Consider the following 57,671-nt stretch of genomic DNA (forward strand, 5'->3'; position numbering starts at 1 on the left):
CCGAACACCCCGGAAACCAACCAACAGCAGACAACCGGACCGCTCAGCGGCAGCGAATGAATAACCTACACCACACCGACCAACACCGCAAACCCACACCACAAAACAACCCCCAAAACCCCTGCAAACACTAGCCTCCACCGGCGTGTCGAAAAACCGACCACAAACAACCCGACAACCCCCACAGTCGGCCTGCGGCCGCCAGCTCCCCCTCACAAGGGGGAGCGCTCTCCCCCACCCGGCACAGCCGGGAGCCCCCTCCACAAAGGGGGCCAGAGAAGCGGCAGTCTGCCAATATGCGCGGGCAAAGGCACTCGACGCGAGGGCCTGAGGGCATCAATCGCCCCGAATACGACGAAACCCGTCTCGCGGTGCGCGGACGGGAATCATAACGACGGAATTATGGGCGGACGCCGTTGTCCGTATCCTCAACTGCTCATCGAACTCGCGACACTCCACGACGCCTTTTCATTCATTCCGGCGTCAAGCGGATGGGCCGCTACTCGGACAGTATCGAATCAGTATGCGATTCAGCGATCGCCGTGACGACGAGCGGTCTCGGCCATCTTCTGGCGGGCGATGTTCTCCGGGAACATGTTGTCGGCGCAGTAGCTGATGAAATCACCGAAGATGTTCTTGTTGGTCATGATATCCACCTTTCTTATTGGGTCGCCGGCTTCGTATCCCGGCTGACATCTCACATGATAGACGCCGCCGGCTCGTTTTGCAAACGTATGCTGAAACCGGTTTCAGAACGCTGTCATACCGCCGTTCGCCCGGCGTGTCGCATCACCGCCGATTCGGACGGCATCCGCGGGATAGACCCCCGGGAACGCCCGCGCACGGGCCTACAATGGAACCCGATTCCACATCATCGACGAATGGGGGCATGATGAGCGATCCGCAGACAACCACATCACATGAGGAATCACCCGCGACGTCGCCCGAGCTGACGCTGCACGACAAGGCCGGCACCCGGATCCCGCAGATCGGGTTCGGCACGTTCCAGATCCCGCCCGAGGACACGCAGCGCGCGGTCGAGGAGGCGCTGGAACTCGGTTACCGTCACATCGACACGGCCGCCGCCTACTACAACGAACAGCAGGTCGGCGACGCGCTCAAGGCCACCGGCATGGCCGGCAAGGTCTGGGTGACCACGAAGCTGCGCAACTGCGACCAAGGCTACGACGCGGCGCGCGTCGCGTTCGACGAGTCGCGCCGCAAGCTGGGCGTCGACGTCATCGACATGTATCTCATCCATTGGCCGTTCCCCGCCGCCGGCTTCTACCGCGAGACGTGGCGCGCCCTGCTGAGGCTGCGCGACGAGGGCGCGATCCGCGTGCCGGGCGTGAGCAACTTCCTGCCCGAGCATCTGCGCGCGATCATCGAGGATTCCGGCGAGGCGCCGGCCGTGAACCAGATCGAGGTGCATCCGCGCTTCAACCAGCCCGGCGTGCGCGCGTTCTGCAAGGCGCACGGCATCGCGGTCGAGGCGTACAGCCCGCTCGGCCACGGCAGGGACATCGAATCCGGACCGGTCACGGCGGCCGCCGAGGCGCACGGGACGACGCCGGGGCAGGTGGTGCTGCGCTGGCATACGCAGGAGGGACGCATCGTCATCCCGAAGTCGAAGCACGTGGAGCGCATGCGCGAGAACCTCGCGAGCGCCGGCTTCGACCTGACCGCCGCCGAGATCGCCGCCATCGACGCGCTCGACGACCCGCACGCGAACGTGAGCGCCGATCCGGCCACGTTCACGCACTCCCAGTCGTGGGCGGACCAGCACGTGCGCGGCAACATCTGAACCGTCACCACCGACGCACGGCGACGATCGCCGACATCGGAACGAACGACGGCCCAGCGCAGGCTCACCGCCTGCGGCCGGGCCGTCGCCGTTCCCGCGCATGCCGAATCGCATGCGCGGGTCACGCGGTCAGATCACGTGATACTCCTTGAGCAGCGTGGCGATGTCGGTGCCGTCGAGCTTCTTCAGCACCTTGCCGAGCACGGCGCGTTCCACGAAGTTGAGCTTCATGTCCGTGACGGGCGCGCCGTCGCGCAGCTTCACCGTGGCGTTAAGGAGGTTCCTCACGTCGTAGACGCTGCCCCACACCTCGGGCACGCCGCGGTCCACGTCGAGCAGCGTGTAGACGGCCTCCATGCCGGTGCGCATCGAGTACTCGGTGGTGAAGATCGTGTCGCGCGGCGTCTCGGCGAACTGGCCGAGGAACGCGAAGTTGACGGCGCCGTCCGGCACGACGTCCGGACGGTCGCCGGCGGCGCGCGGCATGAAGAACGCGGTGATGTACGGCATCATGACCGGCACTGTGTTGGCGTGCTTCGCGGCGAGCGCCTCGATCTTCTCCGTCGGGACGCCCATGTGGTAGAGCCATTCGGCGCAGATCTCCTCGCCGGTGCATTCGGTCATCGGCTTCTTCACGTAGTCGCCGGGCTTGTCGGGGAACAGGCCGTACACCCAGACGCACAGCTGGTCCTTGCTCTGGTCGCGGAACTGCTGCTGGCGGTTGAGGGTCCAGCTCAACAGCCAGCTGGAGTCGGCGACGGTGACGATGCCGCCGGTCACGACGTGGCCCGAGAACGGGTCGCGCTTGCAGATGCGCTGGATGTAGGGCGGGATCTCGCCGTCGAGCGTGGTGACGGTGGCGCTCATCCACTTGGTGGACTGCGGGTCGGAGCAGAACTTGTCGGGGTGTCCGAAGCTCGGGTCCTGCGCGGCGATGCGGCGCCACATGTCCCAGCCGCCGCCCGGCTTCAGGTCCGGGTTCCACGGCGCGGGCGCATGCTGCGAGCCCATGGTGGAGTTCTCGACGCAGCCGCCGTTGGTGATGAACACATAGTCGTTCTCGGTCAGGTCGATGGAGGATTTGTCGCCTTCGTGGTCGAGGTCGAGGCGGACGGCGATCTTCTTCGTGGCACTGCCGTACGGGTTGCGCTTGAACACGCCGGAGGTCGCCTGGATCTTCAGGATCGTGTCCTGGCCGACGCCGGTGCGTTCGCGCTTCGGCCCGTCGCCGCCGCCGATCGCGAATTCGACGTTCTCGACCTTGGTGCCGTAGCGGAATTCGACGCCGTGCGACTCGAGGTAGGTGACCATCGGCAGGATCATCGACTCGTACTGGTTGTAGCGGGTGAAGCGCAGGGCGCTGAAGTCCGGCAGACCGCCGATGTGGTGGATGTAGCGCTTGATGTACAGTTTCATCTCCAGCGCGGAATGCCAGTTCTCGAACGCGAACATGGTGCGCCAGTACATCCAGAAGTTGGAGTCGAGCACCTCGTCGTCGAAGAAGTCGGTGATCGGCTTGTCGTAGAGCTCCTCGTCGGGGGTGAAGAAGAGCTTCATGATCTCCTGCGCGGCCTTGTCGGACAGACCGAACTTGCCCTTGGTGCCGGCGTCCTTGCCCTGGTCCTTGGTGGCACGGCACAGCGAGTAGTTCGGATCCTCCTTGTTGAGCCAGTAGTACTCGTCGAGCACGGAGACGTCGGGGTTCTCGATGGAGGGGATGGAGCGGAACAGGTCCCACATCACCTCGAAGTGGTTATCCATCTCGCGCCCGCCGCGCATCACGTAGCCGAGTCCGGGAATCTCGGCGCCGTCGCAGGCGCCGCCGGGCACGTCGTCCTTTTCGAGGATGTGGATGTTCTCGCCGGGCATCTGCGCGTCGCGCACGAGATAGCATGCGGCGGACAGGGCCGCGAGTCCGGTGCCGATGATGTACGCGTGCTTGCCGTCGACGCCTTCCGGCTTCTTCGGCCGCGCGAACGCCTCGTAGTTGCCGTTGGAATAATACATATGCCGCCTCCTTGAGGATATGTTGACAGACCGTCAATTCCGTCTGTCAGACATCATGTCGCATTTCGCTCTCTCCCACCATAGACACTACACCGGCGTCGTGTCCGGATACGGGAACGCCACGGCCGGGTGGGCACGACGGATGGGCACGACGGATGGGCACGCCGCACGTCCATCATGCGGCGTTTGCATTGAAGCGCACTTGAAGTGATTCAATGGATTGTGACCGTTAACGCCTGAATCAAGGAAAGAGCAGCAACGATGAAGTACCGCAACGTAGGCAAGTCCGGACTGAAGATCAGCGAGATCGCGCTGGGCAGCTGGGTGACCGACCTCAAGGGCACCGCCGCCGAGGACGTGGCGAAGCAGACCGTCGACCTCGCGTTCGACAACGGCGTGAACTTCTTCGACTGCGCCGACGCGTATTCCGCGGGCGCGGCCGAACGCTTCTTCGGCGAGGCGCTGAGCCGCTTCCCGCGCCGCGAGCTGGTCATCTCCTCGAAGGTGTTCTTCCCCACCGGCGACGGCGTGAACGACCGCGGCCTGAGCCGCAAGCACATCTTCGAGAGCTGCGAGCAGAGCCTGAAGAACATGAGGACCGACTACCTCGACCTCTACTACTGCCACCGCTTCGACGAGTCCACCGATCTGGAGGAGACGCTGCGCGCGATGAGCGACCTCGTCGCGCAGGGCAAGGTCCTCTACTACGGCGTCTCCGAGGAATGGGGCGGCGCGAGGCTCCAGGAGGCGCAGCGCATCATCGACCGTCTCGGCCTCTACCCGATCACCGTGGTGCAGCCGCAGTACAACCTCGCCGATCGCTACATCGAGCACGAGATCATGGGCGTGTGCTCGAAGCTCGGCATCGGCATCACCACGTTCTCACCGCTCGCCCAGGGCCTGCTCACCGGCAAGTACCGCAAGGGCCAGCCGCTGCCGGCCGGCTCCCGCGCCACCTGGCAGGCCGACCACCAGATCAACGACCTGCTCACCGACGCGAACCTCGACATGGTCGAGCGCCTGCGCGGCGTGGCCGACGAACTCGGCGTGAACCTGCCGGTCCTCTCCCTCGCCTGGATCCTCCAGCACAAGGAGATCAGCTGTGTGATCGCCGGCGCCAGCAAGCCCAGCCAGCTGGAGAACAACCTCAAGGCCTCCGGCTTCGAGATCCCCGCCGACGCGATGGCCGAGATCGACGCGATCACCGGCTTCCACCGCTTCGAGCGCCACGTCGGCTGAGCCTTGGGGGTGGATACCGGGGCTCAGCCCCGGTACTCCCGGTCCGCGATCATCCTGCCCGACTGGTCGAGCGCGGTGGAGAACCGGCCGTAGTCGGACAGGATCACGCCCATGTAGAGCATGTCGACGAGCGCCACGTTCGCCACGCGCGAGAAGATCGCGTTGCCGTAGATCGTGTGCGATCCGGAGCCGGTGACCAGCGTCACGTCGGCGGAACCGGCCAACGGCGAGCCGACGTGATTGGTCACGGCGATGGTGCGCGCGCCCGCCGCCTTGGCGAGGCGCAGCGCCTTCACCGTGTCCGCCGACGAGCCGGAATGGGAGAACGCGATTGCCACGTCCTCCTGATGCAGATGCCCGGCGCCGATCTGCTGGAGGTAGGCGTCCGTGTTGAGACGGCAGTCCAATCCCAGATACATGAGTTTGGTGAACAGGTCGGTGGCGGGCACGAGCGAGTTCTCCACGCCGTAGATGTCGATGGCGTTCGCTCCGGCGAGCAACGTCGTCGCCTTGCGGAACGCCTTCACGTCGAGCGAGCGGCGCAGCTCGTCGATGAGCGACGTGGCGCCGGCGGCCGCCTTGGCGGGCACGCTTTCCGGATCGTCCCACGGGTTGAGGTCGAAGCCCTCGAGCGGGTCGAACGTCACCTGGCGCTCCGCCTCGGGATGCCGCAGCACGTAGCGCAGTTCGCGATAGCCGCCGAAGCCGAGCTTGCGGGAGAAGCGGATCACGGTCGGCTGACTGACATGCGTCGCCTCGGCGAGCTGGCCGACGGTCAGCCCCGCCGCCTCCTCGATATGGTCGCGGATGTACCGCGCGACGGACCGTTCGGCCGGCCTCAATGACGGATACACGTGGTCGATGCGTTCGCGAATTCCCACCGAAGGCTGCAAGGTTCCATCTCCTCGCGACAGTTCCACCATCATCTCGTATTGTCGAGGACGACGATAGCCCGCGCGGGTGTGCCGCCGAGGGACTACGGTTGACCGGAAGGTGAACCGTGCGTTAACTTTCCCTGCTGCACCGAGCCGGTCGCGCCGGTCACGGCTCGATGATCCAGGAAAGCCCCACGAGGACGATGAGGAAGAGCACGTTGACGGCCGAGTAGACGGCGAGGTAGCGGCCCTTGCGGTCCGGATATTTGCGCACGACGTTCTTGTAGCCGATCAGGGAGGCCATCGAGGCGATGAGCGTGCCCATGCCGCCCAGGTTCGTGCCGATGATGAGCGGACGCCACTGCTCGGTGAAGCCGGACAGCAGGATCGTGGTGGGCACGTTGCTGATGAGCTGGCTGGAGCCGACCGCGACCTCCAGCGGATGCGCGTCCACCAGCGAGGCGGCGAGCTCGTAGAATTCGGGCACGCGCTTCATGTTGCCGATGAAGATGAAGAACATCGTGAAGGTGAGCGGCAGACCCCAGTCGACGTTGCGGAACGCCTTGCGGTCGCACACGAGGAACGCGGCGAACACGATCACGCACATGAGCCACAGCGGGATGAAGTCGCTCACCGCGAGCAGGCAGACCACGAACAGCAGCGCATAGACGACGGTGCGCCATCCGCCGTAGCCGGCGCCATAGCCGGTGATGCGGATCTCGTCGGGGCGCGGCTTGCCGCTTTCCGGTGCGAGCACGCCCTGCTCGATGCCGGCACCGTCCAACGACTGGAATTCGGAGACCGGTTTGGAGCCGAACACGACGCAGGTGATGACGACGAGCAGCACGGCGGCGGTCACGGAGTACGGCGCCATGATGCCGATCATCTCCATCGACGGCATGCCGGTGAGCGCCTTCAGGTAGAGGTTGTGCGCGTTGCCGATCGGCGTGAGCATGCTGCCCACGTTCGCGCCGATGGTCATCAGTGTGCCGACGAGCACCGCATGCTCCTCCATGTGCGCCATGACGAGCACGGAGATCGCGAACGGGATGAACGTGACGAGCGCGACGTCGTTGGTGATGAGCATCGCGGAGAAGAACGTGAGCGAGATGAGCGTGAGGACGAGCCCCCGCGCGGTGCGCACGTGATGCAGCAGACGCGAGCCGATGATGCGGAACACGCCGATGCGCTGCAGACCGCACACGACGAGCATCAGGCACACGAGCTGGCTGATCGTGCTCATGTGCACATAGCCCTTGTAGTCGGCGTCCGGCGGGACGATGAAGCATGAGATCAATGCCAGCACCGTGGCGACGATGAGAATCGTCTCGCTTTTCAACAGTCCGACCAGCCAGCGCCGCATCGATTCCTCCGTGGAACAAGGGGATTTACCGTAAGTATCCTAACGGAAACCGCACCCTGTTACGTAGTCCCGGCGTGCTGTTTTCCGACCGTTTTCCGCGAAATCATTGGTCACGCTTACTCGCTATTGGCTTTTCCTCCCGACTTTTTCGATTTTTCATGACTGAATTCCGCATGAACGGAATATGAAGAACAAGTTTTCCCGAGTCCCCTGGTCCGTCCGCGCGCGTGATGCGGGACTACGCCGACTACACACCGCCCGCGTAGTTTCACTTGCTGTTCACCATGGTTTCAGTCAACTTTCCCCTGCACGCCGTCCGCGCGGCCCGAAGCGGCGGCACGATAGGAGATGCAGCGCGGTTCGGCTGCCACGGTATGAGGTCCAAACCGCGATAACTGAATACCGATCACGGCACCGCGACCGCGGCGCCCCCGCGAACGGGCCGCGGAAAGCCGGCCCGGACAGAAAAAGGCAGTTGACGAAATATGCTCGAACTCAAGGACATCACCAAGTCGTTCGGCGACACCCATGTGCTGAACGGCATCAGCCTCGAACTGGACAACGGCAAGATCATGTCGATCCTCGGCCCGTCCGGCGGCGGCAAGACCACGCTGCTCAACATCATTCTGGGCATCACGGAGCCGACCAGCGGCCAGCTGATCTACAACGGCGAGGACCTCACCCACGTGCCGATGGAGAAGCGCGGCTTCAACATCGTGTTCCAGGACTACGCGCTGTTCCCGAACCTCACCGCCTACGAGAACATCACCTACGGCCTGAGGAACAACCCGGGCATCTCCTCGCCGGACGAGATCAAGGAGCTGATCAGCCTGCTCGGCCTCGAGGAGCACCTCAACAAGCACATCGACGAACTCTCCGGCGGCCAGAAGCAGCGCGTGGCGCTCGCCCGCACCCTCGTCATGAAGCCGAAGCTGCTGCTCCTCGACGAGCCGCTGTCCGCCCTGGACGGCGTGATCAAGGAGTCCATCAAGGCGAAGATCAAGCAGATCGTCGAGCAGTACGACCTCACCACGATCATGGTCACCCACGATCCGGAGGAGGCGTGCACGATGAGCGACAAGGTGCTCATCATCAACCACGGCAAGGTGGCGCAGTACGACACCCCGGAGAACATCATCGAGCATCCGGCGTCCGACTTCGTGCGCAAGTTCATCCTCCACCAGCTCGAGGTGAAGCGCAACAACATCTACACCCTGTTCAACGAGGGTGACGAGGCCGAGACGGCCGCGCACGCCAACGCCGAGCTCGCCTCCGCGGGCCAGGAGGCCTGAGCCATGTCGGTAGAGTCCATCCAGGCGGGCAAACAGCTGCCCAACATCCGCCCCGAGATCCACAACTACGAGGCGCGGCCCTCCAAGCCGAAGCAGACCGAACTGTGGACGCTGCTCGCGATCGTCGCCGTGTGCTTCATCGGATTCCTCGTCGTGCCGATGATCCTCGTGATCATCCGCTCCTTCACCACCGCGGGCGGCGAGGCCACGCTCGACAACTACGCGACGATCCTGTCCCGCCCCGAATTCATCCGGTCGATCACCAACTCGCTGACCGTCGCCGCCGTCTCCGCGCTCGTCGCCGTGCTGCTCGCGTTCCTGCTGAGCTACACGATCAACTGCACGAACGTGCCGCGCGGATTCAAGAAGGCCGTCGCCCTGCTCGCGCAGCTGCCGATGCTGCTGCCGACCATCACCTACGGCTTCGCGATCATCTACTCGTTCGGCAAGAACGGCCTGATCACGCAGATCATCGGCCATCCGCTGTTCGACATCTACGGGTTCAACGGCCTGCTCATCGGCTACGTCATCTACACGCTGCCGACCTGCTTCCTGCTCATCAACAACAGCTTCCAGTTCGTCGACAAGAAGTTCATCATCGTCTCGCACATCATGGGCGACAACCCGCTGACGACCTTCCTCAACACCGTGCTGCGCCCGCTGGTCGGCACGTTGGCCGTCGCGTTCATCCAGTCGTTCTTCCTCGCGTTCACCGACTACGGCATCCCGACCTCGGTGGGCGGCACCTACGACGTGCTGGCCATGACGCTGTTCAACCAGATGCTCGGCTCGATCCCGAACTTCAACCGCGGCGCCGTGATCGCCGTGTTCATGCTCATCCCCTCGATCATCTCGATCGTCCTGATGACCGTGCTCGAGCGCTTCGCTATCCGCTACAAGCAGATCAGCCAGATCGACCTGCCCAAGGGGAAGAAGCGCGACTGGATCTGCGGCATCGCCTCGGTCGTCACGCTCGTGTGCGTGCTCTCCGTGTTCCTCGTGATCCTGCTCATCCCGTTCGTCCAGGAGTGGCCGGACCATCTCGGCTTCACGTTCGCGCACATCGCGAACCTGTTCACCGACTCGCAGCTGACGCAGGTGTTCACCAACTCGCTGTACGTCGCCGTGATGACCGCCATCTTCGGATGCGTGTTCGTCTACGCCGCGGGCCTCGTCACCTCCCGTTCGAAGCTGCCCGCGTGGGCCCGCCGCTCGGTGGACGCGATCTCCGCGATCATCAACACGGTCCCGGGCATGGTGCTCGGCATCGCCTTCCTGTTCATGTTCTCCGGTTCGCCGCTGCAGAACACGTTCTGGATCCTCATCATCGCGAACATCGTGCACTACTTCGCCACCCCGTACCAGATGATCAAGGACTCGCTGACCAAGATGAACGCCGGCTGGGAGACCACCGCCAAGCTCATGGGCGACAACTGGATCAAGACGCTGGTGCGCGTCGTCACGCCGAACGCGTGGCCGACCCTGCTGCAGATCTTCGGCTACTACTTCGTCAACGCGATGGTCACCATCTCGGCAGTCGTCTTCCTGACCGGCGCCCGCACGCAGGTCATCACGACGAAGATCTCCGCCCTGCAGCACATCGCCAAGTTCGACGACGTGTTCGTGCTCTCGCTGCTCATCCTCGTCGTCAACCTCGTGGTCAAGGGTCTGATCGCCCTGTTCACCCGCGACCGTGCCGCCGAGCGCGCCAAGGAGGCCCGCAAGGCCAAGGCCACCGTGAGGACCCCGCAGGTGGCCGCCTCGTTCAGCACCGTGCGCCCGAGCCGCCAGCTCGCGGCGGCGGCCGCCACCTTCCAGCTGCCGGACAGCGGCAACCGCAGGAACCGCAGCCTGCTCACCGGCATCGCCTCCGCGGTGTGCGTGGCGCTGCTCGTCGGCTTCGGCGCGGTCTCCACGTCCGCGGCGGCGGCCGGCGGCAAGGTCGTCATCTACACGAACGCCGATGAGGAGGCCGTCACCGCCTTCGAACATGCGCTCGACCGCAACGGCTACAAGGACCAGTACATCATCCAGGAGTTCGGCACCTCCGAGCTCGGCGGCAAGATGCTGGCCGAGGGCAAGGCCCTCGAGGCGGACATGCTGACGATGAGCTCCTACTACGTGGACTCCGCCCAGGACCGCAACCACATGTTCGCGAACCTGACGGACGTGCACTCACAGCTGCTCGGCGACACGGAGAACTCGAAGGCCCCGGCCTACCGCTCCCCGACCACCGCGCAGGAGGGCGCGATCATCATCAACACCGAGGCCCTCAAGGCCGCGGGCGTGCCGAAGCCGAAGAGCTATGCCGACCTGGCCAAGCCCGAGTACAAGGGCCTGATCTCCGTGCCGGACATGGAGGGTTCCTCCACCGGCTGGCTGATGGTCCAGGCCATCGTCGACGCCTACGGCACCGGCGCGAAGGGCAAGAAGATCCTGACGGACATCTACCGCAACGCCGGCCCGCACCTCGAACAGTCCGGCTCCGGCCCGCTCAAGTCCGTGCGCGCCAAGGAGGTGGCAATCGGCTTCGGCCTGCGCCACCAGGCGGTCGCGGACAAGAAGAACGGCCTGCCCATCGACTACGTGGACCCGACCGAAGGCAACTACTCGCTGACCGAATCGGTGGCGGTGCTCGACAAGGGCCGCGCCACCAACCCGAAGGCGCAGAAGATGGCCGGCGTCATCATCGACCAGGGCCGCAAGGAGCTGCTCGAGACCTACCCGACCCCGCTCTACAAGGGCGAGAAGGCCCCGGCGAACGCCTCCAAGCGCTCGAAGTCCTTCCCCGAACCGCTGACCGTCGACCTGCTCCAGAAGCACCAGGACTTCTCGTCCGAGTGCAAGCGGGCCGCGGAAGGCGGCGAGTGACGGGCCTCGCCCTGAGTCGCGCCCGGACCGCGCAAGTGAACGCAATCTGAACGCAACTCGCTTACTACAAACGACACTCCGCCCGCAGGGCGAAATCTACGTAGAAATTTTCAAAAACTTCCTTCGTGATTACACTCTGCGGGCGGAAGCCATATTCACAGCATTTCGCAACAGCAACAGCACTTCACATAACCCCACTCATCAAGCCAAGGAAAGGAAACGACCATCATGGCCAACGAATACAAGCTGCTCACCCCCGGACCGCTGACCACGACCCGCACGGTCAAGGAGGAGATGCTCTTCGACCACTGCACGTGGGACGAGGACTACCAGCAGATCACCCAGAAGATCCGCCGCCAGCTGCTCGAACTCGCCCACTGCGACCCGCGCGACTACACCGTCGTGCTCATGCAGGGCTCCGGCACGTTCGGCGTGGAGAGCGTCCTGACCTCCGTGATCGGCAAGGACGAGAAGGTGCTGCTGTGCACCAACGGCGCGTACGGCGACCGCCAGGTCAAGATCTGCGAGCACGCGGGCATCGACTATGTGCAGTACGCCGAGCCGTACGACCGCATCCCGGACGCCGACAAGGTCGAGGAGTACCTGCGCCGCGACCCGTCCATCACGCACGTGTCGATGATCCACTCGGAGACCACCTCCGGCCTGCTCAACGACATCGCCGCCGTGGCGACCGTCGCCAAGGCGCACGGCTGCACGTTCATGGTCGACGCGATGAGCTCCTTCGGCGGCGTCGACATCCCGGTCTCCGGCTGGGGCATCGACTTCCTCGTCTCCTCCGCCAACAAGTGCATCCAGGGCGTGCCCGGCTTCAGCTTCATCATCTGCAACAAGGCGAAGCTCGAAGCCTCCAAGGGCAAGGCGCGTTCGCTGTCCCTCGATCTGTGGGACCAGTGGAACACGCTGGAGAAGGCGAACGGCAAGTGGCGCTACACCTCCCCCACCCACGTGGTGCTCGCCTTCTCGAAGGCGCTCGACGAGATGTTCGCCGAAGGCGGCATCCCGGCCCGCTCCGCCCGCTACCAGCTCAACAACGACCTGCTCATCGCCCGTATGAAGGCGCTCGGCTTCCGCACGTTCCTCGCGAAGAACCAGGGCCCGATCATCACCACGTTCCTCTACCCGGACGGCACGAAGTTCGACTTCCACGACATGTACGAGTTCATCAAGGAGCGCGGCTACGCGATCTACCCGGGCAAGCTCACCCACGAGGAGACGTTCCGTCTGGGCAACATCGGCGAGATCTACACGGACGACATCGAGAAGGTGACCGAGCTGCTGGCCCTGTACATGGGCGAGCGCGGCCTGCTCGAGGCGGCCACCGGCTCGGCCTCCGTGCCCGAGGCGATCGCCGCGATGGACAAGGCCGGCGAGCCGATCAAGGCCGCCGCCCCGGCGAACGTGAAGTTCACCGCCTGAAAACCGTTCGGGAATCGGAACAAGGAGACAGAACCATGACCAACCGTTTCGAAGCCGTGATCTTCGACTGGGCCGGCACGACCGTGGACTACGGCTGCTTCGCCCCCGTCAAGGCGTTCCAGGAGGCGTTCAAGGAGTTCGGCGTCGAGCCGACGATGGCCGAGACCAGGAAGCCGATGGGCATGCTCAAGCACGACCACATCGACACGATGCTGCACATGGACCGCATCGCCCGCGCCTGGGAGGAGCGGCACGGCGCCGCCCCGACCGACGCCGACACGGACGCCGTGTACGCGCACTTCGAGCCGAAGCTGCTGTCCATCCTCGACGGCTTCGCCAATCCGAAGCCGGGCGTGACGGAGGCGGTCGCCGCCCTGCGCGAGGCGGGGCTGAAGATTGGCTCGACCACCGGCTACACGGACAAGATGATGGAGATCGTCGTGCCGAAGGCCAAGGAGAACGGCTACGATCCGGACTTCTGGATCAGCCCGGACGGCACGGACGGCTACGGCCGCCCCTACCCGTACATGATCTTCCGCAATCTGGAGGCGTTGCACGTGACCGACGTGCGCCGCGCCGCGAAGGTGGGCGACACGCTCTCCGACATCCGCGAAGGCAAGAACGCCGGCGTGTTCACGATCGGCGTGACCGAGGGCAGCTCGCAGATGGCGCTGAGCCAGGCGGAGTTCGAGGCGCTGGACGAGGCCGGCAAGCGCGCGGCCCGCGCCAAGGCGCGTGACGCGTTCGTCGCCGCCGGCGCTGACGCGGTCATCGATTCGATGGCCGAGCTTCCCGCCCTGCTCGCCCAGATCGCCTGAACCGATCGCCTGAACCGATTATCCGGACTCATTCGTCCGGACCTATCCGAGCGCCTCGCAGATGATGCGGACCCCCTTGTCGAGATCACGCGCTGCGGGGCGCACGACGTTGAGACGGATGTGGGAGTCATCCGTCTCGTCGACGTCGAAGACGCCGCCCGGCATGAAGGTGACGCCTTCGGCCCGGCACCGCTCCAACAGCGCCAACGCGCGAACGCCCCGCGGCAACGTCACCCACACGTAGTAGCCGCCTTCCGGCACGGTCCATCGCATGCCGTCGAGCGCGTAACGCTCCAGCGCGGCGATCGTCCGGTCGCGACGTTCGCGGTACGCCTTGGTGAGCGCGTCCACATGCGCGCCGATGCGCCCCTCCTTGAGCAGTTCCATGCAGATGCGCTGCGAGGACGTGCTCGTATGCTGGTCGACCATCCGCCTCAGGGCCGCGACCCTGCCGATCACATGCGGGTCGGCCACGATCCAGCCGGTGCGCAGCCCGGAGGTGACGGTCTTCGAGAACGTGGACAGGTAGATCACATATCCGGCGTTCTCCATGCCCGCCACCGGCGTGGGCCGGACCGCCATGGCATCGCCTTCGTCGCGCCCGCCTTCCCCCGTCTGCTGCCGCATGGGCCCGTACCATAGATCGCCGTAGGCGTCGTCCTCGATGATGAGGCACTGGTGGCGTCTGGCCGCGGCGATGAGCTCGCGCCGGCGCGCGGTCGGCATCGTGACGCCGGTGGGATTGTGCGCCGTGGGAATCGTGTAGATGAATTTCGGATGGTACCGCGCGCAGTAGCCTTCCAGCAGATCGGTGCGCATGCCCCGCCCGTCCATCGGCACGCCGACGACGCGGGCCCCCACCGAACGGAACGCCTGCAATGCGGAGAACAGCGTGGATTGTTCGACGAGCACGCAATCGCCCGGATCGAGGAACGCGCGCACGCACAGGTCGATGCCCTGCTCCGAACCCGACAGCACCATCACGTTGCGTTCGTCGCACCGCACGCCGCGTGCACGCATGTGGTCGGCGAGCAATGCGCGCAGTTCCGTGAACCCTTCGATGGGAGATTCGGGACGGCCGTCGAACTCGTGCGAGGAGAACGCCTCGACGCTCACCGCGCGCAGCAGGTCGTCGGGGATGTCGCCGGGGTTCGGCGAACCGGTGGCGAAATCGATGACGGTGCCGCCGCGTTGGGCCCGATCGGCCGATGCGATGTCGTGATAGGTGAACCGGTTGGAATAGTCGCTGAACAGCACCGACCATGGAGGCGGCACGACGGACGGTTCCGTCTCCGAGTCCGGGTGTCGGTCCCGTATGGTGTGCACGATGCCGCCGGCCGGCGAGGGCTCCCGTTCCCGACCGGCCCGCGAATCCCCTTCATGGTTCGCGGACCTGACCGGCGAGGCGTCGGCGACGGGCGTCACGAACGTGCCTTTGCCTACTTTGGAGGCGATGAGGCCTTCGTCCTTCAGCTGCTGGTAGGCCTGCAGCACGGTGGTGCGGTTGACTCCGAGTCTGGCGGCGAGCTCACGCTCGGGCGGAAGCCGGTAGCCTTCGGCGAGTTCGCCGGAGACGATGCGTTCGCGCAGTTGCGCGGCCAGCTGCCGGTACATCGGCACGTTCGTATGCCGGTCGAGTTCCAGCTGCATGCCCGTCATCCTTTCCGCTCCGCATCCGCATCCGCCATCGGGACGCCTCTCCCGACGATCATCCTGCAACCCATCCCGACAATCATCCCGACAATCATCCCATGGTGCGGTAAAACTCCCATGGTGCGGCGATGCAAAACGGCGGAAAATAGCCGTTTCACATCATCTTCACACCGCACCATGGGAGCGGTTGCGGGGCGGGTTCCGCGCTATGGGAAGCAGCCATGGGGAGTATGGGGGAGCGTTACAGGGCGAGGAACAGCTCGTGCAGGCGCGTGTCGTCGGTGAGCTCCGGATGGAACGCGGTGGCGAGGATGTTGCCCTGCCGTAGCGCCACCGGATGCCCGTCGACCTCGGTTTCGACGCGCGCCGACCCGCCGACGGAGACGACGTACGGCCCGCGGATGAACACGAGCGGGAAATCCTCGATGTAGTCGGCGTCCCCGGGCTCGCCGAAGTCGGCGGTGGCGGCGAAGCTGCCCAGCTGGCGGCCGTACGCGTTGCGGCGCACGACGGCGTCGAGCGCGCCGAAGTACACGTGCTCGTCGTTGTCGAGCCTCTTCGCGAGCAGGATCATGCCGGCGCAGGTGCCGAACACGGGCTTGCCGGCCTTGATGTGCTCGGCGATCGGCTCGAACAGTCCGGTGGAGTGCAGGAGCTTGCCTTGCGTGGTGGATTCGCCGCCGGGCAGGATCACCCGGTCGATGGAGTCGTCGAAATCCTCGGCGGCGCGCAGCAGCTTCCACGGCGCGCCGAGCCTGTCGAGCACGGCGGCGTGTTCCGCGAACGCGCCCTGCACGGCGAGGATGCCGGTCACGCCGTGCCGGTCCTGCCCGGATTCGACGCCGTCGGACTCCTCCTTGGAGATGTATTCGACCGCTACGACCATGTCAATCGCCTCCGGGTCTCACTCGCCTCGGGCGGCCATGATGGTCTGGATCTCGTCCTCGTTGATGCCGACCATGGCCTCGCCGAGGTTCTCGGAAAGCTTGGCGAGCAGATCGGCGTCCTGCCAGTTGGCGGTCGCCTTGACGATGGCGGCGGCGCGCTTGGCCGGGTCGCCGGACTTGAAGATGCCGGAGCCGACGAACACGCCCTCGGCGCCGAGCTCCATCATCAGGGCCGCGTCGGCCGGGGTGGCGACGCCGCCGGCGGCGAAGTTGACGACGGGCAGACGGCCGTTGTCGTGCACGTACTTGGCGAGGTCGTAGGGCACGGCGAGCTGCTTGGCCGCCTCGTACACCTCGTCGTCGCGCAGGGAGACGAGCTCGTGGATCTGCTTGTTCATCGTGCGCATGTGGCGCACGGCCTGGATCACGTCGCCGGTGCCCGGCTCGCCCTTGGTGCGGATCATGGCCGCGCCTTCGGCGATGCGGCGCAGCGCCTCGCCGAGGTTCTTCGCGCCGCACACGAACGGCACGTCGAACTGGTTCTTGTCGATGTGGTAGACGTCGTCGGCCGGGGAAAGCACCTCGGACTCGTCGATGTAGTCGATGTCGATGGCCTGCAGGATGCGCGCCTCGGCGATGTGGCCGATGCGGACCTTCGCCATGACCGGGATGGACACGGCCTCCTGGATGCCCTTGATCATGGCCGGGTCGGACATGCGGGAGACGCCGCCGGCCGCGCGGATGTCGGCCGGGATGCGCTCGAGCGCCATGACCGCGCAGGCGCCGGCGTCCTGGGCGATCTTCGCCTGTTCGGGCGTGGTCACGTCCATGATCACGCCGCCCTTGAGCATCTGGGCGAGGTTGCGGTTGAGTTCGGCACGGTTCTGCGTCATGATGATCCCTTCTGGTTCGTACGATGCCATGCGGAGCCGGACGCGTCCGATGACGGACGGCACGGCACCGGTCGCCGACCATTATCGGACGCCGGCGGCGCGACCAGTCCAAACCAGTCCAATTTGGATGGGGCCAATCCGCGGATTCCCGACCAGTCCAATCGCGAAAGCCCCGCGAGGCTCACCCGATGTCGTTGCCGTAGACCTGCGACTGGATGTCCTTGCGATGGGTCTCCATCCGCGTGATCTCGCCCAGCAGGGCGATCTTCTCCGCACCATCCGGCATCATGGCCATCCTGCGCCGGGCCGCGCCGATGCGCCGCATATAGCCGATGTCGAGCAGTTTGGCGAGCAGCTCGGAGGCGTAGCGGCTCTCGGCCTTCGTGGGTGTCCTGAGACGCGCGTCCGGCATGGCGCCGGCCGGGTCGGAGACGCCCGCGCCGCCGTCGCCCGCCACACGCTCCCCACCGGACAGCGGCAGCGGCATGACGGCCAGCTCGTTGATCGTCGATTCGAGCATCGGACCGCCCGCCTTGGTGAGATTGTGCATCCACAGCCCCTGGGGCGTGTCCGCGGAGGGAAGCCCGCCGGCGGCGGCGACCGCCTGGAACAGCGTGCGGAACACGGGCGTCATGAAGTTCGCGAGCGTCAGCTCCGCGAACCCGTTGGGGCTCACGGCACGCGGCACCTGGATGAGCAGCGCCATGAACTGCTGTTCGGCGATGAACACGGCGTCGTCGATGCGGAAGTACGTCTGCTCGGTCGCGTCGCGGTGCTCGAGCTCACGACGTTTCGCGGGATCGGCGTACGGATCGTCGTCACGGCCGCGCGGACCGCGGTCGAACGCGCCGCCGCCGTTGAACCGGCGGCGCGGCGCGTACGCGTCCTCGTCGCGCACGTGCAGCCGTCGACGCGCCTGCCTCACTTCGTCCCGCATGATGTCGAGGTCGATGCCGATACGGCGCGTGGCGCGGCGCGTGTACCAGTCGAGCTGCGACCGGTCGCGGATCTGCGCGATCAGCGGGGCCGCTGCCTTGGCCGCCCCGACCTGCCCGGTCGCATACTGGGTGTCGAAACGGCCGATCGCCGCGTCGATCACGAAATCGTAGAGGGGCACGGCGTGCTCGATGAGCGAGCGGACCGCCTCGTCGCCGCGTTCGATGCGCAGATCGCACGGGTCGAGGTTGTCGTCGGCCACGGCGACGAACGTCTGCGAGAGGAACGCCGCGTCGAGGCCGAACGCATGCAGCGCCGCCTTCTGCCCGGCGGCGTCGCCGTCGAACGTGAACACGACACGTGAGCTCAGCTTCTCGCCCTCGACCTTCAACGGTCCGGTGAGCTGGACGGCGCCGAGCGAATCGTCGGCGATGAGGCGACGCACGATCTTCGCATGCTCCGTGCCGAACGCGGTGCCGCAGGTGGCGATGGCCGTGTCGATGCCCGCCAGATGCATGGCCATCACGTCCGTGTACCCCTCGACGATCACGACCTGGCGCTTCTTCACGATCGCCTTCTTCGCCAAATCGATGCCGTACAGCACCTGGTTCTTGCGGTAGAGCTGCGTGTCCGGCGTGTTGATGTACTTCGCGGCGATCTGGTCGTCGTCGTACAGCTTGCGCGCGCCGAAACCGAGCGTGCGCCCTGTCGAATCGCGGATCGGCCAGGTGACGCGGCCGCGGAAGTAGTCGTAGACGCCACGCTGCCCCTGACGCGCGAGACCGGCGTCAAGCATCTCCTGCTGCGTGAACCCCTTGGACGCGAGATGACGGACGAGATTGTCCCACCCCTGGGGCGCGTACCCGCAGCCGAACCGCTCGCAATCGGCCTGGCTGAACGTGCGGCCTCCGAGCAGCTTCCTGGCGGCGAGCGCCTCCTTGCTCATGATCTGGCTGGTGAAGAACCGCTGCGCCTCCTCGTTGGCCTCCAGCAGTCGCGCGCGCTTCGAGCCGGAATGCCCATCCGGCCTGCCGGCGCCCGTGCTCTCGTAGTGCAGTTCGATATGGTATTTGTCGGCCAGCAGTTCGACGGCCTCGCGGAAGTCGATGTTCTCCTGCTGTTCGACGAATTTGAACACGTCGCCGCCGAGCCCGCAGCCGAAGCAGTGCCAGACGCCGAGGGCGGGACGCACGTTGAAGCTGCCGGTCTTCTCGTCGTGGAACGGGCATAGGCCGACGAACGTGCCGGTGCCCGAGGGCTTGAGCGACACGGATGCGGATACGATGTCGTAGAGGTCCGCGGCGGCGCGCACCTTCTCGATGTCTTCCTTCTTGATCATTCCGGCCATGACACACTACCCTACCGCCTCGCCGCGGCACCGGTGCGGGTATGCCGGTTTCCGCCGTCGGCGCGTGTCCGTCGTCCGTCCGGTTCGCCGCGCGTCGCCGGCGACATCGTTCAGAACAGGATCGAGTGGAGCGCAAGCGCCGAGGAGTCGGTGAGCGAGGCGACCTGGTCGACGGCGACGCGCAGGCGCTCGCCGTCGTTGGCGGCGGTCTCCCAGTCGTCGAGGAACTGGCTTTCGAGGATGTCGCTGGGGCGGGGCGAATCGGCCATGAGCACGTCGACGAGGTCTTCGACGATGCGCCGCTCCTCCTCGTGCATCGGCTCCCTCTCCCCGGGCGCCATGACGAAATGCACGGCGATGCCCTTCAACGCGACGATCTCGTACGAGGTCTCCTCGGGGATGACGGGCCGCGCCGAATACCGGGTGAGCGGCCCCGGGCCGTAGGTGTCGCGCGTCGCCTCCTCGACGCTCCACGCGAACCGGCCAATCAGGTCGGAGGTGATGTTCTTGAGCTGGGCCAGCGCCGATCGCGATCCGTTGAAATGATCGGGGAACATGTCGAGCCGTTTCAGGCGCGCGAACGCCTCGACGAGACGGTTCGGGTCCCATTGCGGCCCGTACCATGCGCGCGTCTGCTCCACGACGGTGTCGATCACGCGCGCGTCGGAGAGCGCGATCGGGTTGAACGCGCCGGTGGCGATGGCGTCCTCCACATCGTGCACCGAATAGGCGATGTCGTCGGCGAGGTCCATGATCCGGCATTCCATGGGCCGTGCGGTCGGGTCGGCGAGCCCCTGTTTGAGCCAGCGGAACACGGGTTCGTCGTCCGGGTAGACGCAGTATTTGGCGCTGCGTTCGCCTTTGGGGTGCTTCGCCGCCTCGGCGAGCGTCCACGGGTATTTGACGGCGGCGTCGAGCGAGGCGCGGGTGAGGTTCACGCCGGCGGAGCGGCCGTCCGGATGGAACACCTTGGGTTCGAGCCGGGTGAGGAGGCGCAGCGTCTGCGCGTTGCCTTCGAATCCGCCGATGCCCCGGGCGATGCGGGCGAGCGCCGCCTCGCCGTTGTGGCCGAACGGCGGGTGGCCGAGGTCGTGGGAGAGGCAGGCGCAGTCGACCACGTCGGGGTCGCAGCCGAGGAGTTTGCCGATCTGGCGCCCGATCTGGGCGACTTCGAGCGTGTGGGTGAGGCGCGTGCGCGCGAAGTCGTCGGTGCCGGCGACGAGGATCTGGCTTTTCGCGCCGAGCCGACGTAGCGCTGACGAGTGGATGAGCCGCGCGCGGTCGCGTTCGAACGCGGTGCGCGACTTCGATTTGGGCGGCTCGGGAGCCCACCGCTCCTCGTCGGACGCGGTGTAGCCCTCGCCTTTCGGCACGCGTTCGGCGCGGCCCGTCGGCAGGTCATCGTGGTGGCTGGGTTCCATGGCGCATCTCCCCCTTGGCCCCAAGCCTAGCAGCGGCCGTCCGCTACTTTCCGGACCGTTCGCCGATTTCCGCGCGAAGCCGTTCGACCTCGGATTCGAGGTGTTCGATGAGCATCACCTGTTGGGAGATGAGCAGGTCGCGCAGGTCCCGTTTGCCGGCGCGCACGTTGAGTTCCGGCGTGAACGGCTTCGGGAGCCTGCCGTCCGCCGCGCCGCCGGACGCCGCGTCCGCGTCCGGGCTTCCGGCGGCTCCGGCGATTCCCGTGGTTCCGGAGGTCTCGGGGGCGTCCGGCATGGTGCGCCAACGCGCGATGCACCGTTCGATGCGCTTGTATCCGATCAGGGAGGCGTCCAATCCGGCGTCGCGGAAGATGCGCACGGGGGATTCGCCGGCGCGATACCGGCGCATGCACTCGCGACGGAACGCCTCGGAGTAGCGGATCCGTCCGTTCGATACGCGCGCGACGGCGGGAAGCGAACGCAGATACGCGATCTCCTCGTTGGTGAATCCACCGGCTCCCATGGCGGCCTCCTTTCGACGTGTCCGGTTGGCGTGCGGCGGCGGTCACGGCACCGACGGCATCGCAATACCATCATTGATACCCCGCAATGCGACCGGCCGGTATACATCTACCGGAAACCGGCTCCGCATCGCGACACGCCGCGGACGACGCCCCTTCTCCGTCGCATGGTATCGACATTTCCCCCGTCGCGAACACCCCCTTAACACCCCTACAGGAAGCGCTTATACCCTCGTTATCACTATGGATTCCATACACAACATGGGTTTCACACATACACCCCCATATAAGGGGAAAGACGGAAAGAAAAAGGGTCTTCCCCCTTGGCAAAGGGGGAAGACCCTGTCGATGCGCGGCGTCGGCGCGGGCCGCTACAGCAGCGAGGCCGGATCGAGCTTGGCGAGATCGGCCTCGGGCAGCACCTCGGCGGCATGCTCGTACAGGCGCGGGATGCGGTTGCGCAGGCAGGTGAAGATCTCATAGCTGATGGTGTCGGCGGCGCGGGCCCAGTCGTCGGCGGTCGGTTCGGCGAACTCCTCGCCGCGGCCCGGTCCGAACAGTTCGACCGTGTCGCCCTCGTGCACGCCGAGCGCGGCGGCCGAACCGTGCAGGTCGAGGATGAACTGGTCCATGCACACGCGGCCGGAGACGCGGTACAGCTTCGGGCCTTCGGCGGTCATCACGCGCACCGGGCCGCCCGCCTTCTCCACATGCTTGGCGCCCTGCATGTCGAATCCGGAGGCGGAACGGTGGATGCCGTCCGCGTAGCCGAGCGGCACGATCGCGGTGGACGTGTCGTCGGGGGTGAGGTAGGTGCGGCCATAGGAGATGCCGTGGCCGGCCTCCACGTCCTTGACGGTGCCGAGCTGCGCCTGAAGGCGCATCGCCGGCTTCAACGCGTAGCTGGACGGCGTGCCCATCGCCGGATCCGGCTCGTAGCCGTACAGGCCGATGCCCGGACGGGTGAGCTCGAAGTGGATCTCCGGACGGGACAGCGTGGCCGCGGTGTTCGCGAGATGGCGGATCTCGGGGGCGATGCCCGCTTTCTCCATGCGGGCGGTGAACGCCTTGAAATTCTCGATCTGACGGTCGGTGGAGGAGACGAACTCGGGCACGTCCGGCGAATCGGCCACGGCGAGGTGGCTCCACTGGCCGACGATGTGCAGCACGCCCTCCTTGGCGAGCGGGACGAGCTTGGCGAGCGCCGCGTCGAAGCCCTCCGGCGTGAAGCCGTTGCGGCCGAAGCCGGAGTCGACCTTCACGTGCACGCGCGCCGTCCTGCCGAGCTTGCGGGCGGCGGCGGCCACCGCGTCGATGCCGGGCAGGGAGCCGACGGACACGTCGATGTCGTTGGCGATGAGCTCGTCGAACGGGACTTCCGTGCCGTTGTAGACCCACGTGAGGATGTGGCAGCGGTCGGGGCCGATGCCGAGCTTCCTCAGCAGCAGCGCCTCGTGCGACTGGGCGGTACCGAGCCAGGTCGCGCCGCCGGCGAGCGCGGCGAGCGCGGCGGGCAGCAGGCCGTGGCCGTAGGCGTCGGCCTTGACGACGCCCATCACGGCGGTGCCGGAGTGCGGGCCGCCGACCACGTCCACCAGATGCGCCATGTTGTCGCGCAATGCCTTGAGGTCGACGATGGCCTGCGCGGGGTAGCGACGTCGGGCGGCCGCATAGTTGGCCTTGCCCTCCGGAGAGCTGAATTCGATTTCGGGAGCTGCGTTCATACTCATGACGCCCCATTGTCGCGCGGCGTGGTGACGTGTCCATGGCATGCGACCACATTGCGGCCGGGCGTGGCGGCGCCGCGTCGCCGGCGTCCACACCCGACACCGCTTCATGAGACGCGCCGCGCCGGTTTTCCGGCAGTCCATGTACACTCGCTTTTCACGGTTTGTTTGCCGTTTTCCCGCCCGTAACGTTCGGGGGCAACAATCGACCGTATTCAAGACTCCCGGCGTTGAGGCGTGCCGGGGTCCCGGAATTCCGTCCGGCCAAGCCCATTCCACGTGTTCATGAGAGAAGACCATGAATCTGTTCCGTAAGAAAACGGTGGATCAGCTTGTCGCCGATTCCACCCCGCTCAAGCGCACGATGCGCACCTTCGATCTGACGATGCTCGGCATCGGCGCGATCATCGGCACCGGCATCTTCGTCCTGACCGGCAAGGGCGCGCTCACCGCGGGCCCGGCCCTGTCCGTGTCGTTCCTGCTGGCCGCGATCTGCTGCGGCTTCGCCGGCCTGTGCTACGCCGAGTTCGCGTCGATGGCCCCCGTGTCCGGATCCGCGTATTCGTACGCGTATCTGGCGTTCGGCGAACTCATCGCGTTCGTGATCGGCTGGAATCTGATCCTCGAATACGCCCTGCAGGCGGCCACCGTGTCCGCCGGATGGGCCGGCTACTTCAACAAGCTGCTCGAAGGGTTCGGCCTGAGCCTGCCGGTCGAGCTGACGGCCGCCTACGGCACCACGCCGGGCGTGACCACCTACTTCAACCTGCCCGGTTTCGTCGTCGTGCTGCTCATCACCTGGGTGCTGTCCATCGGCATCAACCAGACGAAGAAGACCAACGACATCATGGTGATGATCAAGCTCGCGATCATCGCGCTGTTCATCATCTGCGCCGTGTGGTACGTCAAGCCGTCCAACTGGCAGCCGTTCTCCCCGTACGGCATCTACACGTTCCAGCCCGGCTCCACCCAGCCGTACGGCATCCTGCCGGCCGCGTCGATCGTGTTCTTCAGCTTCATCGGCTTCGACGCCGTGTCCTCCTCCGCCGAGGAGACCATCGAGCCGAACAAGACGCTGCCGCGCGGCATCCTCCTGTCGCTCGCCGTCTCGACGGTGATCTACATCATCATGACGCTGGTGATGACCGGCATCGTGCCCTACCAGGAGTTCGCGAAGTTCATCGACGCCCCGGTCGCCGGCGTGATCCTGTACACCGGCATGAACTGGCTGGCCGTGATCGTGAACATCGGCGCGCTCGTCGGCATGACCACGGTCATGCTCGTGCAGCTGTACGGCCAGTCGCGCATCTGCTACGCGATGGGCCGCGACGGCCTGTTCCCGAAGTTCTTCAGCGAGGTGCATCCGAAGCACCGCACCCCGTTCAAGGGCACATGGTTCTTCGGCATCCTCACCGCGATCGCCGGCGGCTTCATCAACATCAACATCCTGTTCGAGCTGGTGAACATCGGCACGCTGTCCGCGTTCATCATCGTCTCCGCCGGCGTGCTGTGGATGCGCAAGACCGCCCCGGACGCGCACCGCGGCTTCAGGGCGCCGGGCGTGCCGGTCGTGCCGGCGCTGTCCATCATCTTCTGCCTGGTGTTCATCGCCGGCCTGAACTGGGAGACCTGGGTGCGGTTCGCGATCTGGCTGGTCATCGGCCTGGCCGTCTACTTCGGCTACAGCCGCCGCCACTCCAAGCTGGAGGGCGCGGACGCCGCCGGCACCCCGCAGGTCGCCGCGGCGAAGGCCGAATAGCCGCCACGTCCGCCCGATACGACGAAGCCCCTCGATGCCCATGCAATGGGCCGAGGGGCTTTCCCGTAAATTCGGAGCAATGCTCCCTACCATTCGTGGCGTTGGTAGGCTATACGCGTCGTGTCCGTCGGCCGGTCGATGAGCTGGATGAGACCGCAGCGGGCGAAGCCACTCGTCTCGAGCACGTGCTGCATGGCCTTGTTGTTCGGATGCGTGTCGGCACGCACGTTGCCGTAGTGCTTCAACGCCCACCGGATGCAGTCGCGGGCGGCATGGCGCACCAGACCGGACGAGGCGATGCGGTGGATGGTCACATACGTGTCGTCGTCGAGCCACGCACCGTCGATATGCGCGTAGGTGGGGTCCTCGCCGGGGCACAGGGCGAACTGGGCGAGGATGCGCTCATGTCCATTCTGCGTATCGACCAGCAGCATCGTGCGCTGGTTGGCGATGTCGTCCTTCACGACCTCCTCGCGGGGGAACGTGTTCCCCCACTGCGTGGGGTTGCCGTTGCGGGCCATCAGCTCGCGCGCATGCGCATACACCTTGAGCATATGCGGCAGGTCACGCATGGTCGCGTGACGGAAACGACGGGACGACGCATTGGAATCGGACACCACACCTCACCTCACGGTCGCGCGAGAGCCCCGCACGGGGATTCGATCGGAAACAATCAACTGACGCGCTACGCTACCATGCCCGCCTCACAAACACCGCGGGTTTCCCGTGGACCGGCTGAATGTTCCCTGACCTTCCGGCGACGATCGAAAGGCGTCCTGACGACGGAAACGCCCCGACGCCCCAGCGCCCCGACCGTTCTCTCAGACGACCTTGCGTTCGAACGGATCGGAGCTGATGCCCTTGGCGAGGATGTCCTTGCACCATTCCTTCGCGGTGAACAGGCTGTGGTCGCGGTAGTTGCCGCAGCTTTCGATCGTGGTGGCCGGCACGTCGTCCCACGTGGCCTTGTAGGCGATGAACTCAAGCGACTCCTTGAGCGCCTTGGCGACCTCCTCGGTGGGGTGCTCGCCCCAGGTGAGCAGGTGGAAGCCGGTGCGGCAGCCGAACGGCGAGCAGTCGATGTAGCCGTCGATGCGTTCGCGCAGCAGCACGGCGATCGTGTGCTCGATCGTGTGCAGCCCGGCCGTCGGGATCGCGTTCTCGTTCGGCTGCACGAGGCGCAGGTCGTAGTTGGAGATCACGTCGCCGTGGGGACCCTTTTCCGTGTCGATGTAGCGCACGTACGGCGCCTTCACCTTCGTATGGTCGAGCTGGAAGCTCTCCACCACCGGCTTGTCGGTCTTCTCCGCCATGTTCGTTCCTTTCCGCATACGCCGCGACGGCACGCGTCCGCGTGCCACCGGCGTATCCGCCGCCCATCCTAGTCGCCGATCGTCGGCAGGCGGCCCGTCGCATCCGGCCATCGTTATAGACGCTCGTTATACTCACGGCCGCCCCAAGCCTACACGGTCCGGCTCAGGCCGCTCCGCCGAACGCGGCGATCGCCTCCATGAACCGTGCGCCGTACGCCTGGAGCTTGCGCTCGCCCACACCGTTGACCGCGAGGAACTGCGCATCGTCGGCCGGTTTGATGCGCGCCATGTCGCGCAACGTGCGGTCGGAGAACACGATGTACGGCGGCTTGCCGATCTCCTGCGCGATGGTCTTGCGCAATTCGCGCAGACGCTGGAACAGCGCCTCCTCCTCGTCGCCCGGCACGTAGGCGTCCGCATCGACGGGACCGTTCGTGCCCGCCGCGCCGAACACGGTGGAGGACGCCGAACCGGCAGAGACGCCGAACCGGCGCATCCGACCACCGCCGGACGTGCCGCCGTCGGAGCGCACGGCCTTGCGTTCCACGCGCTTAATCTCATAGTGGAAGTCCGGTGATACCGTCTCCACCGCACGGGTGCCGAAGCGGACGATCGGCAGACTCCCGTCGCTGATGGCGAGATAACCGTCGGTGGCCATCTGGCTGAGCACGTCGCGTACGCACCTCTCCGGCACGTCCTTCAACGTGCCGAAGCTCGGCATGCGTTCCGGATTGAACCGGACGAGTTCCTGCGCCTGCGAACCGCGCAGGATCTTCACGATCTTGCCGGAGCCCAGACCGTCGCGCACCGGGTACGGCGTGGTCTCCCGCCCCAGCTCGTCGTGGTCGAACGTCACATCGTGCACGCAGCGGCTGATGTTGCGCGCGATGTCGGTCACGTCGATGGTGGTGAACGTGCGTTCGCAGTTCGCGCACGCGCCGCACTTGACGGTCGCATCCCCCGCCTCGCCGGAGCCGCCCGCCGCGGCAGGACCGTCCTCCTGCCCGAAGTAGCGGGTCATGTACCGATGAAGACATTCGGTGGTGCGGCAATAGCCGATCATGCCGTCGAGCAATCGGCGGCGGTTGCGGCGCGCGATCTCCTGCTCCTCGGGAGTCATGCGCTCGTTGTCGTGGTCCGATTCCAGCAGACGACGGCGCGTGCCGATGTCGGAATCGTTCCACAGCAGCGTGCACCGGCTGGGTTCGCCGTCACGCCCCGCACGACCGGCCTCCTGGTAGTAGGCTTCGATGGATTCGGGCATGTTGTGGTGGATCACATAGCGCACGTTCGATTTGTCGATGCCCATGCCGAACGCGTTCGTGGCGACGACGACAGGAACCCGGTCGGTCACGAAATCCCGCTGCGCCCTGGCCCGGACCTCCGGGCTCATGCCGCCGTGGTAGGCGACGGCGACGGGCCCGCGCTCCCCCGTCCCCGGATCCGCGCCGGACGCACCTCCCGCGCCGGGACGCTGCGGGACCGACTGGTTCAACGTGTCGGCGAGCTGTTCGGTCTCCTTGCGCGTGGAGCAGTACACGATGCCGGATTCGTCCGGATGCGAGGCCACGTAGTCCACGATCCACGCGGCCTTGCGTTTGCGTTCCATGTTGATGACGTCGAAATACAGGTTCGGCCGGTCGAATCCGGTGACCGTCACCTGTGGCGAGACCAGCCCGAGCAGGCCGACGATGTCGCGACGCACCTTCTCGGTGGCGGTGGCGGTGAATGCGCCGACGACCGGACGGCGCGGCAGCGAGCGGATGAAGTCGCCGATACCGAGATACGAGGAGCGGAAATCCTGGCCCCATTGGGAGACGCAGTGCGCCTCGTCGACGGCGACGAACGAGATCGGCGTGCGAGAAGTGAAATCGCGGAACCGTCCGGTCTCGAGCCGTTCCGGGGCGACGTACAGGAGCTTCACCTGCCCGGACGCCGCCTGGGCGAGCACCATCGACTGCTCGTCCGGCGCCTGCATGCCGTTGACGAACGCCGCCGGCAGGCCCTGGTCGTTCAGCGAGTCAACCTGGTCCTGCATGAGGGAGATGAGCGGCGAGATGACGATGGTGACGCCGGGCAGCAAAGCGGCCGGTATCTGGTAGCACACGGATTTGCCGGCGCCGGTGGGCATGACGGCGAGCACGTCGCGCCCATGAAGAAGCGCGTCGACCACGCCGTCCTGCCCGGGGCGGAACGATCCGTAGCCGAAGTACCGTTCCAGCGCCCCGAGCGCCGCCGCATGCGCATCAACCGTCTGTCCAGGTCCAGTCATGGTTCCACCATACATCCCCGCAGCCCGCCCACGCCGCACGATCATCCCATCCCCCTCCCCATTCCCATAGTGCGGCAACACACTATCTCCACAACGGCGGAATAAAGCCGTTTTGGAACACCGCACCATGGGAGGTTTACCGCACCATGGGAGATGCGGGGAGGGATGGGAGGAATGGGTTACAGCTGGGCCAACGCCTGGTCGAGGTCGGCGATGAGGTCGTCGGCGTTCTCGATGCCGACGGAGATACGGATCAGGTTGTCCGGCACCTGGAGCGTGGTGCCGGACACGGAGGCGTGGGTCATGGCGGCGGGCACCTCGATGAGGCTTTCGACGCCGCCGAGCGATTCGGCGAGCGTGAAGATGGCCGTATGGTCGACGAAGCGCTTCGCCGCCTCTGCCCCGGCCGCGAGCTGCACGGAGACGATGCCGCCGAATCCGCCGTGCATCTGGCGTGCGGCGATCTCGTGGCCAGGATGGGATTCGAGGCCCGGGTACCAGACGCGCTCGATCACGTCGGACGGCTGGGATTCGAGCCACTGCGCGACCTTGAGCGCGTTGGCGGAGTGTCGCTTGACGCGCAGGTCGAGGGTCTTCAAGCCTCGGATGTCGAGCCAGGAGTCGAACGGGGAGGGCACGGCACCGGCCGCGTTCTGCAGGAACGCGACCTGGTCGCGCACGTCGGCGTCGTTGAGGACGACGGCGCCGCCGACCACGTCGGAGTGTCCGCCGATGTACTTGGTGGTCGAGTAGACGACCGCGTCGGCGCCGTCGTCGAGCGGATGCTGGAGCGCGGGCGAGGCGAACGTGTTGTCGACGACGACCTTCGCGCCGTGCTTGTGCGCGAGTCCGGCGGTCAGGGCGATGTCGGTGATGTTAAGCAGCGGGTTGGACGGGGTCTCGACCCAGATGTAGCGGTACGGCTTGGCGGCGAGCGCCGCTTCGACCGCCTGCGGGTCGGTGATGTCGACCACGTCGAGGCCGACGCCCCACGGCACGAACACCTTGGCGAGCAGACGGTAGGTGCCGCCGTACACGTCGTTGCCGAGAAGGATGTTGTCGCCGGGTTCCAGGGTGGAACGCAGGAGAACGTCGATGGCGGCGAGCCCGGAGGAGAAGGAGAGCGCGTATTTCGCTCCTTCGACGGCGGCGAGCTGTTCGTCGAAGCTGGTGCGCGTCGGGTTGATGGAACGCGAGTAGTCGTGGCCGCCACGAAGGCCGAGCACGCCGTCCTGCTTGAACGTGGATGTGGCGTAGATGGGCGTGACGACGGCGCCGGTGGTCGGGTCGGGCTCCTGTCCGGCGTGGATGGCGCGGGTGGCGAGGGCGGTGTCGGCGAACTGGGCGTTGTATTCGGCGGACATGGTGTTCCTTTCAGATGGGTCGTATCCGAGGATACGTCTCCGGCCCGTGCGGACCGGCGTGGTTGTTATCGATATTGGTGATGACGGGTATGTGAGTTCCGGCGATGTCGGGGACATGGCGGGCGGGTCGGGGCGGCTGCGCGCACCGGTCCGCCCCGCCCGGCTACAGGTACTGCTCGACGAGCGAAGGGCGTGCGGTCCGTTCGACCACGTCGCCGTAGCCGTTGGCGCGCATCCAGTCGTCGTCGAAGATCTTCTCCAGGTAGCTGCGGCCGGAGTCGGGGGCGAGCACGACGACGAGCTGGTTCTCGTCGAGGTCGTGCGTCTTCGCGTACTTGACGGCGCTGGCGACGGCCATGCCGGAGGATCCGCCGACGAGCAGCGCCTCCTCGCCGGCGAGACGCCGGGTCATCTCGAACGCTTCGGCGTCGTTCGCCTTGACGATCTCGTCGGGGATAGCACGGTCGTAGGCCTCCGGGTAGAAGTCCTCGCCGACGCCTTCGATGTCGTACTGGTGTACGTCGGCGGGATCGGCCGCGGAGTAGATGGAGCCTTCCGGGTCGGATCCGACGACCACGACGCGCCCGTCGGACGCCTCCTTGAGGTAGCGCCCGGTGCCGGAGATGGTGCCGCCGGTGCCGACGCCGGCCACGAAGTGCGTGACCTTGCCGTCGGTGTCGCGCCAGATCTCGGGGCCGGTGGTGGCGTAGTGGCTGGCCGGTCCGTTCGGGTTGTCGTACTGGTTGGGCCGGTAGCCGCCGGGGATGGCCTTGGCGAGGCGTTCGGCCACCTGGTAGTAGGAGCGCGGGTCGTCGGGGCCGGCGTCGGTGGGGGTGACGACCACTTCGGCGCCGTACGCGCGCAGTACGGCGCGCTTCGATTCGGAGACCTTGTCGGGCAGGGTGAAGATGGCGCGGTAGCCGCGTTGCTGGGCGACCATGGCGAGTCCGACGCCGGTGTTGCCGGACGTGGGTTCGACGATGACGCCGCCGGGCTTCAGTTCGCCGGAGCGTTCGGCCGCGTCGATGATGCGCGCGGCGATGCGGTCCTTGGAGGAGCCGCCCGGGTTCATGTATTCGATCTTCACGGCGATGGTGGCGCGGACGCCGTCTTCGGCGGGGATGCGGTTGAGTCTGACGAGCGGGGTGTCGCCGATGAGGTCGGCGGTGCTGTTCGCGATGGTCATGATCGTCTCGTTTCCTTGTGGTTCCGTTGCGGGTCGGTCGGGTTGGGATGGGATGTCGGTTGTCGTCGTGAACCGGCGTTCCCCTGCGAGACGGTCTGGAGTGGTGCGTTGGCTGTGATGACGGGTGGTTCGCGTGCCATGCGCGAGTTCGATGATGCTTCCTTCACGGATTCCGTCAGGAGTATCGGCACCCCCAACGTGCCAATAATCGACGTGATACCGATGGATACCTACGTACGTGAAATCCGAAACGAAAATCGCGGCGATTCCCCTGCCGCATTCGAATGCCCTGTCTCAAGTTATGCGTCACTGACCGTCCGCCCGGGGGCGTCGGTTAGCGACAACAACACATGAGAATCTGCATGCCTCACACGATACCACCTCCCTCCCCGCCAGCGTGTCGAGAACACTTCAAACGCCCATATCGTGGACAGGTTCGGCTTGGCTCCCTCTGACGAGGGAGCTGCCGGCGAAGCCGGCTGCCGGAGACGACATGTGGCCCATACCGGCAACGGCACGGGCCACACAATCGAGGCAGGGGCATCATCAGGCATGAATCCCCATCAGTCGAGCAGTCAGATCACCCACCGCCGCGCGGCGTGGACCTCGCGTCGCATCGTGAGCCGGCGCGCCACGGCCACGCATACGGCGAACAGCGCCACCGCTTCGGCGAACGGTATCCATGCGACGTACAGATGCCATTCGTTCCAGTTCGATTCGTACCGGATGACTTCGCCGGTCATGGCCTGCGCCAGCCAGGCCAGTTTCACGGAACCGTTGAAGAGGAACAGCCGCATCGCCGCCACGTATGCGATGACGACCACGCCCACGGATGCCGCGAGCCGCTTCGCCCCGCCCGAACACGCCCATGCGGTGGCCGCACCGACGAGCAGCCCCAGCGCCGCGGCGGCGAGCATCAGCGCGAAGCAGGCCACGCCCATGAACAGCCATCCGCCGGGGATGATGCCCGACACCTTCGAGACGCCGCCCGTGGAGGCCGGAATATACTGCCATGCGTACAGGAACCGGTAGGAGAACGGCGTCTGGTAGAGGTCGTTGCCCCACCAGCCGTAGACCGGGGATGCGCCGGCCGTCACCTCGACGGAACCTTGCCGAACGCAATCCACCAACCCGTATTCCAGCGCGGTCATCGCCACCGCCGACAGGGCGCTGGCTGCCACACCGCATGCGGCCGGCGCGAACGTCAGCGAGCGCCGGTCCACGCCGTGGCACAGTTCCGGCCCCACGAACGCCAGGAACCAGACCAGCCCGGCGGCGAACAGCATCAGCCCCATCAATGATTCGATGTCGGCGGCGCCGGCGCCCATCATGGTGTCGAGCGCATACGGCATCCGCACATGCCAGTGACCCTGCAAGGCGAGGTACCGTACGCCACCGCCGATCGCGGCCATCACGACGCCTACGCCGAGCACCGCCGCATACAGTCCCGCGCATCGCCGCATCATGACGCGCGTCTGCCGGCCGGTCCGATGGCGCCGTGCTTGCCGCGCCGTCTTCATCATCGTCGCTTCCATCGCGATCACCTCGTCTTTCCTTCACCGCCGCCGGCCTTCGCTGCGACGAGCCGCACGGAATGAACCTCATGCCGCGCCGTGAGCCGTCTCGCCACCGCCGCGCACACCGCGAACAGCAGCAGCGATTCGACGAGCGGCAGCCACGCGTACAGCAGTGCGAGTTCCGTATGGCTCACGTCGTATTCGTTGTAGAGCGAATCGCCTCGCGTCAGACGTATCCACAACGGGCTGAGCACGCCCACCCATCCGGACCACGTGGGGTCGCGCGTCGCCTCCATCCACGGGAGCACCATCAGCACACCCGCGGCATAGGCGGCGAGCAGAACCGCCACCGCACCGACGATGCGCCGCGCCCCGCCGTCGAGCACCCACATGAGCGCCGCTCCGGCGAGCATGCCGAGGGCCGTGGCGGCGATCATCATCGCGAGGAAGATGACGCAGGCGAGCAGGAACGGCGGGAGCCCGGCATGTCTGATGTCGGCGTACGGATCGCGCGGATTGAGGTCGTAATCGACCCATGCGTTCACGAACCGGTTGACGCGACCCATCATGACGCCGTTGCTCAGCCAGCCGTCGACCCATCTCCAACCGTCGTTGGAACCTTCCGCAATCCACGTGCCGCCCTCTAGACGCCCGATCCGATACAACGGAAGACTGCCCAAGTAGGTGCCGGCATACGCCAACGGCACCAGCAGTACGGTCGAAGCGACTGCCGTGAACAATGCGACACCGCCGGACGTCGCAGCGAACGAACGCCGGGAGACGCCGTGGCACAGCATCCGGTCGAAGAAGAGCACGTACCATGCGACCGCGCCGAGGAACAGCATCGTCGCCGTGAGCCAGTCCAATCGGAACGGAGAGACGGAGGCGCTGCCGGTCAACGGATTGACCCACAGGAACCCGAGTCGCTGCGACGCCAGATACAATCCCCATCGCATGGTCGCCAGCAACAGGATCACGGCGAGCAGCGTCACGACCGCCGGCAGGGCGTCCCGCCTCATCGCGCGGGATTGAATCCCGTTCGGAGGGTGTCCGTTACGCATCGTGATCGCCTCCCGTCGCAGTCGAACCGGCCGTGGCGGCATTCCCGGCGGAGTCTCCCGTACCACCGGTGGCCGAAGTCTCCCCCGTCACGCCGCCATCGCCGGTCACGCGGATGAAATAGTCCTGCAGGCCGAGCCCGCTCACGGCGATGCCGTCGGGCACGTCGCGTTCGTCCACGTGGCCGCGCACGGTGACGGTGGCGAGACGCCCCATGCGCTCGACCGCGACCGGCTGCAGTCCTTCCGCGTGGACGAACGCGTGCACGCTCGTCTCGTCGCCGACGAGTACGGTGGCGCGGGAGGCGACGTCGCCGGCGTCGAACGCGTCGACGACCCGGCCACGGTCGAGGATGACGGCGCGTTCGACGACCTGCGCGACCTCGTCGATAATGTGCGTGGAGACGACGATGACGCGCGGGCGTTCGGCGAACGATGCGATGAGGAGTCGGTAGAAGCGTTCGCGGTTCGCCGCGTCGAGCCCGTTGACCGGCTCGTCGAGCAGCAGCACGTCGACGGGCAGGCACAATCCGGCGACGAGACGCACGATCTGGCGCTGGCCGAACGAGAGACCGCCGTATGCGGCGTTCTCCTTGATGCCGAACGCGGCGAGCATGCGCGCGGCCGCATCGCCGTCGATGCCGCCGTAATAGCGGCCTTCGCGCTTGAGGAACGAGGAGACGCGCATGCCGAACAGGAACGGCAGCGTCTCGTTGACGAGGTGGATGCGCGCCTGCGCGTGCTCGTTGTCGCGCACGTCCTCGCCGTCGAGTTCGACGTCGCCGGATGTGGGCAGGAGCCGGTTGGCGATGGTGGCGAGCAGCGTGCTTTTGCCGGCGCCGTTGCGGCCGAACAGGCCGTGGATGCCCGGTTCGAGCGTGAGGTTCACGTGGTCGAGGGCCGGCGCGGACGCCTTGTGGAAGGTCTTGGTCAGGTCGTTGATGATGAGGCTCATGATCGGTACCCCTTGTCGATGATGTCCTTGAGTTCGTCGGCGCCGATGCCGAGCCGTTTCGCCTCGGCGATGAATGCGCCGACGCGCGTGGTGAGGAATTCGTCGCGTTTGGCGTCGCCGGCCTTGCGCCTGGCCCCGGCGGTGACGAACATGCCGAGCCCGCGGCGCTTCTCCAGCAGCCCCTGGTCGACGAGCAGGTTCATGCCTTTGAGCACGGTGGCCGGGTTGATCTTGTACGTGGTGGAGATCTCCGTGGTGCTGGGCACCTGCTCGCCTTCGGCGAAGGCCCCGGAGACGATCGCCTCGCCCAGCTGTTCGGCCACCTGACGGAACAGCGGCGTGGTCCCCGAAAAATCGAATCGCATGTGGCTTCAACTCCGTTCATGGTGGGGCCGTGGCCATGCGCGCGGCGTTTGCGCACGGCCACGGGCGGCGTCACTCCCAGGCGGTTTTGGCCGGATTGGCGCGCATGTCGTCATACAGACCGAATACTTCATCGTACCCGTATTGGTCGCTGCACGCTTTGACCTCCTCGTTGCCGGTGAAGGTGCCGTCGGCGTTCTTGACGACCGGCCCGGTGGGCAGGGTATTGTAGTCGGCCTTGGCGGCGTAGACCGGCTCGGTGGGTTCGACCCATCGGATGCCCTTGGCGGCGAGACACTGCGTGTATCCGGCGGTGAGACCGGACAGCTCGTCCTGCGTGATGACGCCGTCGGCCAGCACTTGCCTGGCCTCGGCACTGGAGACGGTGTCGCGCAGCCGCGCGATCTCGGGCGCGTACGTCTTCTGGACGCCGTCGGGCACGACCGGCTCCAACGCATCCGCCGGCCGTGCGGCCGCGGAGGTCGAAGCCGGTTCGCCCAGCGCATCGCCGCGCGCATTGACCGACAATCCCGCCAGCGGGATCAGCATCGCGCACACGACCGCGATCGCCGCATATCGCCCTTGAATCTTCATGATGACCTCCTTGCAGCCTGATGAATAATCCGATGCAAGCAACCTTGTCAGTTAGTCAGTTAGTTACTTGTGTAACTAACCATATAACCAACCAATCGCGCCGTCAAATGCGACGTGCCATATCGACACGCCAAACCCACCCGGACTTCAACAATGATATATTTATTGATAGTTTATCAATATCATTACCGATAGATAGAGCGCCATTCCACCCGCACGCCTACGAAAACCAGCCGAAAGGAGGCGACAATGCTGTTGCGCATCGATTCGACGAGACTCCGCTATCTGCTCGAACGACGACGGGAGCGAATCGGATTCGGACACCGGGAAACGCATCTGACCGCGGTCGCGGAAGGGTTGTTCCTCATACTGACCGCGTGCACGACGTCCATGGGCATATGGTGGCGGTTCGGATTCGTCGCGGTCACCGTATACGCCGTACTGTCCACTATCATTACTTGGAGCAAAGGCTACAACGCCGGGAATCTGTACAGGGAGCTGATCGATTTGGACCGCACGGAGATACGAAGCAGCATCATCGCCGTCAACGACGGCAACCGGTATCTGCTCTACCACGACACCGGCTGGGACTGCGACTTCTTCCCCAACCACGCGACGCGCGACGACGAGTCCGAGAACCTTCGCACGCTGACGGAATACTTGTCGCGCGGATTCGACATCCCGCAGGCGGATTTCACGCTCACGCGCGTAGGCGGAGAATCCCACGAGAAATGGTCGGCGGAGCACCACGAGACACGGTTCTATGATTACGTTCTCTACAAAGCCGACGTCACGCACATGCCCGAAGCTTGGAAGGCCGACCGGTTCCACGTGGACTCGAAGGACTGCCGTTGGATGACCGTGGACGAGATGCTCGCCGATCCGCGTATCCGTGAGATCAACGCCGACGTGGTGGGCATGGTCAAAGCACGGATGTAGGAGCCATCCGTCACCAGCCCATATCGCGGGACGTTACAGCGAAGCGGCCTCGATGAGGCGGCGCGTGTAGTCGGACCGCGGCGACCCCAATACCTGCGCGGTGGGGCCGGTCTCCTCGACGCGGCCGCCGTGCAGCACGAGGATGCGGTCGGCGATGTGCTGGACCACGCCCAGATCATGCGAGACGACGATCAACGCCGGACGTTCATCCCGCCCGCCGGCGGCCCCGGAGCCGTGCACAATCGACTGCAGCGTCTCCAGGATCCGCACGCGGGCGGCCACGTCGATGGCGCTCATCGGCTCGTCGGCGAGGACCACCTTCGGCTCGTTGACGATGGCGCGTGCGATGGCGACGCGCTGCGCCTGTCCGCCGGACAGGTCGCACGGGTAGCGGCCTAAAAATTCGCGCGGGTCGAGGCCGACACGCGCCAACGCCTGCACGGTCTTCGCCCCCACCTCGTCGAACGCGTAGCCGAGCGCACGACGGCGCAGCCACAACGGTTCCGACACGGAACGTTCCACCGTCCACCGCGGGTCCAGCGAGCCGTACGGGTCCTGGAACACGATCGACGATTCGGCGCGCAGGGCGCGCATGCCGGCGGAGCCATGCGAGACCGGCTCCCCCCGATACGCGATCTCACCGGCGTCGGCGGCGTCGAGCCCCAGCATGATGCGCGTCAGCGTGGTCTTGCCGGAACCGGACGCGCCGATTACGGCAAGGCACTCCCCCGCACGCACCTCGGCGGACACGTCGAACAGCACCTGACGACGCGTCGGACACGCGAACAGCCGCGTCAGACCGCGCAGTCCGGCGTGCATGTCGCGTGCGGCGAACGACGCGTCGATGTGGCGGGCGGCGAGCAACGGTTCAGTCATGGTGCGCCTCCAGCGTGAGTGTGCGTGCGGCGGCGACGAGTTCACGGGTCGGCGCGGCCTGGGGCGCGGCGAGCAGGTCGGCGGTCGACCCGGATTCGACGATGCGTCCCGCGTCGAGCACATAGCACCGCGTGGTGGCGCGTTGCAGCACGGCGAAATCATGGGTGATGAACAGCATGGACGCGCCCGCGTCGTCGACGAGCGAGACGAGCAGGTCGACGATCTGGCGTTGCGTGATCGAGTCGAGCGCGGTGGTCGGCTCGTCGGCGATGATGAGTCGTGGCGACGTGACGAGCGCCGCGGCGATGCCGACGCGCTGCCGTTGCCCGCCCGACAGTTCATGCGGCCGTTTGAGCAGCACGTCCTGCGGCAACCCCACCTTGCCGAGCATCGCCTTGATGCGGTCCACACGTTCGGCGAGCGTCAGGTCGTAGTGCAGGTAGAGCGGCAGGCCGACGATCTGCGCGACGGTCATCACCGGATTGAGCGCGCGCGTCGGATTCTGGAACACGACGCCCACGTATCGCCCGCGCAGGTCGGCGAGTGTGCGCTCGTCCGCGTAGACGGACGCAGCGCCGCCCGACGTGAGGATCGCCGTGTCTCCCATCGTGATCGCGCCGGACAACGTCGCCTCGCGCGGCAGCAGGCCGAGCAGCGATTTCGCGATCATCGATTTGCCGGAGCCGGACGACCCGATGAGGCCGACGCGCTCCCCGTCGCCGATATGCAGGTCCACGCCGTGCACGATCTCCCTCGCGCCGAGCGCGACGTGCAGGCCGGAAATCTCAACGGCCATCGGAAGCCTCCTTTCGACCGGCGTCATGCGGAACCGCCGTCGCGACCGCCGCCCGCAACGCGGGATTCGCGACCGGGTCGGCGGCGTCGCGCAGCGCGTCGCCGAACAGGTTCAACGCGACGACGACGAGCGTGACGACGAGTCCCGGCCACAGGACGGTCAGCGGGAACACGTTGATGAGTTTGACCGATGTGGCGAGCGAATGTCCCCAACTGGGCACGCCCGCGCCGACGCCCACGCCGAGATACGTGAGTCCCGCCTCGGCGAGCACGGACGTTCCGGCGGACATGGACAGCTGCACGGCGAGCACCGACGTGATGTTCGGCACGATGTGCCTCACGAGCACGCCGAAGCCGCCGGCACCGTTCGCGCGCGCCGATTCGACGTACTGCGAGCGTGCGGCGAGCAGTGCGGCGGGACGCGCGACGCGGGCGAGGTTCAGTCCGTAGGCGATCGAGCAGGCGCCGACGACGACCGCGGCGGACGCGCCGAACGGCACGGCGAGCAGCAGCGCGATGAGCACGGTGGGGATGGAGATGAGCGCGTCGACGACGGCGACGGAGATGGAAGCGAGCGCGTTCGAGCGCGCGACCATGAGCCCGACGAGCAGCAGTCCCAGCGCGCCCGAGCAGACGACGGTGAGCGCGTCGATGGCGAGGTTCGTGCGAGAACCGGCCATCAGCCAGCTCAGCACGTCGGCACCGGTGCCGTCGGTGCCGAGCCAGTGCGAGGACGACGGCACGGCCCACACATGGTAGCCGTCGGTCTCCAGCAGCGGCCGCGGCGTCCAGAACAGGGAGACGAGCGCGACGAGCAGCCAGATTCCGAGCGCGACGAGCGCATAGCGTCCCGTCCCGCGCGACCACATGGTTCGTGCGATGATGCGCAGTCGTGCCATCATTCCTCCTCTCCAGCGGCGAGGCGCGGGTCGAGCGCGCGGTGCGCCAGATCGACGACGAGGCCGAGCGTCAGGAAGAACGCGGCCAGCAGGAACAGTTCGCTCTGCACGGCGACGAGGTCGCGGTTGCCGACGTCGCCGACGAGCAGCGCGCCGAGCCCGGGCAGGGCGAACAGGTTCTCGATGACCATGACGCCGGTGATCATCGAGGCGAACGTCAGTCCGACGACGGAGACGAGCTGCGGGGTGGCGAGGCGGAGTCCGACGCGCAGCAGCGCCTGCGTGCGCGTCATGCCGCATGCCATCGCCATATCGACCGGACCGCCTTCCGCGGCGACGTCCTCCAAGGCGGCGCGCGTGTAGCGCATGATGCCGGCGGCCGCGACGAATCCGGTGGCGAGCGCGGGCAGGACGAGCGAGGCGAACGCGCGTCCGGGCGCGCCCGTCCAGCCGTCGGCGGGGAATCCCTGCGACGGGAGCACGCCCAGCAACCCCACGCCTTGGCCGAGCAGGAGGAGCAGCAGCAGACCGCTCCACAGGGCGGGCACGGCGCCGCCCGCGATGGCGAGCACGTGGAAGAATCCGCGCAGGCGGCGATTCCGCGTGATGACGGCGGCGCAGCCGAGCGGCAGTCCGACGGCGAGCGCGACGACGAGGCTCATGACGATGAGCGGGAACGTGATCGCGGCGCGCTGGCCGACCTGTGCGGCGACCGCGCGACCGGTCAGCGCGGACATGCCGAGGTCGCCGTGCAGGAGACCGCCCGCCCAGTCGAGGTATTGGACGGGGTATGGCCGGTCGAGGCCGAATTCGGCGCGTAGCTCGGCGACGCGTGCGGCGGTCGCGTTGGTGCCGGCCATGACGACGGCCACGTCGCCCGGCAGGATGCGCAGCGCGGCGAACACGAGCACGGAGATGCCGAACAACGCCGCGACGAACAGCAGCAACCGCCGTATCACGAATCGCATCGATGACTCACTTCTCGTAGGTGATCTGCCACAAGGGCAGCACGGTCTGGCTGAGGTTCTGCGGGAAACCGTGGACGCCCTTCGCGTAGGCGATGGTGACGCGCCAGGAGAACAGCCAGTCGGCGGGGGCGTCCTCGGAGACGATCTTCGCGGCCTTGGCGAGATAGTCGGAGGCCTCCTCGTCCGTGGTGGCGGCGAGCGCCTTCGCGTACAGGTCCTGCACCTGCTTGTTGTCGTAGTGGTAGTAGTAGCTGGGGGTGGCCCACTTGTAGAAGTCGTGGCTTTCGGCGTGGTCGACGAGGGAGAGCTCGTAGTCGCCGTTGGTGTGCACGTCCTGCAGCCAGGTGGAGAACTCCACGTAATTAATCTTCAAGTCGATGCCGATGGGCTTCAACTGGCTTTTCAGCTGGTCACCGAGTTCGGTGCCGTACACGTTCGCGTAGGTGAGCGTCAGCTGCAGCGGCTTCGACTCGCTGTAACCGGCCTCCTTCATGAGCTTTTTGGCCTTGGCCACGTCGTGCGGGTACACGCCGGTCAGGTCCTTGTAACCGGGGTCGACCTTGGGGATGGGGCCGCCGAGCTTCGCGTCGACGCCGCCGCGCGAAGCGATGAGCTGCTGGTGGTCGATGGCGTATCGGATGGACTGGCGCACTCGCTTGTCCTTGAGTTTGACGTCGGTCATGTTGAACGCGAGCACGAACTTGTCGGAGCCGTCGCCCGCCTTGACCACGTAGTCGGGGTTGTCGCGGAACGGGCCGGCGAGGGTGGCGGCGATCGGCGAGAGCACCTGCACGTCGCCGCTCTTCAACGCGTTGATTCCCGCGTTGTCGTCGGGAAGGAAGCGGATGATGACGTTCTCGGTCTTCGCCTTGTGCGCGGTCCCCCAATACTTCGGGTTGGCCTTGAACACGATCTTGTCACTCGGGTCGAAGGATTCGACCGTGTACGGTCCGGAGCCGAGCGCGCCGGTCTTCTCGTCCCAGGTCGCGTCCTTGTCGTAGACGAGGCCGGGGCGGCCGGTCAGGTACCACAGCATGTTCGAGTCGGGCGCGGAGAGCGTGATCCTCACCGTGTGCGCGTCGACGGCCTCGGCCTTGTCGAGGTTGGCGACCTGGTCGTAGTTGTAGTATTTCCTCGCCTTGAGCTCGTTGATCGACCAGGCCACGTCCTCGGCGTCGAGCGTGTCGCCGTTGGAGAAGTTCATGTGGTCGTTCAGATGGAACGTGTAGGTGAGCCCGTCCTTGGACACGTCCCAGCTTTTCGCGAGGCCCGGATGCACCTTGTTGTCGGAGCCGCGGGAGACGAGGCTTTCGTACACGTTGCCGATGAGGATCTGTTCGAGCGCGGAGCCGGACTGGTGGCGGATGTCGAGGTTCACGGGGGCGAGCTTCAGTCCGATGGCGACGGTGTCCGCCGTCTTCGCCGCGGACGCGCCGCCGGCGCCTGCTCCGGTGCCGTTCGCGTCGTCCTGCTTGTTCGTGAAGAACGCGTTGACGCCGACGACGAGCGCCGCGACGACGATGACGGCGATCAGCGACCACAGCCATGCCTTCGACCTGCCGCCGTCGCGTCGTTTCGATGATTTCGCGCGGCCTTCGAGACTCGCGTCGGTGCTGGCCGCGCCGGCCGTGTTGCCGTTTGCCGCGTTGCCGTTCGCCGTATCGCCGTTCGCCATATCGCTTTTCGTCGCCTTGTCGCTGGTTGCGCCGGCCTCGCCGTGCACACCGTCATGCTGGGACATGCAATGCTCCCTTGTCGTGGCGCGCGCGTTCGCGGGCATGCTTACGCCCCGCGAATCCACGCGCGTGAATCGTGATTGATCGTCGGTTGACCGCCCATGCGGGTCGATCACCGCGTCCCACTATAGACCACGCCGCCGTCGGCCGCGGCATCCCCTCCCATCCGTTTCCATACGGAACCGCGACGGCGCTTCCGTGGCCGTCATCGCGGCGGTATGCTGGGAACGACGCCCGCGTTCAACGAGGACACGGCGAGAAGGGAACCCGACATGAGCCAGCCATATCCGCCTCCGCAGTACCCGGGACCGCAATATCCCCAGAATCCGCAGTACCCGCAGAATCCGAACGGACAGTATCCACAGTCGCCGAACGGACGATACCCGAGTGGGCAGTATCCGGCGGGGCCGGGGTACCCACCGCCGTACGGTCCGCAATATCCGTACGGCGGCCGGCCGATGCCGCCGCGACGACCACCGCGGAAGAGCAGCGGCACGACGGTCGCCGTGGTGGCCATCTCCGTGATCGTGATCGTGGTCCTCACGCTCGGACTCGTATTCGCCGGCATCGCGTGGAAGGTGAACGCCATCCAACGCGACCTGACGAGCGCCGTCGAGAACGGCTCCGGCGGCTCGGGTTCCGGTTCGGAAGGCTCGGGCGGTTCCGGTTCGGGTTCCAGCGTCCTGCCGGACGACGGGAAGGACATCGTCCCGTGTTCGGCGTCCGAACAGTACGCCTCCTATACGGATCTCGTGAATGACACGTACGACAAGTATGAACGGAAGATCGACGCGGGCACAATCTTCGACGATCTGAACCTGCAGCCCACGCAAGATTCCGCCGACTACGTCCATGATTTCATGCTCATCCTCACGGACCGCAAGGCGGCGCTGCGGTTCGGCTGCGAAATCACCACGAGCGTGGACGAGCTCGACGACATCTACGCGGCGAAGTCGGACGAAGTCAAGGAGCTGGAACGCAAGCTCAACGACCATGAGGATTTCGGCATCAAAATCAGCATCAAACGTTCGGATGGTTCCGTCTACGAGTCCGACGGCGGCGCTCCCCCGGAACAGACGATCTCCGACGTGGAGAACGCAATCAGGGCGGTGCCGGTCACGCCGGGCGCCGACGGCACGTATCTGGGCGTCGGCGAAAGCATCGTCCAGGCGGCGGGACTCAGCGCGAACTACGATTTCCAGCAGATCTACCAGTACTGCTCACGTTCCGCCGACAACGACGAATACACGGTGGCCGCGTTCTGTTCGGCGAATCCGCGCGTGATCTACGTGAACCAGGCGCACGCCGGATACTCGTCCAACATCACGACCCCGTACTATGCGGACGTGATCAAACACGAGATGGGCCACGCGCTCGTCTACCAGCAATGCGGCACGACCCGTCCGCCGGTCGGCGTGAACAGCGAGGCCCTGGCGAACAGCTACGCAATCAAATACCTCGGCGGAGACCGGTCCAACCTGCAACGCAACACGAAGTCCTACCCCGAATACGCGATATCGGACGCCAGCGACCAAGCCGCCGAACGAGTCCACAACAAACAATGCACCGCCGACTGAGAGCCGCAAGCAATCCGCTTCCCTCAGGCGGAGCAGCCCGGCAAAGCCGACCGTACCGGACATTGTCCTCGCTCCCCCTTCTAGGGGGAGCTGTCCGGCGACGCCGGACTGAGGGGGTACGCCACACTCCGCAAACCACAACCCCACAGGCCAATGCATTCCCGGAGCAAGACTCCGGGAATCCGACTTCGTCAGATACAGGTCCCCGTCCGGGTTCGATCCTCAATGAAGTTCCCGGAGTGAGACTCCGGGAATGCGGGAGATGCGGAACGTGTCGGCCATGAACGCGTAGACTCCTCAATGAAGTTCCCGGAGTGAGACTCCGGGAATTGAAGCCCACCGAGAAGCAAGCCAAGAACTGCTGCTCTCCTCAATGAAGTTCCCGGAGTGAGACTCCGGGAATCTCCGTGCTCCTGGCTGAGGCTTTCGGCCGCGATCTTTCCTCAATGAAGTTCCCGGAGTGAGACTCCGGGAATCATGCGCCGGAACCCGGCCCGGTCCGCGATCGCGTTCCTCAATGAAGTTCCCGGAGTGAGACTCCGGGAATGCCCGTTCTCCGTGGCGCGCAGCCATCGGGCCATGTACATCCTCAATGAAGTTCCCGGAGTGAGACTCCGGGAATTCATGGGCCACGCCGACCTCACCACCACCGCCCGTCCTCAATGAAGTTCCCGGAGTGAGACTCCGGGAATGTTCGTCCATGAGACCATGTGGCCCGTCTGGTACGATCCTCAATGAAGTTCCCGGAGTGAGACTCCGGGAATCACGGACCGCAGCAACACTCCGCGCTCGTCCCATTCCTCAATGAAGTTCCCGGAGTGAGACTCCGGGAATGCGTCTCCGGGAGGGGGCGGCGTTTCCATCCGAACCCTCCTCAATGAAGTTCCCGGAGTGAGACTCCGGGAATTTCCTGATCGTGTTCGTGGAGGTGTTCGAGCAGGCCTCCTCAATGAAGTTCCCGGAGTGAGACTCCGGGAATACACCCACGGTGAGAGCGCGTTCATTTCAGGCCATCCTCAATGAAGTTCCCGGAGTGAGACTCCGGGAATCGCCATCGCCGCCGACGACGGTTCGACCAGACTCTACTCCTCAATGAAGTTCCCGGAGTGAGACTCCGGGAATCGCGGATGGCGGAGCCCAGCTCGTCGAGGTCGAGCCCTCCTCAATGAAGTTCCCGGAGTGAGACTCCGGGAATCCCCGCGGCCACGACGTGGTCGGGCCACTGGCTGATCCATCCTCAATGAAGTTCCCGGAGTGAGACTCCGGGAATGCCATGTCAATTACATCACCACGGATATAGAGAGATCCTCAATGAAGTTCCCGGAGTGAGACTCCGGGAATAGAATGACGTGGTGGTGTAATTAGTGTCATTGCAAACTCCTCAATGAAGTTCCCGGAGTGAGACTCCGGGAATAGCCGGGTGGCAAATCCCTGTGGGAGTTGGGCTCCTGCGGGGATTTGCGAGAGCTGCCAGTACCAGTATAGGCACACTCGGTCTGGGAATCGTTCCGCAATCGGATTCCCCTACTGCCACCGGTTGCGAGCGCTCCCGGGGGATATGCCAGCTGATTCAGCTCTCGCAGAATATTCCGCATACTCTCTCTGTAGTTTTCAAACGGCATGCATGCGTGATGCTCAAAGACTGATCCAACTGTTCAAATCACTGTGGGAATCACGGTGTCCTCGTATCGTCGATGTCCGAGAAACGTCAGATTCCGTTTTGTTCGACTGCTGAGACCGACATCGCATACAAGAACGGAATCCGACGTTCCATCGATTTCGCGTTCCAATGCCGATTGCAGTCTCAACAGCTGCGCAGGACGTATGCGGAGGAGAAACACGCTGTATTGCAGACGCTCGCCATGGCTCTGCAGTACCTTGGCGACATGCGAACGCCGCACGTCATCGTTGATGTCGTATGCGATCAGATAGCTTCGCTGCTCGTCACTCATCGTATGCGAATCCCCTTGTACTCATGCTGCGTTCCGTCAAGATAGCCGAGAATCATCCTGGCCTGGATCTCGATAATTCTGCGCCAGGATGCCTTATATCCGAAAATCGGATGCGTCAACTCGGTCTGCAGTCGACGCTCATACGCGGATATGAGTGACTTGCGCGCAGTGTCGTTCAGCCGGACCGATCCCAGTGAATACGAGAATCCCCCAGGTTTCACTTCCCCGTTGTTGATGACCGTCTGAACTACGGAGTCCGCCACCGGAGCGCGGAACTCCTCCATCAGGTCAAGCGCCAAGGCCGGCTTGTTGCGCTTGCTGCTGTGCAGGAATCCCGCGTAAGGGTCCAGCCCGCAGGAAATCAACGCCCGCACGCAATCCGACAACAGCATCGAATACGTATAGTCGAGCAACGCGTTCACGGCATCGGGAGCGGGACGTCTCCTCCGTGCCGTCCATGGCCATTCGTTTCGCTTATCCGGCTTGATGAGCTGCCCGAACTGACTGAAATACACGGAAGCGGCCTCACCTTCCAGCCCCAGCACGTCCTGCCACCGATTCGCATTACGAGCGGTCTTCTCGATTGCGAGAAGTTCCCCGACAGCCGGATTCGCCTTGTCGGATCGACGCAGCAACACCGCTTGATTGTGGATTTTCGCGACGACGAATTCACGCGCGAGTCCTAACCGTCCTTCACGCGAGGCGACATGCTGATCAGCGCGCTGCTCACCGTTCGGACCATACGAGGGCATCGTCCAACCATACAGCCGCCCGGTCCCACTGCACCACAGAATCGGCACGTCTCTCCACATCAGTTCACGAATCAGGCCACTGGAAAGATCCGTGTTGCCATGAATCTGCAACCCCTGGATAGTGTCCAAAGGAACGGACGCGAGTTCCTCGCCATTCTTGACGACCACCATCCTGCCCGCCCGACTGAACGCCTTCGCTCCCGGACTGGCCAGATGCGTGACCTGATTATCAGGCGAAGCGACCATGACCCGTCTGGGCACCGCCTGCAGTTTGCGTTCCTCGGGCAGACAGATACCGACATGCGAACATCTCATGCACCGCGCACTGTCCTCAAGTGGCTCCGGCGCGGAGTCCGAGGTGATGAGGCGACACGTATCCTCCACCGCCCGACGTGCGTTCCGATAGTCGTCCTCGTCCAGTTCGACGACAACGTTGCGATGGTGCGTGGTGAAGAATATCTCGGTTTGCGCGACGCGATACCCCCATATCCTCAAGACACGCGGCCTGCAATGCCAGCTGGATGCGCATGGCCTCGGTGACGATCATCTCCCGCTTCACGGGAGTGGCCTTGTATTCCCGGATGATGACGCCGTCGTCGGTGAGCTTCGCGGCGTCAAGACGCCCCGATACGTTCCACGTCTCATGACGGATGTCGATCGACTGGTATTCGTCGGCATCCCCTATGGTCCCGACACGGTCGACCTTACGGTGATCGTACATGCCGTGGGCCATTTGGGCGCTGTCGACCTTCTCACCCACGGCTTCCAGCCATGCGCGACGTGGACAGAACATGTAGTTCGCCACCAGGCTGATCGGAATCGGCTCATCGTCCATGGGCTTCTCCCTCCGACCGCAACGACAGAGCCTTGCCCTGCAGCAGCCAGCGTTCGGGTGCCGACTTGTTGTTGGACACCGACTGGGGAAACAGCATGCAGGTCTCCACGCCTTTGTCTATAAGCCACTTCCGGCTCTTCTGGACGTTCGCCGTCGTGAGCAGTTGCGCATCGATGTCGTCTTTCGCCCTCTCTTCTTCCTTCGTCTCTCCTTCCTTTGTCTTCTCTGCTGCTTTCGGAATACCCAATACGGATTCCAAGGCGACGACCAGCAACGCCTGGCTACGCACCACGGCACGATACCGTTGCAGCGTCCACGGCTCATCCCATAGAGGCAGCACCGCGAACGGGTTCCGTCCTTTGACCTGGAACAACGCGGTCGTCGGACCACGTTTCGCCTGGGTCGACCGGAACACCGGAAAAGCGGACACTCCGAACAACGCGCACCAGACCTGCGCGTTATCGGTGGTGGAGGGGAGACGCAGCCCAGTGGGGCTCCTGCTGTCGGATTTGTTCTTGCCGATCTCGTCGACGACGGAAATGCCGACCAGTCCCTCTGCAATCTGCTCATCTGTCCTGTTTGCGATCGCTCGCGCCAACGGCACCAGACGACCGGTGACGAATTCCTGACCTCGATTGCGCGGAACCATCTCCCAGCGGGACGCTCCCCTGTCCGGCGTATAACCTTGCGCGTCCATGGAACCAGCCCAATAAGCCGGCTCACCCAACGCGCCTACATATCGTCGATCGAGTATCGTCTGCAATGCGTCGATGGCTTCGCACCTGTCGTGCTGCAGTGACTCCCATCCCTCATGCGCGGACGACATTCCCAGCCGGGGACTGAGGGTCGCCCGTTTCGCCCCACCGGAATACGTTCCGTTGGCACCAAGCCACGAGGATTCATGCCAGCGGCGCGCATGCTCATGCACGATATGCGCGCACGCGTTCCAATCCAGACCATCGTCATTGGTACGGATGTGGGCGTGGTGCTCACTGCCATTCCACCATATTTCGCATGTTCGCCCTTCGTCCGCATCCTCGAGAATCGAGGCGAGACCGACAAGCAGCAGATGCGTGAACGCGTCATTGAAATGCCCGCGTAATTCCAGTTCACTGGTCATCAGTTTCCCTCCTTGGATACGGTGATGTCGGCGGAACGGAGAATCGCCTCGAGGTAGGCCATGCCCCAGTATCCGTAGCGGATGTCGGTGTTCTCGACGATGCGTTCCCATATGCCTTCATCGAACAATCGTCGTGCAGACGCGTATACGGCGTCGACAGACGGCTCATGCTTTTGCTCGTCATCCTGGTTCCGCACCGCTGGGGGAATCAGCGTATCGGCATCGTCACGGAAGCATGACCTGCCATGCCCGTGCGATGTGCCGGCAAGACGTGTCACCAATTCGATGTCATTGGCCTGCAAATCGTCTCTCTGCGCCCAGCACTCCGCCGCGGACCGCTGCTCGTGCCGCCACCCCTGCAGATTCAGCGCACGACGGATACGCGCCTCGCGCTTTGGGGAACGAATCCCGCTCTTCGCCAAATCTTCCTCCGAATGATTATGGGAAAGCAGCTTCAGCATCGTCTGGAATCGGGAATCCTTCTTCCCGTCATCATGGTGCAGCGCCGCCATCTTCAAATCGACGACCATTCCCTCGGGCAATCCGAGGACGGACACGAACCGTTCCACACGGCGTTTCACGGCAGGCTGGTGTCCGCTCTCCTCATCATTCAACGACACAGTCTTGCTGGCCTTCGTGAAGTCTTTGGAGACGTGCAGCTCCTGCATGTCCCTGCCGTCGGAAAGAGCGGAGACCGGCTTCAGCACCAGCCACACCTCCTGCAAGTCAAAGGTTTCAACGCCGGGATAGACCGTGGGAAGCACACCCTTATTCTTCTCACCCTCGTCTCCAAAGGCCTCGACGAACCGCTTATGGCGTTCCCGCATGATCTCCTGTACTTCAGGACATTTTTCCTCCTCTTTGGGCCATTTATTCAGAATCAAGACATCCGTATTCGTATTGCCGTCTGCTGGATCAGAGGAGGAATCTTCCTGCACACCCGGTGTCTCATCACCGCCTTGGTCCTTTTTCCGAATCTCGACGATTGCATCATACAAAGCCTCGGTCGTGGGATCGGCTTCGGGATTGGCTGAGATGACGACGCCTGTGCTCTGGCAGAGGTTATAGACGTCTTTCTCTTGCTCAGCGGCATCCAAGCTGACGATGTGCATATCCGCATTGAACAATGGAGCCGTGGAGTCCACAATCAGCATGTCGCCCGCCTGCAGCGAATCCGTCAGCTTCTCGGAGCCGTCCCAGCGGGTTATGGAGGATTCCGACCCACGCCGCTTCGGTTTCATGATGAAGATACGGGATTCCACATCGTCGGGGGAAAGCCTCTTGCCGATGTCGTCGATATTCCCCCACATCAATGGGAACGATTCATCCGCCACGGGAGGAATATCCTGCAACAGCTCGATCGCGGTTGCATCGTCTGCCGGCAGATCGCGAACGACCAGACCGATGTCCGGCCCATTGGCCGGAGACAGGTCGTCGCGCAACCACAGGTCGAGCCCCGCTCTGCCCTGGTTGGCGAGCCCCACGTCGGCGGCGAGCTCCTCATCCGTGTGGGACAGGTTCTCGATATCCCAGATTTCGGGCCGTTGCCACAGCAGGCGCGTTGGAGTCGCTGGCTTGGGAGGGTGTTGCGCACACCGCCAAGCGGATAGTCCTTCAGCATCCTTGCTGAGGTGTTTCAACCAATGCAAAGCCTCTTCTACATCCTCCGCACGGTATGGGACTGTCTGGTCGGCGTCGATTTTCCGCGTCACCACGGTGATATCGCCCTGCTCGCGCAGGCCGCGGCGGTTCACGCGACCAGCTCGTTGGACAAGCGCGCTTCCCGATGGAAGCTCAGTAATCAACGAGGCGAAATCGACGTCGACGCCAACTTCCATCGTCTGTGTGGCGACCACGCATCGTAATCCCGTCTCCCGGATCGCATCGGAATCCCCTTTCAGGGCGTCGAAGATCCGTCCATGAACCATTTGGTTCTTGTCGTACTGGCGCATGGGGCCGATGAATCCACGAATCGGCGTGTTCGAGTCAGGTGCTTCCCCCGCATCGGTTTCCGTCTGGGATTTTCCTCGCTCGCCTGCGCCATTCCGACGGGCGTACTCTTTTCGCAATGCCTTCAGCACAGCTGTCGCGGTCTTCACCGTATTGACGATGCAGCCGACTACGCCACGCTCATCACCGCGTTCATCCTCGGCTTCGATGGCCTTCATGCACTGCTTCACCAACGTCGCTACGACGTCTTTATCCGTTTTCCCGCCCGAAACCAGATGAACCGTCTTGGGTTTCAGCATGCGGGCGGCGAGCGCGGAGTCCGCTGCGAAGTCGGGTTCTTCGACGCCGATGCGGATGTCGTCGACGGACGAACCGTCCTGCGTCGCCGTCGTGGAGACGACTTGGAGCACCGGTCTCGACGCCATAAGAGGACTGCCGCACAGCTTCTCCAGACGCGCGACGGATTTCGCGGTGACGACCAACTGACGGTTGAGATGCGCCTCATCGGCGACCAGCACGGTATCGTATGCCAGCATGCCGGCTTCGATCGGCCGCGCGGCCGCGCGCGTACCGTATCCGTGGAACAGCAACCGGCTGCCGAACATATCGGGGGTGGCGCACAGAATCTGACATTCCGTCGGATGGTATCGCCATTCGCGGGTCGTCTCGTCGACCGCTTCACCACCCCGTAACCGGGTGACACGTAGCGCCTGCGGGCGCGATACTGCGTCAGCGTCTCCGCCATCCGAAGATTCCCGGAGCAGAAGGCCTTGTCGGATATTCCGCAGAACGGAATCATCGTCCTTATCGGCGGAGGCGTCATCGAGCTTCGCCAACAGGGCGAGGGCCTCCTCATACTGGTCATCCACCAGTGTGCGTCGATTGACGGTCATCACCAGACGACGTGGTAGCCGATCCAGTTCCGTACCGGACAGGAGCTCGTGCCATTCGTTTCCCGAATCCGTTGCCAGTCCTGCCAACGCGTTCAGGAAGACGTGCATGTCGATGACCATGGTCTTGCCGGCACCGGTCGGCGCCTCAAGACGGTCCGGCCACCTTCCGTGATCGATGATGCTGTCCAGCAACCGGTACTGCCACTGATATGGCTTACGGCCGGAATGGATACAGGCGATGTATCTGTCGAACTCAGTATCGATCTTCTTCCTGACCGAACCAGGAATAGGCATCGCGTTCGTCATATGACCACCGGCTTTCCAGAGTCGTCAATGATTCCGGCAACGGATAGGTGGAAGGCTCATCCGTTGTAATGCGCACCGGCGCGCATGCTTCGCCCAGGTATGGTATCTCCCAGCACAGGTCGCGCAATGCGCCCGCAACTCGCTCATCCGGAGCTTGCTTCCACTGCCATATCAGGTCGCCCTTTTCCGAGGAATCGTAGGCAACCGAAGAGCAGGCCCGGGCTTCCTTGATTGCGGACTCGCCGCTCTTCTTATCCCAGTTGCCACGCTTCCGATACACGACGGCACGCGAAGCCACGTGCCGTTCCCTGGGGAGATGAATCGCGTCGGGAGGATTGCCTTCCAGCCACGAGAGCGCGTCGCGTATCGTCGCATCGTCCATGGTGCGGTCGTTCCCACGGAACTCGGACTCGAAGCCGAACGCATTGTAGGCGGCAGCCACCACGGCCTTGTAGAAACGTTCCGGGGACGGATAGAGTTCAGGCTCCCCGGTCTCGTTCGCTCCCTGATACGTGTGCATCAGGAAAGAAACTCGAATAATCAGCACGCGGATGGCCTGATCGCCTTCGGTACCACGGTCGAAATGTAGCGTGCGCAATATGGAGAAGCTCAGCACATGCGTACGTACGATGTCGCTGACGGCGATGCCGTCAAGACCATCTACTTGCGGCGGAATCGCTCCCAAGCCGATGCGAGATCCCTTACCATCTTTCTCAAATGATTTTCTTGTCGAATCGCTAAGGTCCATTCCAATATCGTTAAGAAGCGATGCAGCATCTTTTTTATCGAATTTGATGCCAGCCGCAATGGGATCGATTCGAGCACCAGCACGCAGGATACTGGCGTCCTTACCCTGCTGGGCTACCACTCCGATGATTTCTCCGTTGTATGGGGAAGCGAGACGAAGCTGGTTGTTCTTACGCGTCGAATCCCATCCGCCGAAGGTGACCGTGATGGGAGACAGATCGAACAACGGCATCAAATCAGTCAACGTAGCGTTACGGGCCTTGACGTATACGGGATTCTTGGAAACAGGCTGCCCTCCAATCTCGCCAACACGGATATGCCCATCGAACGCGCGCTGCGGCAACGTCACATCGTATACCGAACGCTCAATCAGCTCACCCATCTCATCCGCGGACTCATACGTCACACGCATGCGCGGCATCCGAGAGAATACCGGATGGCCGCTCTCGATGGCTTGGGCGATATACGCCTCGGCACGGTTGTTCTGCGATGTACGGGAATCGATGAGCACGACCTTCTTGACTTGTCCATCGCCTGCCGGTTTGCCGGAGGCGGTCACCCTCCCGTTTTCGTCGAGCGGCATAAACCGGTCTTCGAATACATAAGTAGCACCACGACCACCGGCGTACTTGGCCGGAGCCACGATGCCATCCATACCGGCCGCTGGCTCCAACAGCGTCCTCTCGGTCAAGGTGCTGGGGCCTCCCAGCTTCGCTGCCCTGTTCAGGTCGTCAAGAGTCAGTTCCCGAAGACCCTTCTTGTCGCCTGCCATGTCATACCTTTCTTTCAGGGGAACACCCATGTTCCCGCCTACCGCAATTGCCGCCAAAACCAGAGTACGCCGAGACGAGCGCGACGATACGTGACACCCATCATCGACCTCCTTACTGCTGCCTTGTACGCGGCGTTGGATTCAGTATAAGGACGCCTCAGCGCACCGGTACATATGCACCGGAAAAACAAAAGAAAAATCCGGATGCCCTGTCTCCAAGACATCCGGATTTCTCAATATCGGCTTAATCAAGCCAATTCATCGGCGTGTCACGCGTGTCGCGCACGTCATGCACGCGCTGCAATCATCGCCGTAATCGCAAGCCTCACGCCTTCGCCACCTCAGCCGCGAGCTCCTCACCCGAGACCACATCGAACGTGTCGGCCTTGGTCTCGGCTGCGATCAGGTCGCGGAACTGCTCGACCTTGGCGACGGCGTCCGCCGGCACGGTGAGCTTGAGCGCGATGTGGTCGGCCACGTCGAAGCCAGCGGACTTGCGGGCGTCCTGCACGACGCGGATCGCATCGCGCGCGTAGCCTTCGGCCTCCAGCTCGGGGGTGAGCGCGGTGTCGAGAATCACGAAGCCGCCGGTCGGCAGCGCGGCGGACACGGACACGGCCTCCTCGGCAGCGTCCTTCTCCTCCACGCGGTTGATCAGCTCGTACTCACCCTCCTGGAGCGCGATCTCGCCGGACGGCGTCTCGACGACCGGCGCACCGGTCGCGGCGTCGACGTGCCAATCACCGGACTTGGACGCCTTGATCGCGAACTGGACGTCCTTGCGCAGGCGCTTGCCGGCGACGCGCGCGTTGACGCGCAGCTCGTGCACGATTTTGAGGCCCTGCGAGGCGGCGTCCTCCAGCGTGCAGAACTCCACGTCCTTCACGTTGAGCTCGGACTTGAGCACTTCGGCGTAGGCGCGCACGGCGTCCACATCCTCGGCGACCACGGTGAGCTTGGAGAGCGGCTGGCGCACGCGGATCTTCGCGGCCTTGCGCAGCGACAGGGTGCCGGAGACGACCTCGCGCACCTTCTCCATGGCCGCGACGAGCGCCGGATCGTCGACGAGCACGCGGCCCAGCTCGGTGTCCTCGCCGGTCTTCTCGTCCACGACGAACGGCCAGTCCGCCAGGTGCACGGACTCGCCGCCGGTCAGGCCGCGCCACACGGACTCGGCCTCCATCGGGGCGAGCGGCGCGAGCACGCGCATGAACGCCTCGAGCACCGTGTACAGCGTGTTGAACGCGTTCTCGTCCTTGGCGAGGAAGCGGTCGCGGCTGTTGCGGATGTACCAGTTGGTGAGCACGTCGATGAAGTCGGATGCGGCGTCGCACGCGTCGGAGATCGCGAACTCGTTGAGCGACTTCTCGGCGGCGAGCACGAGACGGCGGGTGCGGGCCAGCAGGTAGCGGTCCAGCTGCGGCAGGGACGCGACCTCGTCGGCACGAAGCTGGCGCGCGTCGTAGCCGGCGGCGTTCGCGTACAGGGTGAAGAAGTAGTAGGAGCTCCACACGGGCAGCATGACCTGGCGGACCGTGTCGCGGATGCCCTCGGCGGTGACGATCAGGTTGCCGCCGCGAAGGATCGGCGACGACATGAGGAACCAACGCATCGCGTCGGAACCGTACTTGTCGAACACGCCGTTCACGTCCGGGTAGTTGCGCAGGTGCTTCGACATCTTCTGGCCGTCGGAGCCGAGCACGATGCCGTGGCAGATCACGTTCTTGAACGCCGGACGGTCGAACAGGGCGGTCGCCATCACGTGCAGCAGGTAGAACCAGCCGCGCGTCTGGCCGATGTATTCGACGATGTAGTCGGCCGGGAAGTGCTGCTCGAACTTCTCCTTGTTCTCGAACGGATAGTGGAACTGCGCGAACGACATGGAGCCGGATTCGAACCAGCAGTCGAGCACGTCGGAGATGCGGCGCATCGTGGACTTGCCGGTCGGATCGTCCGGGTTCGGACGGGTCAGGTTGTCGATCCACGGACGGTGCATGTTGATGTTGCCGTCCTTGTCGCGCGGGTAGTCGCCGAAGTCGGCCTTCAGCTCCTCGAGCGAGCCGTACACGTCGACGCGCGGGTGCTTCGGATCGTCGGACACCCACACCGGGATCGGGGAGCCCCAGAAGCGGTTGCGGGAGATCGACCAGTCGCGCGCGTTGGCGAGCCACTTGCCGAACTGGCCGTCCTTCACGTTGTCCGGGATCCAGTTGATCTGCTGGTTGAGTTCGAGCAGACGCGGCTTGATCTTCGTGACGGACACGAACCAGGAGCTCACCGGCTTGTAGATGAGCGGTGTGGCGCAGCGCCAGCAGTGCGGGTAGGAGTGCACGTAGCTCTTCTCCTGGAAGAGGATGGCGCGGCGCTCCTCGGGGATCTCGGCGAGCGGGCCGGACGCGTTGCGCAGGTCGCGCAGGATCGGCTTGTTCGCGTCGAACACGTAGAGACCCTCGTAGTCGGGGCACTGCGCGGTGAAGCGGCAGCCCTCGTCGAGCACGTCGGTGCTCTTGACGCCCTTCGCGTTGAGCGTGTTCATATCGTCCTCGCCGTAGGGGGCCTGGTGGACGAGGCCGGTGCCCTCGACGGTGTCGACGTAGTCGGCGGTGAAGATCGTGTAGCCGTTCGGACCGGGCACGTTGCCTTCGGTTTCGGCCTTCTCGCCGGCGAAGTACGGGAAGACCGGCCAGTAGCGGCGGCCCTCCAGCTCGGCGCCCTTGAGCTCGCGCACGATCTCGTAGTTCTCGCCGAGTTCCTTCTCGTAGTGCGGCAGCAGGGCCTTGCCGAAATAGAACTTCTTGCCCGCGTACTTGCCTTCGGTGGGCTTGACCTCGACGTAGTCGATGTCGGCGCCGACGACGATCGCGAAGTTGGTGGGGACGGTCCACGGGGTGGTGGTCCAGAACACGGCGTAGGCGTCCTCATCGCGCAGCTTGACGGCGACGGAGACGGTGGTGTCCTGACGGTCCTGATACACGTCGGCGTCCATGCGCAGCTCGTGCGCGGACAGCGGCGTGCGGTCCTTCGGGCAGTACGGCAGCACGCGGTAGCCCTGGTAGGCGAGGCCCTTGTCGTACAGCTGCTTGAACGCCCACATCACCGACTCCATGTACGGGATGTTCAGCGTCTTGTAGCCGTGCTCGAAGTCCACCCAACGGGCCTGGCGGTGCACGTAGTCCTGCCATTCGTGCGTGTACTTGAGCACGGAGGCGCGGCAAGCGTCGTTGAACTTGTCGATGCCCATCTTCTCGATCTGGTCGACCGAGTCGATGTCGAGCTCCTTCTGCGCTTCGAGCTCGGCGGGCAGGCCGTGCGTGTCCCAGCCGAACACGCGGTTGACCTTGCGGCCCTTCATGGTCTGGTAGCGCGGGATCACGTCCTTCGCGTAGCCGGTCAGCAGGTGGCCGTAGTGCGGCAGGCCGTTTGCGAACGGCGGGCCGTCGAAGAACACGAACTCGTTCTGGCTGTGGTCGCCGGAGGGGTTGCGTTCCACCGACTTCTGGAAGGTGTCGTCCTTGTCCCAGTAGTCGAGGACGGTCTCCTCCATGTGGGGGAAGCTGGGGTTCGGCGCGACGTGCGCGGTCTCGCCGCCCTCGTTCGCCTTGGGATATACGTTGTCGCTCACCGTGTGGCTCCTCGTAATGCGTCGTTGGTTCTTTACGAGGACGACTTTGGTCCCGGCGTTCCCACGCCGTCGCCTTGGCGACGTGCGTGCGTCCCGCCGGCACCGCCACCGCGGTACCACCTCGCTTGCCGCGCGTGGATTCGCGTCTCCAGGAGACGCCCGTCACGTCGCGACCGCTTGAGTTCGGCTGTGTCGGGCCGATCCCGTCGGTTCTAGTAAGCGCGAATCATGGATCCGCGCCGTTCTTCCGAAGACTCCCCGCTGATGACGGATCGACGCCTTGACTTCGGTTGCACATCGTAGCACGCCGCATGCCCGGCGCAAGACGCGTCTCAGACGCCGCGTCCCGCGCCCGCATGCCATGCCGCATGCCGTGCCGTGTGAGGCATGCCGCCACACGTGCCGTGCCTCACGCGGCGGTTCGCGGTGCCTACCGCTCCCCCGCCGCGACGGCGCCGACGCGCGTCGTGAATGCGTCGAGGAACCGGGCGACGTCCACGCCAACCGCGGCGTCGACGGTCTTCTCGGCCGTGTTGAGCCGGTCGTAATCGCCGATGGTGCGTCCGCGCGTCGGCCCGTCCAGGTCGACTTTGAGGTTGATCGGCAGCGTGGTGACGAGCATCGGGTCGAGCGCGACGGCCACGGCGAGCGGGTCGTGCAGCCCGCAGCCGCCCATGCCGGGCGCGCTGACCGCGTACGCGTCGATGTAGTAATCGGTCATGTCGGCGAGGAACCGTCCGGCCGGTGTGCCGGTCTCGCACCAGACCGCGGTCTCGCGTTTCGTGAGCAGCGTCTGCATGGTCACGTCGAGCCCGATCATCGTCACGTGCGCGCCGGACCGGAAGATGCGGTCGGCGGCCTCCGGATCCTGCGCGATGTTCGCCTCCGTCCACGCGTTCACGTTGCCGGGGACGGTGAGCGCGCCGCCCATCATCACGATGCCGCCGATCATGCTTCCGATGCGCGGCTCGCGTTCGAGTACGGCGGCGATGGTGGTCATCGCGCCGGTCGGCACGAGCCACAGGTCCTTGCCGTAGGTTTCCGCCGCGTCGATGATGAAGTCGACGGACGGTTCCGTCGCGGCTTCACGCGTGGGATCCGGGATGTCGACTTCGCCGATGCCGTTGCGCCCGTGGATGAACGCGGAGCCGCGGCTCACGGTGAACGTGCCGTCGCCGCCGTTCGTCTCGTCGGCGGCGCTCGGATGGTCGACGCCCCGGTGCACGGGGATGTCGGGGTGTCCGAACAGTTCGGTGACGGCGAGCGCGTTGCGCACGCCCTGCGCGACGGTCACGTTGCCGTAGGTGCCGGTGATGCCGATGAGTTCGGCGTCGGGGCTGCCAAGCGCGTAGGCGATGGCGAGCGTGTCGTCGATGCCCGTGTCGAGGTCGAGGATGAGTTTCTTCCGGTCGGTCATATGCGTTCCGCCTTCCTGCCGTGTGCCGGCTTCAGGCTATCA

The 57,671-nt window shown here is 64.9% G+C and carries 43 protein-coding genes and 1 CRISPR repeat array (1 of these 44 running past the window's edge); of the genes, 9 read left to right on the top strand and 34 right to left on the bottom strand.

The genetic code is table 11. The annotated features are described in order from the left end of the window. The first annotated feature begins 889 nt into the window (after positions 1-889). Positions 890-1,804, top strand: a complete 915-nt coding sequence (locus AC1AYN_RS10195; RefSeq protein WP_476533115.1) for an aldo/keto reductase — start codon at positions 890-892, stop codon at positions 1,802-1,804. Positions 1,805-1,933: 129 nt separating this feature from the next. Here AC1AYN_RS10195 and AC1AYN_RS10200 read toward each other — a convergent pair whose 3' ends face one another. Next, positions 1,934-3,811: an oleate hydratase gene (locus tag AC1AYN_RS10200; protein WP_476533116.1), complete on the bottom strand. Its 1,878-nt coding sequence runs from the start codon at positions 3,809-3,811 to the stop codon at positions 1,934-1,936. 261 nt (positions 3,812-4,072) lie between these two features. Here AC1AYN_RS10200 and AC1AYN_RS10205 point away from each other — a divergent pair, with 261 nt between their 5' ends. Then, on the top strand, positions 4,073-5,050 hold the full coding sequence (locus AC1AYN_RS10205; RefSeq protein ID WP_476533117.1) for an aldo/keto reductase family protein: 978 nt from the start codon (positions 4,073-4,075) through the stop codon (positions 5,048-5,050). 23 nt (positions 5,051-5,073) lie between these two features. Here AC1AYN_RS10205 and AC1AYN_RS10210 read toward each other — a convergent pair whose 3' ends face one another. Both AC1AYN_RS10210 and AC1AYN_RS10215 read right to left on the bottom strand, forming a co-directional pair. After that, positions 5,074-5,943: a MurR/RpiR family transcriptional regulator gene (locus AC1AYN_RS10210; RefSeq protein WP_476533118.1), complete on the bottom strand. Its 870-nt coding sequence runs from the start codon at positions 5,941-5,943 to the stop codon at positions 5,074-5,076. Positions 5,944-6,091: 148 nt separating this feature from the next. Beyond that, positions 6,092-7,288, bottom strand: a complete 1,197-nt coding sequence (locus tag AC1AYN_RS10215; RefSeq protein WP_476503375.1) for an SLC13 family permease — start codon at positions 7,286-7,288, stop codon at positions 6,092-6,094. 485 nt (positions 7,289-7,773) lie between these two features. Here AC1AYN_RS10215 and AC1AYN_RS10220 point away from each other — a divergent pair, with 485 nt between their 5' ends. From AC1AYN_RS10220 to phnX, 4 genes are all read left to right on the top strand, one after another. Continuing rightward, positions 7,774-8,580, top strand: coding sequence for an ABC transporter ATP-binding protein (locus AC1AYN_RS10220; protein ID WP_476503374.1), 807 nt, complete (start codon positions 7,774-7,776; stop codon positions 8,578-8,580). A gap of 3 nt (positions 8,581-8,583) precedes the next feature. Continuing rightward, positions 8,584-11,451 carry an extracellular solute-binding protein gene (locus AC1AYN_RS10225; RefSeq protein ID WP_476533119.1) on the top strand — a complete coding sequence of 956 codons (2,868 nt, stop codon included), beginning with the start codon at positions 8,584-8,586 and terminating at the stop codon, positions 11,449-11,451. Positions 11,452-11,679: 228 nt separating this feature from the next. Beyond that, positions 11,680-12,888 (top strand): 2-aminoethylphosphonate--pyruvate transaminase, encoded by a 1,209-nt coding sequence (locus tag AC1AYN_RS10230; RefSeq protein WP_476533120.1) that lies wholly within the window; start codon positions 11,680-11,682, stop codon positions 12,886-12,888. 35 nt (positions 12,889-12,923) lie between these two features. Continuing rightward, the gene (phnX, locus tag AC1AYN_RS10235) at positions 12,924-13,706 is read left to right on the top strand and encodes a phosphonoacetaldehyde hydrolase (RefSeq protein ID WP_476533121.1); all 783 of its coding nucleotides are present in this window, start codon (positions 12,924-12,926) and stop codon (positions 13,704-13,706) included. Between the two features lie 42 nt (positions 13,707-13,748). Here phnX and AC1AYN_RS10240 read toward each other — a convergent pair whose 3' ends face one another. The 7 genes from AC1AYN_RS10240 to alr form a co-directional block, all read right to left on the bottom strand. After that, the gene (locus tag AC1AYN_RS10240) at positions 13,749-15,356 is read right to left on the bottom strand and encodes an aminotransferase-like domain-containing protein (RefSeq protein WP_476533122.1); all 1,608 of its coding nucleotides are present in this window, start codon (positions 15,354-15,356) and stop codon (positions 13,749-13,751) included. Positions 15,357-15,600: 244 nt separating this feature from the next. Further along, positions 15,601-16,245: a pyridoxal 5'-phosphate synthase glutaminase subunit PdxT gene (gene pdxT, locus AC1AYN_RS10245; protein ID WP_476503352.1), complete on the bottom strand. Its 645-nt coding sequence runs from the start codon at positions 16,243-16,245 to the stop codon at positions 15,601-15,603. A gap of 18 nt (positions 16,246-16,263) precedes the next feature. Further along, positions 16,264-17,139, bottom strand: coding sequence for a pyridoxal 5'-phosphate synthase lyase subunit PdxS (pdxS, locus tag AC1AYN_RS10250; RefSeq protein ID WP_034526836.1), 876 nt, complete (start codon positions 17,137-17,139; stop codon positions 16,264-16,266). A gap of 181 nt (positions 17,140-17,320) precedes the next feature. Further along, on the bottom strand, positions 17,321-19,423 hold the full coding sequence (gene dnaG, locus AC1AYN_RS10255; protein WP_476533123.1) for a DNA primase: 2,103 nt from the start codon (positions 19,421-19,423) through the stop codon (positions 17,321-17,323). A gap of 110 nt (positions 19,424-19,533) precedes the next feature. Further along, on the bottom strand, positions 19,534-20,844 hold the full coding sequence (locus tag AC1AYN_RS10260; protein WP_476533124.1) for a deoxyguanosinetriphosphate triphosphohydrolase: 1,311 nt from the start codon (positions 20,842-20,844) through the stop codon (positions 19,534-19,536). 43 nt (positions 20,845-20,887) lie between these two features. After that, positions 20,888-21,367: an HTH domain-containing protein gene (locus AC1AYN_RS10265; RefSeq protein WP_476503349.1), complete on the bottom strand. Its 480-nt coding sequence runs from the start codon at positions 21,365-21,367 to the stop codon at positions 20,888-20,890. Between the two features lie 369 nt (positions 21,368-21,736). Continuing rightward, positions 21,737-23,095, bottom strand: a complete 1,359-nt coding sequence (alr, locus tag AC1AYN_RS10270; protein WP_476533125.1) for an alanine racemase — start codon at positions 23,093-23,095, stop codon at positions 21,737-21,739. A gap of 295 nt (positions 23,096-23,390) precedes the next feature. Here alr and AC1AYN_RS10275 point away from each other — a divergent pair, with 295 nt between their 5' ends. Then, the gene (locus AC1AYN_RS10275) at positions 23,391-24,851 is read left to right on the top strand and encodes an amino acid permease (RefSeq protein WP_476503347.1); all 1,461 of its coding nucleotides are present in this window, start codon (positions 23,391-23,393) and stop codon (positions 24,849-24,851) included. 86 nt (positions 24,852-24,937) lie between these two features. Here AC1AYN_RS10275 and AC1AYN_RS10280 read toward each other — a convergent pair whose 3' ends face one another. From AC1AYN_RS10280 to AC1AYN_RS10325, 10 genes are all read right to left on the bottom strand, one after another. Next, on the bottom strand, positions 24,938-25,423 hold the full coding sequence (locus AC1AYN_RS10280; protein WP_476503356.1) for an N-acetyltransferase: 486 nt from the start codon (positions 25,421-25,423) through the stop codon (positions 24,938-24,940). 249 nt (positions 25,424-25,672) lie between these two features. Continuing rightward, a complete protein-coding gene (locus tag AC1AYN_RS10285) occupies positions 25,673-26,164 on the bottom strand; it encodes an S-ribosylhomocysteine lyase (protein WP_034526894.1) in 492 nt (163 codons plus the stop codon). Positions 26,165-26,327: 163 nt separating this feature from the next. Beyond that, positions 26,328-28,436 (bottom strand): RecQ family ATP-dependent DNA helicase, encoded by a 2,109-nt coding sequence (locus tag AC1AYN_RS10290; RefSeq protein WP_476533126.1) that lies wholly within the window; start codon positions 28,434-28,436, stop codon positions 26,328-26,330. 179 nt (positions 28,437-28,615) lie between these two features. Further along, a complete protein-coding gene (locus tag AC1AYN_RS10295; RefSeq protein WP_476533127.1) occupies positions 28,616-29,800 on the bottom strand; it encodes a cystathionine gamma-synthase in 1,185 nt (394 codons plus the stop codon). A gap of 163 nt (positions 29,801-29,963) precedes the next feature. After that, on the bottom strand, positions 29,964-30,986 hold the full coding sequence (locus AC1AYN_RS10300; protein WP_476503343.1) for a pyridoxal-phosphate dependent enzyme: 1,023 nt from the start codon (positions 30,984-30,986) through the stop codon (positions 29,964-29,966). A 575-nt stretch (positions 30,987-31,561) separates the two neighbouring features. Next, complete coding sequence (locus AC1AYN_RS10305) at positions 31,562-32,530, bottom strand: hypothetical protein (protein WP_476533128.1); 969 nt, start codon at positions 32,528-32,530, stop codon at positions 31,562-31,564. Beyond that, entirely contained in the window at positions 32,527-33,522 is a 996-nt protein-coding gene (locus tag AC1AYN_RS10310; protein ID WP_476533129.1) for a hypothetical protein, read from the bottom strand. Before AC1AYN_RS10310 ends, AC1AYN_RS10305 begins: the two co-directional genes overlap by 4 nt. Before the next feature lie 34 nt (positions 33,523-33,556). Continuing rightward, positions 33,557-34,516, bottom strand: a complete 960-nt coding sequence (locus tag AC1AYN_RS10315; protein WP_476533130.1) for an ATP-binding cassette domain-containing protein — start codon at positions 34,514-34,516, stop codon at positions 33,557-33,559. Further along, positions 34,513-34,881 (bottom strand): GntR family transcriptional regulator, encoded by a 369-nt coding sequence (locus tag AC1AYN_RS10320; protein ID WP_476533131.1) that lies wholly within the window; start codon positions 34,879-34,881, stop codon positions 34,513-34,515. Before AC1AYN_RS10320 ends, AC1AYN_RS10315 begins: the two co-directional genes overlap by 4 nt. Positions 34,882-34,951: 70 nt before the next feature. Then, positions 34,952-35,473 (bottom strand): hypothetical protein, encoded by a 522-nt coding sequence (locus AC1AYN_RS10325; RefSeq protein ID WP_476503339.1) that lies wholly within the window; start codon positions 35,471-35,473, stop codon positions 34,952-34,954. A gap of 249 nt (positions 35,474-35,722) precedes the next feature. Here AC1AYN_RS10325 and AC1AYN_RS10330 point away from each other — a divergent pair, with 249 nt between their 5' ends. Beyond that, complete coding sequence (locus tag AC1AYN_RS10330) at positions 35,723-36,412, top strand: DUF1206 domain-containing protein (protein ID WP_476533132.1); 690 nt, start codon at positions 35,723-35,725, stop codon at positions 36,410-36,412. A 33-nt stretch (positions 36,413-36,445) separates the two neighbouring features. Here AC1AYN_RS10330 and AC1AYN_RS10335 read toward each other — a convergent pair whose 3' ends face one another. The 5 genes from AC1AYN_RS10335 to AC1AYN_RS10355 are packed head-to-tail and all read right to left on the bottom strand — an operon-like array spanning position 36,446 to position 41,691. Continuing rightward, entirely contained in the window at positions 36,446-37,231 is a 786-nt protein-coding gene (locus tag AC1AYN_RS10335; RefSeq protein ID WP_476533154.1) for an ABC transporter ATP-binding protein, read from the bottom strand. A gap of 49 nt (positions 37,232-37,280) precedes the next feature. Next, positions 37,281-38,084 carry an ATP-binding cassette domain-containing protein gene (locus AC1AYN_RS10340; protein WP_476533133.1) on the bottom strand — a complete coding sequence of 268 codons (804 nt, stop codon included), beginning with the start codon at positions 38,082-38,084 and terminating at the stop codon, positions 37,281-37,283. Next, the gene (locus AC1AYN_RS10345; protein ID WP_476533134.1) at positions 38,074-38,985 is read right to left on the bottom strand and encodes an ABC transporter permease; all 912 of its coding nucleotides are present in this window, start codon (positions 38,983-38,985) and stop codon (positions 38,074-38,076) included. The genes AC1AYN_RS10340 and AC1AYN_RS10345 overlap by 11 nt, the downstream gene beginning before the upstream one ends. Next, the gene (locus tag AC1AYN_RS10350; protein WP_476533135.1) at positions 38,982-39,950 is read right to left on the bottom strand and encodes an ABC transporter permease; all 969 of its coding nucleotides are present in this window, start codon (positions 39,948-39,950) and stop codon (positions 38,982-38,984) included. The genes AC1AYN_RS10345 and AC1AYN_RS10350 overlap by 4 nt, the downstream gene beginning before the upstream one ends. A 7-nt stretch (positions 39,951-39,957) precedes the next feature. Continuing rightward, positions 39,958-41,691 (bottom strand): ABC transporter substrate-binding protein, encoded by a 1,734-nt coding sequence (locus AC1AYN_RS10355; protein WP_476533136.1) that lies wholly within the window; start codon positions 41,689-41,691, stop codon positions 39,958-39,960. Between the two features lie 504 nt (positions 41,692-42,195). On the opposite strand from AC1AYN_RS10355, the gene AC1AYN_RS10360 reads away from it, so the two are divergent. Then, on the top strand, positions 42,196-43,263 hold the full coding sequence (locus tag AC1AYN_RS10360; protein ID WP_476533137.1) for a hypothetical protein: 1,068 nt from the start codon (positions 42,196-42,198) through the stop codon (positions 43,261-43,263). A 219-nt stretch (positions 43,264-43,482) separates the two neighbouring features. Next, a CRISPR array of direct repeats spans positions 43,483-44,677; the repeat unit is 36 nt; unit sequence TCCTCAATGAAGTTCCCGGAGTGAGACTCCGGGAAT. A gap of 241 nt (positions 44,678-44,918) precedes the next feature. On the opposite strand, the gene cas2 is transcribed toward AC1AYN_RS10360, so the two are convergent. The 9 genes from cas2 to AC1AYN_RS10405 all read right to left on the bottom strand — a co-directional run. Next, positions 44,919-45,215 carry a CRISPR-associated endonuclease Cas2 gene (gene cas2, locus AC1AYN_RS10365; RefSeq protein ID WP_476533138.1) on the bottom strand — a complete coding sequence of 99 codons (297 nt, stop codon included), beginning with the start codon at positions 45,213-45,215 and terminating at the stop codon, positions 44,919-44,921. Continuing rightward, entirely contained in the window at positions 45,212-46,282 is a 1,071-nt protein-coding gene (gene cas1 / locus AC1AYN_RS10370) for a CRISPR-associated endonuclease Cas1 (RefSeq protein WP_476533139.1), read from the bottom strand. The genes cas2 and cas1 overlap by 4 nt, the downstream gene beginning before the upstream one ends. Positions 46,283-46,298: 16 nt before the next feature. Further along, positions 46,299-46,802, bottom strand: a complete 504-nt coding sequence (locus AC1AYN_RS10375; RefSeq protein WP_476533140.1) for a CRISPR-associated protein Cas4 — start codon at positions 46,800-46,802, stop codon at positions 46,299-46,301. After that, positions 46,792-47,922 carry a hypothetical protein gene (locus AC1AYN_RS10380; protein ID WP_476533141.1) on the bottom strand — a complete coding sequence of 377 codons (1,131 nt, stop codon included), beginning with the start codon at positions 47,920-47,922 and terminating at the stop codon, positions 46,792-46,794. The genes AC1AYN_RS10375 and AC1AYN_RS10380 overlap by 11 nt, the downstream gene beginning before the upstream one ends. Next, positions 47,922-51,071, bottom strand: coding sequence for a type I-G CRISPR-associated helicase/endonuclease Cas3g (gene cas3g, locus AC1AYN_RS10385; protein WP_476533142.1), 3,150 nt, complete (start codon positions 51,069-51,071; stop codon positions 47,922-47,924). Before cas3g ends, AC1AYN_RS10380 begins: the two co-directional genes overlap by 1 nt. Then, positions 51,019-52,590 carry a type I-G CRISPR-associated protein Csb2 gene (gene csb2, locus AC1AYN_RS10390; protein WP_476533143.1) on the bottom strand — a complete coding sequence of 524 codons (1,572 nt, stop codon included), beginning with the start codon at positions 52,588-52,590 and terminating at the stop codon, positions 51,019-51,021. The genes cas3g and csb2 overlap by 53 nt, the downstream gene beginning before the upstream one ends. A 325-nt stretch (positions 52,591-52,915) precedes the next feature. Then, on the bottom strand, positions 52,916-56,212 hold the full coding sequence (ileS, locus tag AC1AYN_RS10395; protein ID WP_476533144.1) for a mupirocin-resistant isoleucine--tRNA ligase: 3,297 nt from the start codon (positions 56,210-56,212) through the stop codon (positions 52,916-52,918). Between the two features lie 430 nt (positions 56,213-56,642). Next, positions 56,643-57,629 (bottom strand): nucleoside hydrolase, encoded by a 987-nt coding sequence (locus tag AC1AYN_RS10400; protein WP_476533145.1) that lies wholly within the window; start codon positions 57,627-57,629, stop codon positions 56,643-56,645. Positions 57,630-57,660: 31 nt separating this feature from the next. Next, positions 57,661-57,671: the 3' portion of an AAA family ATPase gene (locus AC1AYN_RS10405; protein WP_476533146.1), read on the bottom strand. The gene runs 3,358 nt beyond the window's last position; the window shows 11 of its 3,369 coding nt (coding positions 3,359-3,369); the start codon falls outside the window, past its right edge — the gene reads right to left on this strand; it ends in the stop codon at positions 57,661-57,663.

It is taken from the genome of Bifidobacterium sp. LH_413, from assembly GCF_056357015.1.

Coding starts and splice junctions, on each gene's coding strand:
- AC1AYN_RS10315 (WP_476533130.1), bottom strand. CDS start 34,516: ATGAGCCTCATCATCAACGACCTGACCAAGACCTTCCACAAGGCGTCC.
- AC1AYN_RS10345 (WP_476533134.1), bottom strand. CDS start 38,985: ATGATGGCACGACTGCGCATCATCGCACGAACCATGTGGTCGCGCGGG.
- AC1AYN_RS10335 (WP_476533154.1), bottom strand. CDS start 37,231: ATGCACGCCGGACTGCGCGGTCTGACGCGGCTGTTCGCGTGTCCGACG.
- cas2 (WP_476533138.1), bottom strand. CDS start 45,215: ATGAGTGACGAGCAGCGAAGCTATCTGATCGCATACGACATCAACGAT.
- AC1AYN_RS10205 (WP_476533117.1), top strand. CDS start 4,073: ATGAAGTACCGCAACGTAGGCAAGTCCGGACTGAAGATCAGCGAGATC.
- AC1AYN_RS10225 (WP_476533119.1), top strand. CDS start 8,584: ATGTCGGTAGAGTCCATCCAGGCGGGCAAACAGCTGCCCAACATCCGC.
- AC1AYN_RS10400 (WP_476533145.1), bottom strand. CDS start 57,629: ATGACCGACCGGAAGAAACTCATCCTCGACCTCGACACGGGCATCGAC.
- pdxS (WP_034526836.1), bottom strand. CDS start 17,139: ATGACGCAGAACCGTGCCGAACTCAACCGCAACCTCGCCCAGATGCTC.
- AC1AYN_RS10330 (WP_476533132.1), top strand. CDS start 35,723: ATGCTGTTGCGCATCGATTCGACGAGACTCCGCTATCTGCTCGAACGA.
- AC1AYN_RS10200 (WP_476533116.1), bottom strand. CDS start 3,811: ATGTATTATTCCAACGGCAACTACGAGGCGTTCGCGCGGCCGAAGAAG.
- AC1AYN_RS10285 (WP_034526894.1), bottom strand. CDS start 26,164: ATGGCGGAGAAGACCGACAAGCCGGTGGTGGAGAGCTTCCAGCTCGAC.
- AC1AYN_RS10310 (WP_476533129.1), bottom strand. CDS start 33,522: ATGAGGCGGGACGCCCTGCCGGCGGTCGTGACGCTGCTCGCCGTGATC.
- AC1AYN_RS10320 (WP_476533131.1), bottom strand. CDS start 34,881: ATGCGATTCGATTTTTCGGGGACCACGCCGCTGTTCCGTCAGGTGGCC.
- AC1AYN_RS10300 (WP_476503343.1), bottom strand. CDS start 30,986: ATGACCATCGCGAACAGCACCGCCGACCTCATCGGCGACACCCCGCTC.
- AC1AYN_RS10350 (WP_476533135.1), bottom strand. CDS start 39,950: ATGCGATTCGTGATACGGCGGTTGCTGCTGTTCGTCGCGGCGTTGTTC.
- AC1AYN_RS10195 (WP_476533115.1), top strand. CDS start 890: ATGATGAGCGATCCGCAGACAACCACATCACATGAGGAATCACCCGCG.
- cas3g (WP_476533142.1), bottom strand. CDS start 51,071: ATGACGAACGCGATGCCTATTCCTGGTTCGGTCAGGAAGAAGATCGAT.
- cas1 (WP_476533139.1), bottom strand. CDS start 46,282: ATGAGATGTTCGCATGTCGGTATCTGTCTGCCCGAGGAACGCAAACTG.
- AC1AYN_RS10215 (WP_476503375.1), bottom strand. CDS start 7,288: ATGCGGCGCTGGCTGGTCGGACTGTTGAAAAGCGAGACGATTCTCATC.
- phnX (WP_476533121.1), top strand. CDS start 12,924: ATGACCAACCGTTTCGAAGCCGTGATCTTCGACTGGGCCGGCACGACC.
- AC1AYN_RS10220 (WP_476503374.1), top strand. CDS start 7,774: ATGCTCGAACTCAAGGACATCACCAAGTCGTTCGGCGACACCCATGTG.
- AC1AYN_RS10260 (WP_476533124.1), bottom strand. CDS start 20,844: ATGGAACCCAGCCACCACGATGACCTGCCGACGGGCCGCGCCGAACGC.
- AC1AYN_RS10340 (WP_476533133.1), bottom strand. CDS start 38,084: ATGGCCGTTGAGATTTCCGGCCTGCACGTCGCGCTCGGCGCGAGGGAG.
- csb2 (WP_476533143.1), bottom strand. CDS start 52,590: ATGGCAGGCGACAAGAAGGGTCTTCGGGAACTGACTCTTGACGACCTG.
- AC1AYN_RS10290 (WP_476533126.1), bottom strand. CDS start 28,436: ATGACTGGACCTGGACAGACGGTTGATGCGCATGCGGCGGCGCTCGGG.
- alr (WP_476533125.1), bottom strand. CDS start 23,095: ATGAGTATGAACGCAGCTCCCGAAATCGAATTCAGCTCTCCGGAGGGC.
- AC1AYN_RS10280 (WP_476503356.1), bottom strand. CDS start 25,423: ATGCGTGACCTGCCGCATATGCTCAAGGTGTATGCGCATGCGCGCGAG.
- AC1AYN_RS10265 (WP_476503349.1), bottom strand. CDS start 21,367: ATGGGAGCCGGTGGATTCACCAACGAGGAGATCGCGTATCTGCGTTCG.
- AC1AYN_RS10240 (WP_476533122.1), bottom strand. CDS start 15,356: ATGCAGCTGGAACTCGACCGGCATACGAACGTGCCGATGTACCGGCAG.
- AC1AYN_RS10355 (WP_476533136.1), bottom strand. CDS start 41,691: ATGTCCCAGCATGACGGTGTGCACGGCGAGGCCGGCGCAACCAGCGAC.
- AC1AYN_RS10380 (WP_476533141.1), bottom strand. CDS start 47,922: ATGACCAGTGAACTGGAATTACGCGGGCATTTCAATGACGCGTTCACG.
- AC1AYN_RS10375 (WP_476533140.1), bottom strand. CDS start 46,802: ATGGACGATGAGCCGATTCCGATCAGCCTGGTGGCGAACTACATGTTC.
- AC1AYN_RS10230 (WP_476533120.1), top strand. CDS start 11,680: ATGGCCAACGAATACAAGCTGCTCACCCCCGGACCGCTGACCACGACC.
- dnaG (WP_476533123.1), bottom strand. CDS start 19,423: ATGGCCGGAATGATCAAGAAGGAAGACATCGAGAAGGTGCGCGCCGCC.
- AC1AYN_RS10325 (WP_476503339.1), bottom strand. CDS start 35,473: ATGAAGATTCAAGGGCGATATGCGGCGATCGCGGTCGTGTGCGCGATG.
- AC1AYN_RS10275 (WP_476503347.1), top strand. CDS start 23,391: ATGAATCTGTTCCGTAAGAAAACGGTGGATCAGCTTGTCGCCGATTCC.
- AC1AYN_RS10295 (WP_476533127.1), bottom strand. CDS start 29,800: ATGTCCGCCGAATACAACGCCCAGTTCGCCGACACCGCCCTCGCCACC.
- pdxT (WP_476503352.1), bottom strand. CDS start 16,245: ATGGTCGTAGCGGTCGAATACATCTCCAAGGAGGAGTCCGACGGCGTC.